This is a genomic window from Sphingomonas bisphenolicum (assembly GCF_024349785.1).
GTDB classification, from domain to species: Bacteria; Pseudomonadota; Alphaproteobacteria; order Sphingomonadales; family Sphingomonadaceae; genus Sphingobium; species Sphingobium bisphenolicum.
Map to the genome: position 1 here is coordinate 3572297 of NZ_AP018817.1, position 57554 is coordinate 3629850.

Here is a 57554-nt window from a genome sequence, read left to right on the forward strand (position 1 = left end):
GCGCGGTCACGCTGGCGGCCGGCTTGTTCGGAGCGGCTGGCGCAGGACCGGCGGGCGCAGGCGCTGTCTTGGCGATCGGCGCTTCGGGCACCCGGCTCGGGTCGATGCGGCCATCGCGCTGCACACCTTCGCTGGCGGCGAAGCTGGCATCGCCTTCGCCATCGAACTTCTTGGCGTCGGCCTCGTTGGCGGCGATCTTGTAATCCTGCGTCGGCGCGGCGATCAACCGCCCCTCGCCAGCGCCACCGCCGCCATTGCGGTTCTGCATCCACCAGACGCCCGCCACCACCGCGCCGATCAGCGCAAGGCCAAGCAGGATCAGGCCCAGCAGCCGCAGCGGCGAGATCGGTTCGTCACCGTCGTCGTCGATAGCCGGCTCCAGCCAGGGCAGACGATCCTCATCGTCCAGATCCAGTCGCCCACGCGCATAATCGCTCATTTCCCGCGCCTCACTGCATTTCCGTCAGGGCCGCAACGCCCATGAGCGCCAAGCCGTTGCGGATAATCTGCCCTATTCCTTGGGCGAGGAAAAGCCGCGTGGCGGTCAGCGCCGGATCGTCGGCCACTATGACGCGCGCGCGCGGATCGTCGTTGCCCATATTCCACCAGCCATGGAAGGCGGAGGCCAAGTCATTGAGATAGAAGGCAACGCGATGCGGTTCGCGGGCCAGCGCCGACCCTTCCACCACCCGCGGGAACTGCGCCGCCAGCTTGACGATCGCCAATTCCGCCGTCCCAAGAAGGGACAGGTCGGGCGCCGGCAGGACGATCCCGGCCTCTTCCGCCCGCCGGCCGAGCGAGGCAATGCGCGCATGGGCGTACTGGACATAGAAGACCGGATTGTCCTTCGACGCCTCCACCACCTTGGCGAAGTCGAAATCCATCTGCGCATCGGCCTTGCGCGTCAGCATGGTGAAGCGGACCACATCCTTGCCCACTTCCTGCACGACATCGGCCAGCGTCACGAAATTGCCAGCCCGCTTGGACATCTTCACCGGCTCGCCGTCGCGCAGCAGGCGGACCATCTGGATAAGCTTCACGTCGAACCGTGCCTTGCCCTCGGTCAGCGCGGCGACGGCGGCCTGGATGCGCTTGACCGTACCGGCATGGTCCGCGCCCCAGATATCGATCAACTGGTCGGCGGACTGCGCCTTCTGGTAATGATAGGCCATGTCGGCGCCGAAATAGGTCCATGACCCGTTCGACTTCTTGATCGGCCGATCCTGATCGTCGCCGAACTTCGTCGAGCGGAACAGCGGCAGTTCCACCGGCTCCCAGTCGTCGGGCAGTTCGCCCTTGGGCGCTTCCAGCACGCCGTCATAGACCAGGTCATGCGCGCGCAGCCAGGCTTCGGCCTCGTCCGGCTTCCCCGCCGCCTGCAACTCGGCTTCGGACGAGAAGATGTCGTGATGGATGCCCAGCAGCGCCAGATCGTCGCGGATCATGTCCATCATCTTCGCCACCGCGAAGGTGCGGAAGGTCACGAGCCAGTCGGCTTCAGGGGCGCCGACGAACCGGTCGCCATATTCGGCGGCCAGCGCCTGTCCCACCGGCACCAGATAATCGCCGGGATACAGGCCTTCGGGGATCGCGCCGACATCTTCGCCCAGCGCTTGCGCGTAGCGCAGATGCGCCGACCGGGCGAGCACGTCCACCTGCCCGCCCGCATCGTTGATATAATATTCGCGCGTCACCTTGTGCCCGGCATATTCCAGCAGCGTGGCGAGCGCATCGCCCACCACCGCGCCGCGGCAATGGCCCATATGCATGGGGCCGGTCGGGTTGGCCGACACATATTCGACATTGACGGTCACGCCCTGCCCGATGTCGGACCGGCCATAATCGGCGGCATCGGCATGGATCGCGGCCAGCTCCGCGCGCCAGGTCGGATCGGTGAGCGTCAGGTTGATGAAGCCGGGACCGGCGATCGCCGCGCTCTCAACCTCGTCCAGCGCCTGCAACTTCGTCACGATCGCATCGGCCAGCGTGCGCGGATTGGTGCCCGCAGGCTTGGCCAGCACCATCGCGGCGTTGGTGGCCAGGTCGCCATGGCTGGGGTCGCGCGGCGGCTCGACCGTCACCGGCTTGCGATTGAGACCGGCGGGCAGCACGCCCTCGGCCTCCAGCGCGTCCAGCACGGCGTCGAGATGGGCGGTGAAACGGGTGTAAAGGGACACGGGCATTTCCTTCAACGTCCGTTCGCCCCGAGCGAAGTCGAAGGGCCTGGCAGAGCCGAAGGCGAAGCCACTTCGCTCCGCTCAGTGCCGGGCTTCGACTTCATCTCAGCCCGAACGGAGATAATTTAGCGGGCTTAACGGGTCGCGTTATATCGGAGCTGATCCTGGGTCAGGTTGAAACCCACGAGCAGCTCGAAGCTGGTTCGCTGCAGCGCCGCCTTGACGTCGGGCTGGGCGAAGGGATCGATCGCGGCGTCGGCGTCGCCGGCCTTGCGCTTCTGCGTGATCTTGGTCTGGATCTCGGCGGGCAGCGTGGCCGCCGCCTTGTTCACATAGGAACCGGCCTTGGCCTGCGCGCTGGCGCGATAATCGCCCGCCGCGAAGTTTAGCGTCACTTGGCCGACGCGCTTGGCGACGACATTGGTGCCGGCCTGCACCACGGCGGAGAAATAGGGCAAGGTCACCTGCCGCGCCGCGCTGGCGTCGCTACGCCGCGCATTCACGGTGAAGGTCGCTTCGGTATAGAATTGATCGCTCTCCGCGCAGGTCGAGCGCAGATTGGTGATTTCCGCCACCACGTCGATCGCCGCCGCGTCGGTGCGGCCTGGAGCGCTAAAGAGCGTGATGTCGCCAGTCTGCGCCGGGATCGCCGCTGTCGGGCAGGCCGAACGCACCGCGACGATGCCGCCGGTCGCGTCGATCTCGCCCCGGCGCGAACAGCCGGCCAGAGCGAGGGCCAGCATGGCAGTCACGGCGATATGAGACACTTTCACAGGCAGATATTCCTTCGCACGGGCCGACGGGCCAGAAGCTCCGCGCTTTCCTTATCCATCCGCCGCCCGCCACGCAACCGCCCATCCCTTCAACACATAAAGACGCGGCTTTCCGATCCGCGCCTTCCATCTGGCCGGTTCGCTCTTTCTTCCGGCCGCACATTCGCCTAAGCGGCAGGGCATGACGCACGCGCTCTCCGCCCGCCCGCCGATGAAGCTCCTGATCGCCGCGCCGCGCGGCTTTTGCGCCGGGGTCGATCGCGCGATCATCATCGTCGAAAGGGCGATCGAGGCCTATGGCGCGCCGGTCTATGTCCGCCACGAAATCGTCCACAACAAGTTCGTCGTCGACGGGCTGAAGGCGAAGGGCGCGATCTTCGTCGAAAGCCTTGACCAGGTGCCCGACGGCGTGCCGGTCGTCTTTTCCGCCCATGGCGTGCCCAAGGCGGTCCCGGCCAAGGCCGAAGCGCGTGGCCTGTCCTATCTCGACGCTACCTGCCCGCTGGTCAGCAAGGTCCATCGCCAGGCCGAAAGGCAGGTCGCGGCGGGCCGCCACATATTGTTCATCGGGCATAAGGGCCACCCGGAGGTGATCGGCACCTTCGGCCAGGTGCCCGACGGCACGATGACCCTGATCGAAACGGTCGAGGATGCCGAAGCCTTCACGCCCGCCGACCCCGACAATCTCGCCTTCCTGACCCAGACGACGCTGTCGGTGGACGATACCGCCGCAATCGTCGCCACGCTGGAACGCCGCTTCCCCACCATCGCCGCACCCAAGGGCGAGGATATCTGCTACGCGACGTCCAATCGCCAGACCGCGGTGAAGGCGATCGCCGCCCGCTGCCAGGCGCTCTACGTCATCGGCGCGCCCAACAGCTCCAACTCTCTTCGGCTGGTGGAAGTGGCGGAGCGCGAAGGCACCCCCGCCCGTCTGATTCAGCGCGCCAGTGAGATCGACTTCGCCTGGCTGGACGGCGTGACCACGCTGGGCCTGACCGCAGGCGCCTCCGCGCCGGAGATATTGGTGCGCGAAGTGGTCGACCGGCTGGCGGAACGCTTCACCGTCGAGGAAGAGCAGGTGGAAACCGCGCGCGAGACGATCGCCTTCAAGCTGCCCCGCGGACTGGAGGCCGCCTGAACCATGGCCGTCTACACCCATGTTCCCGCCGAAGAGATCGACGCCTTCCTCACCCGCTACGACGCCGGCCGGCTGGTATCGGCCAAGGGCATCGCCGAAGGGGTGGAGAACAGCAATTACTTGCTGGAAACCACCGGGGCGGACGGAAGCGGCCATCGCTACATCCTGACGCTCTACGAAAAGCGGGTGGATGAGGCGGACCTGCCCTTCTTCATGGACCTGCTCGATCATCTGGGCGCGCGCGGTTGCCTCGTGCCCCGCTTCATCGCCGATCGCGAAGGCCGCCGACTCCAGCAGCTTTCCGGCCGCCCCGCCTGCCTGATCGAATTTCTGACCGGGATCAGCGTCACCGAACCCACCCCCGGACAGGCGCGCGCCGCCGGCGTGGCGCTGGGCGAATTGCACAAGGCGGCGCAGGGATTTGCGGGCGAACGACGCAACGCCCTCGACGTCGCCGGCTGGCACGCGCTGGCGGCGAAATGCGGGGGGGATTTCGACCGGATCCAGCCCGGCCTTGCCGCGCGCGTGGTCGAGGAACTGGCATTTCTCGACGCCCATTGGCCCGCCGACCTGCCCCGGTCGGTGATCCATGCCGACCTTTTCCCCGACAATGTGCTGATGCTGGGCGAAGAGGTGACCGGCCTCATCGACTTTTATTTCAGTTGCACCGATATCCGCGCCTACGACCTGGCCGTCACCCACAGCGCCTGGTGCTTCAGCAATGACGGCGCGACCTGGTATGGCGCGCGCGGCGCGGCGATCGGTGCGGGTTATGCGCAGGCCCATGGGCTGAGCGAAGCCGAACGCGCCGCCTTCCCGACCCTGTGCCGCGGCGCGGCTTTGCGCTTCCTGCTGACCCGCGCCTATGACTGGATCAACACCCCGGCCGACGCGCTCGTGACGCGCAAGGATCCGCTCGCCTATCTGCGCCGGCTGGATTTCTACGCCAGCGCCGACACGTCGGCGCTGCTGGGTCAATAATTGCAAGCCGTTCGGGCTGAGCCTGTCGAAGCCCTATTCTTCTCAGAAGAAAGGAAAGCGCTTCGACAAGCTCAGGGCCAGCGGAAATATAGGTTTTCGTTTCCATGACCGACCTCCCCACCGTAGACATTTTCACCGACGGCGCCTGCAAGGGCAATCCCGGTCCGGGCGGCTGGGGCGCGGTGCTGCGCTTTGGCGATACCGAAAAGGAGATTTCCGGCGGCGAGGCGCAGACGACCAACAACCGCATGGAGATGATGGCGGCGGTCGAGGCGCTCAACCTGCTCAAGAAACCGTGCAAGGTCACGCTCTACACCGACAGCAAATATGTGCTGGACGGCATCACCAAATGGATTTTCGGCTGGCAGAAGCGCGGCTGGCGCACCGCCGACAACAAGCCGGTCAAGAATGTCGAAATCTGGCAATTGCTGGTGAAGGCGATCGCCCCCCATCAGGTGACCTGGCAATGGGTCAAGGGCCATGCCGGCCACCCGGAAAATGAGCGCGCCGATGCGCTCGCCTGCGCCGCGGCGGAGAGCTTTCGACGGTGACAGGCCTACCGTTCGTATCGAGCGCAGTCGAGAAATAGAAAAGGCCGCGTGTTCCCGCGAAGGCGGGAACACGCGGCGCTTTTCACTTACCCCCGCAGAATCGCCTCGATCAGCGTCACGTCCGCCGGCTTGTCGGCATCGATGCACGCTTCCGGGCTGTCCATTGCCACTAGCCGCGCGGTCAGGCCGAATTTACGTCCGATCCGCGCCATGCCGCCGCGCAGCGTCAACACCCGCAACAGGGCGCCCAGCAGGGCGAAAGGCCCGAACGCGGCCAATATCTTCCACCCCTTTTTGCGGTCCTGTTCCACCTCCTGCCACAGCGCGATCACCGGGCGGGCCTTCTTGCTGCCGAACCAGAAAATGTTCGCGCCCGACCACCAGCCATCGCGGAATTTGAGCCAGGTCCGCCGCGAATCGGGATAGCGCGCCAGCAATGTCGCCCGTTCCACCATGGCGACGGCGATGTCCGCACCGCCGGCTTCCGCCACGAACTGGTCGAGCATCGTCCGGTCGAGCAGCACATGGTCCGCCGTGGTCAGCAGGATCGGAAACGGCAGGTCGTCCCGCTCCAGCAACGCCAGCAGCGACGAGGCGATCCCCTGCCCGCCCGTCTCGAACCGCACGCGCGGATGGTCGGCCAGCCAGGCGGTAGCCGGATCGGCGGCGAAGACGTCGGGCCGCTGCGTCAGAACGATCACCTGCCCGATCGCGGGATGGTCGAGCAGCGCGCGGGCGGGGCGGTTGATCATCGGTTCGCCCCCGACCGGAACCAGCGGCTTGACCGGCACCCCGGCGGCGGTGGCCAGCGGATCGGCGATGGGGCGTGCGCCCGCGAGCAGGATGGCGGTGATGGAACCAGTCATCGCCGCGCCCTAGAACATTCTGAAGTCGGCTGGAACAGACGACGACTCGCAGAATGCGGAAAAACAGGAAAAGCGGAGCGGGCGGCGTGCGAAAAGCCGCTTATTTGCCCGCCGCCGCCGGAGCCGCCGCGGCCTTTTGCGCGAACGCCTCGTGGATTCCCACGCGCAGCCCCTGATATTGCGCCAGCCGCGCCCGGAACGCCGCCAGCTCCGCCCCCGCCAGTTGCGCGGTGGTGGTGAACTTCACCGACAGCGGATTGACCGTCGCGCCGTTGCGATACAGTTCATAATGGAGATGCGGCCCGGTCGACAGGCCGGTGGAGCCGACATAGCCGATCACCTGGCCGCGTCGCACCCGCTGGCCCGGCGCCGCGGCGATGCGGCTCATATGCGCATAGCCGGTGGCGAGGCCGCCGCCATGCTGGATGCGGACATAATTGCCATGGCCGCCATGCCGCCCGGCAAAGGCGACCACGCCGTCGGTGACGGCATAGATGGGGGAGCCATAGCGGGCCGCGAAGTCGATGCCCGCGTGCATCCGCGTATAGCCCAGGATCGGATGGCGGCGCTGGCCATAGCCCGACGACATGCGCCCGGCGACCGGGGCGGACAGCACGCCGCGCCGCTCGCCCACGCCCGACGCCTCGAACCATTCGGTCCGCCCGTCCCTGGTCCATTTGAGCATATCGACCGACTTGCCGCGCGCACGCTTCAGCCCGGCATAGAGCAGGTCGCCCACCTCCACGTCGCCGGTTTCGGCACGCCGATATTCGGTGACGATATCATAGCGATCGCCAGCGCCGATGCCGCCCAGATCGACCTGCCCCGCGATCACCCGCAGGAAGGCCTGCACCGCCTTGGGCGGCGCGCCCGCCGCACGGGCGGAGCGATAGATGCTGTCGCCGACCACGCCCTGGATGCGCAGCGGCGTATTGTCGACGCGGATCGGGATGCGCTTGACCGACAGCACGCCGCCCGCCCGCGTCAGTTCCAGCGCCAGGTCGAGCCGTGCGCGAAACGCCAGCTTGTCGAGCGGCCGGGGCCGGTCGCGGCTCACGCGGCGGCCCAGGATGATGTCGAGCGCGGTGCCAGGCTTCACACCGTCGCTGATGTCGCCGCCGACCATGGCGGCGATGGTCGCCACGTCGCCGCTGCTGACCCCGGCGCGCGACAGCGCGCGGCCCAGCGTGTCGCTGCTGCCGATCTGGGCGCTCAGTTCGATCTGGGGCCGTTCGGGCGTTTCACGCAATGGCTGCACCGCATCGGTTGCGCCCATATGCCGGCCGCTGTCCGCACCCAGCGCGAGCGGCGTCATCATCTGGCTGCGCACTTCGTCATAATGCGCGTCGTCCAGGCGCGCGCCGGGCAGGCCGGGAATCGGCTGGAAACCGGGTGAGAGATAGAGGGCGGTGGCGCACAGGCCGAAACAGGTGAAAAGACCACGAAACCAGGTGAGGCTGCCCACCCGCTCGGCGAGGTCCGGGACCAGCTCGACCTCATCGGCCCAGTCGCGCAACCGTGCCCGCCAATCCTTCGGCGCCGCCATGGGCGCACGGCCCAGCGCATCGGCCATCCACAGCGACATGGATGCGCCGCCCTGCTGCGACCCGAACTGGCTTTCCTGAAACAAACCCGCGACCCCAAAGGCATTGTTATCATTGCTGCGCCGGCAACGTCCCCCGCGCCATGCGTGGGCGGGACTGTTGTGAACGCACAGGGTTAAAGTCAAATAAAGACGTTGCGATGACATCGCCCCCTGCGACGAAGCGTGTCTATCGCCGGACGGGCGCGCGCCGATCAATGGAACCGGCGAATCCCCTTGCTCCCTGCGCCGTCCTCCCCGACAGAGGGCTGACCATGGTCCAGTTCGCCCGTTCTCCCATCACCGCCGTTCTGGGCCCCACCAATACCGGCAAGACCCACCTCGCCGTCGAACGGATGTGCGGCCACAGCAGCGGCATGATGGGCTTCCCTCTCCGTCTGCTGGCGCGCGAAGTCTATGACCGGGTGGTCGCGATCAAGGGGCCGGCGCAGGTCGCGCTCATTACCGGCGAGGAAAAGATCGTCCCGCCCCAGGCCCGCTATTTCCTGTGCACGGCCGAATCGATGCCCATCGACGCAGGCCGGCAGGCCGGAAGCGCGCAAAAGAACATCACAGGCCGGCAGGCAGGAGGCGCGCCTAATGATTTGAAGGATTATGCCTTCGTCGCGCTGGACGAAGCGCAACTGGGCGCTGACCCGGAGCGCGGACATATCTTCACCGACCGGCTGCTGCGCGCGCGCGGACGGGAGGAAACGATGATCCTCGGTTCCGCCAGCATCAGCCGTGTGGTCAAATCGCTGGTCCCCGATATCGAGATTATCGGCCGTCCCCGCTTCTCAACCCTCTCCTATGCGGGCGCGAAGAAGCTTTCCCGCCTGCCCAAACGCTCCGCCATCGTCGCCTTCTCCGCCGAGGAAGTCTATGCCGTCGCCGAAATGCTGCGGCGCTTTCGCGGCGGCGCGGCGGTGGTGATGGGCGCGCTATCCCCCCGCACCCGCAACGCGCAGGTGCAGATGTTCCTCAATGGCGACGTCGATTATCTGGTCGCGACCGACGCGATCGGCATGGGCCTCAACCTCGACGTCGCCCATGTCGCCTTCGCCTCGCTGCGCAAGTTCGACGGTCGCCGCACCCGCCGCCTGACCGTCAGCGAAATGGCGCAGATCGCCGGACGCGCGGGCCGCCATCACAAGGACGGCACCTTCGGCAGCCTGGGCGGCGAAGATAGCGACGCCGCCTTCACGCCTGAGGAGATCGAAGCGATCGAGGCGCATCGCTTCCCGCCAATCGAGCAACTCTTCTGGCGCGACGGCACGCCCCGCACCGACCGGCTCGACCTGCTGATCGCCGATCTGGAGGAACGGCCCGACCGCCCCGAACTGCGCGCCGCGCCGCAGGCGGTGGACCTGGCCGTGCTTAAGCGGCTCGCCGAAGACCCGTTGGTGATCGAGCGGGTGCGGACCAAACGCCAGGTCGAACGGCTCTGGGCCGCCAGCAGCCTGCCCGATTTCCAGAAACTGGGCGCGGACCACCATGCCCGCGCCGTCAGCCGCATCTGGCGCTTCCTGTCGGAGGGGAACGGTTACATTCCCCGCGACTGGTTCGCGCAGAATCTGGCGCGACTCGATTCGGTGCAGGGCGACATCGACACGCTGTCGGGCCGGATCGCAGCGGCGCGGACATGGTCCTATATCGCCCACCGCCCGGACTGGCTGGAATATCCCGCCGAGATGGCGGAGCGCACCCGCGCGCTGGAGGAAAAACTGTCCGATGCGTTGCACGCCGCGCTGACGCAGCGTTTCGTGGACCGGCGCACCTCGGTCCTGCTGCGCGATATCGGGCAGAATGCAAGCAACCTGCCGGTGACGGTGGACCCGGATGGGCGCGTCTGTGTCGATGGCGAGACGATCGGAAAACTTGACGGCTTCCGATTCTCGGTCGATCCCGCTACGCGACATCAGGATCGAAAGATGTTGCTGGCGGCCGCGGAACGGCGCCTTGGAAAGGTATTGCGAGTGAAGGCAGACGAACTGGTGGGCGCGGCGGATACGGATTTCGCGCTCATGGACGAAGCGGGACAGGCCCCACGCATCGCCTGGGGCGAAACGCCGGTGGCGACGCTGCTGGCGGGGCCAGCCCTGCTCGCGCCCGAAATTCGGCTGGATCGCGCGATTCTCGATCTGGATCAGGACATCCAGAAGCAGGTCGCCGCCCGCCTGGCCGCCTGGTTCGACGCGCAGAAGCAGAAGCATCTCCTGCCGCTGGTCAAGATGAACGACAGTGCGCTCGACCCCGAAGTGCCCGCCGTGGTCCGCGCCGTGTTCGCGCAACTGGGCGATGCGGGCGGCGTTATCGCGCGGATCGACCTCGATTCGGCGCTCGGCCATCTCGACAAGGACCAGCGCCACCTGCTGCGCAAGGCGGGCGTCGATATCGGCGTGCTCGACATCTATCATCCCGGCCTGTTGAAGCCGGGCGCGGCGCGCTGGCGCTCCGCCCTGCTGGCCGCGCGCATCGGCAAGCCCTGCCTGCCGCTGCCCGCTGCCGGCCTGACGTTGATTCCCGCGGGCGAGAAGTTCGAACAGATGGGCGCGCGCATCGCCGGCTTCCGCGGCTTTGGCGACCAGATGCTGCGCATCGACATGGCCGAACGCATGGCGCGCACCGCGCATGAAACCATCGCCAGGAACGAAGCCTTCACCCATGTCAGCCCGCAGATCGTGTCGCTGGGCCTGTCCGAACCCTCGTTCCTGCAACTGATGCGCCTCGCCGGCTTCCGCCCGGTCGAAGCGCCAACGCCGAAACCGGCCGCAGAAACGGTCGCGCCCGTGGAAGCGAGCGAAGGCCGAGAACCGGCCGAAGGCGCAGAGCCCGCCGAGCCCGTCGAGGCCCCGACCGTCAATGCGGCGAACTGGGTGTTCAAGGGTCGGCAGAAGCCGCGCCCCGAACGGGCGCAGCAATCGCGCGGCCCGCGCCGCGCCGACAAGCAGGGCGACGGCCCATCCAGCGATGGCAAGCGCGGTGGCGGCAAGTCCGGCGGAGAGCGCCAACAGCGCGATCGCGCGGGCGCCCCGGCGCATCGCAGCAGCCCCGCCCCGGTCAACAACGCCTTTGCGGAACTCGCCGACCTGCTCGGCCGCAATGGCTGACCCGGTGACCGGCATCGGCCATGGGCCGACGCTGCGCATCGATAAATTGCTCTGGTTCGCCCGGCTGTCCAAAAGCCGTTCGGCGGCTCAGAAACTGGCCGAGGACGGCCATATCCGCCTCAACGGCCGCCGCATCGAACGCGCCCACGCGCCGGTGCGCGCGGGCGACCTCATCACCTTCCCCCATGGCGACGCCGTGCGCGTGGTGCGCGTGATCCAGCTCCCCACCCGCCGCGGCCCCGCCCCCGAAGCGCAAGCCTGCTACGAGGAACTGACGGTCGGCGCGTGAGCGGGACAGATCAGGCACCGTTTCGTCAGCCATCGACCAGAATCGGACATATAAGCATCGTCACCCTGAACTTGTTTCAGAGTCCATTCCTCTGGATAGAGCAATGGTTTATTCGGCTCGATGGATGCTGAAACAAGTTCAGCATGACGCCGTGGGGAATGTCGCCTTCCCACCCTAATCAGCCATGTCGCGCCTTCCCCAATCGTCTGTCCTACACCCCCGGATTGCCCTATGGTGCCATCCGGCTCCTTCCCATGGTCTATCCCGCCCCACCGCCAGCCAGCACGGCTGGCGGACAATTCGCCGTGAAAATTTCGCCATAGGCGACATGCAAGAAGTTCGGGAAGATCCGGACCCCAGGTCCACCGCCCCAATTTCGGCGAACCTCCGCAAAACATCTCCCTGCAATGGTGTGAACTTCGCCTCTCCGCCCGGCCAAACCGGTCCTAAACACCACGCAACAATATCCTCATTGACCTTCGGCCTGCCTAAGCATAGCAGGACGGCGTTTTTCCAAGCCAAGAGTGCCCTGACAATGACCTATGTCGTGACCGACAACTGCATCCGCTGCAAATATATGGATTGCGTCGAGGTCTGCCCCGTGGACTGTTTCTACGAGGGCGAGAACATGCTGGTCATCAACCCCAGCGAGTGCATCGACTGCGGCGTGTGCGAGCCCGAATGCCCGGCCGAGGCGATCCTGCCCGATACCGAGAATGGCCTGGAAAAATGGCTGGAGCTGAACACGAAATTCTCCGCCGAATGGCCCAACATCACGGTCAAGGGCGACGCGCCTGCCGATGCCGACGCGATGAGCGGTATCGAGAACAAGCTGGAGAAATTCTTCTCGCCCGAGCCCGGCGCCGGCAACTGATCCGGGCGGCCCGCGCCGCCCATCCTGCGTCCCGTTTTGCGCCACACTCCCGGCCTTCATGTCCGGGGGTGGTAATTTTGTTACGAATCTGCTAAATAGCGCTCCAACGGTCGGACATCCCCCTGCCCGACCCTGGAGAATACGCTTCATGTCTTGACGGTGGCGCCGTGGACCTCCCGGCATATGTCTCTTGCACATCTGCCCCGCGACGGCCCGTTCCCCGGTTGAATTGGAAAGGTATCAAATGGCTGCCAAGGCGCTGTCCTTTGACGTTGGTGATTATGTCGTTTACCCCAAGCACGGCGTTGGCCGTGTGATCGAACTGCAAAAGGAGCAGATCGCGGGCATGGAGCTGGAGCTATATGTGCTCCGTTTCGAAAAAGAGCGCATGACGCTGCGCGTTCCGACCAATAAAGCCGAAGGCGTGGGCATGCGCAAGCTGTCCTCCAACAAGACGCTTGAGGAATCGATGGAAACCCTCAAGGGCAAGCCCAAGGTCAAGCGGACCATGTGGTCGCGCCGTGCGCAGGAATATGAAGCGAAGATCAATTCGGGCGACCTGGTGTCGATCGCCGAAGTGACCCGCGACCTGTTCCGGGCCGACGACCAGCCCGAGCAGAGCTATTCCGAACGCCAGATTTTCGAAGCCGCGTCCAGCCGCCTCGCCCGCGAACTCGCCGCGATGGAAGAAACGGATGAGCCGACCGCGCTCAAGAAGATCCTGCGCATCTTGAACGAAGCCGCACCCAAATATGCCAAGGTCGAAGGCTGACAAGCCGGCCGCTCAGGCTGAAAAAGGAAAAGGGACGCTCCGATCATCGGAGCGTCCCTTTTTATTGGCCTTCTGCGACAGTGTCGTGCGGAAAAAGGAGAGCCGCCTTTTTGCAAAGCGGCCTGCGCTATCCAATGCATCGCCCTCGGCGAATACCCTTTACTGGCCCTTGTCGCCCACGGCATCCTTGGCCGCGGAACCGACATCGCTGGCCGCCTGACCGACCTGATCCGCCGCGCCTTCCACCGCTTGATTCTTGCTGGTTTGGCTGGTGACCAGGAAGAAGGCCGCGACGGCGACCACCACAACCAGCAACAGGATGGCGAAGGTCGTGCCACCGCCGCCACGCTTCTCTATGACCGTTGTCGTGGTCGTCGCGGGACGCTCCTGATAATCCGCCATGAGATGATCCTCCATAGTGTTTCTGGGTTTCACAATGCTTGGAGGGATGCGGCGGTTCCCCTCGCTCTATCGCCCCAGCATGCGGTCGAGCGCCGTCGCGATGGCGGTCATGCCCGCCAGATTGGGATGATAGGGCGTGAACGGATCGACGCCGGGACGCGCGACGAAGCCGTTCGACCAAGGCTGCGCCGCGCAGGCATCATGCCCGCGCGACAATGTCGAGGCACGCAGCACGTCGGCGCCATTGTGCTTCGCCACGCTGGCGGTCAGGCGCGCCAATCGATCGGCCGTCGCCTGCGCCGTGGCAAGCGCCTGCCCCGACAAAGGCACTTGCGGACATGGCGCGCCCGATGGCAGCAAGGTGACATAATCGACAAAAACGATCCGGGCCTGCGGTGCACGACGGCGAGCCTCCGCCGCGATCCGATCGAGATCGGCGGCCAGTTTCGACCAGTCCGCGTCTGTCGGGACGGCGGGTGCCGGGAAGGATGGCTGCCGCGCCGTCATAGCCTTGCACATGGCGAAAGCTTTCGCGAGGGCGGGACGATCCTCCGCACCCTTGCAGGATTCGACGAACAAATAGCCGACATAGCTGACATCATTGCCGCCGATGGTGATCGTCACCAGCGCCGTATCGGGCGTCAGTGCGTCCAACTGCGGCGCCAGTTCCTTCCACGGCCCCAGCAGATGCGCGGTGGTGGCGCCGCCGCAACTGACGTCGACCAGATCAAGCTGGCGCAGGCGCGCCAGTTGATGCGCATAATTATCCTTCGACCGGGTGCAGCGCGTGGCGGGATTGTCCGCCGATACCGTCACCCCCGGTCCGGCGGCAAAGGAGCTGCCCAAGGCGACATAGCGGGCGGATGGCACGGTCGGCGCGGTAGACTGGCCCGGCGCGGTGGCGCAGCCCGCCACCAACAGGATGGGCAGGAGAGCCGCCAGCATGGTCGATCGATATTTGCTATTCACCCGTCATCTCCCGCATAGCCATCCACGGGCGGCTTCGCCCGCAGTCGCCGTTAAACGCGACCCGTGCCTTTAGAGCGGGACGAAGGCGCCCTTTGCCCGGTCCTTGATCACCTTGTCGGCGCGGAACACCGATCCGCTCATGGTGATGTAGACGCCCGGCTCCGCGACTTGCGCCGTGGCGAAGGCCATGCCGAGGTTGAAGCTGGCGTCGCTCTCGCCGAAGCGCGCAGGGGCGAGCGCGCCGACCAGCACGATGGTCTTGCCCTCGATCCCGGCAAGCTGCCTGGCCGTGTCGGTCATGGTATCGGTGCCATGGGTGATGACGATGTGATTTTCGACCGCCGCGGCGACGCGGGCGTAGATCAGCGCACGATCCGTCTCGTCCAGTTCCAGACTATCCTTGCGCGTCACTTCCTCGATACGGAAGGGCCGCTTGACCCGCGCGACCTCCAGCAGCTTGGCCATCACGGTTTCGCCGACCTGATAGTCGGACAGAGCGTCGAAATAGATTTTGTCGATCGTGCCGCCGGTGGTGAGCAGCAGGATCGGGGTATCGGGGGACAACATGGCGGACTCCGGGATCGGTAAGCGCGCGCCTTAGCGCAAAAGCCTTCCCCCCGGAACCGCCCTTATGCGCCGCGCGCCATCGCTTCGCCGCGGTCGCGGGCGGCGGCCAGCGTATCGGTCAGCAGCGCCAGCAGCCGGTCATCAGCGTCGAGGACGTTCAGCCCCTCGCGCGTCATGCCGCCGGGACTGGCGACGCGATCGGCCAGCACGCCCGGACCATCATTGGCGCGGGCGGCCATATTCGCCGATCCCTGCACCGTCGCCATCGCCATGCGCGCGGCCTGATCGGGGGGAATGCCGATCGCCTCGCCTGCCCGCGCCAGCGCATAGACGAAGCGGAACAGAAAGGCAGGGCCACAGCCCGACAGCGCCGTGACCTGATTGAACAGGGCTTCGTCGGCAATCCACTCGACCAGGCCAAGCGGCTGGATCAGTGCGGCGACGTCCGCCTTGGCCCGCGCCGAGGTTGCGTCGTCGGTGAACAGCGCCGTTACCCCCTCGCCCAGCCCGACCGGCAGGTTGGGCATGGCGCGCACGATATCGCGGGCAACGGGGAAACGGGCGCGCAGATCGGCGAACGTCGTGCCGGCGAGGATCGAGACGATGCGCGTGTCGGCGGCGCATAGCGGCGCGAGCGTAACGGCGACGTCGGCGATCTGATAGGGCTTCATGCCCAGCAGGACGGTGGTCCCTGCGGGCAGCGCAGCGGGATAGTCCGTCACGACCGCGACCCCATCGGCCACGGGCTGGCCGCTGGGGCGCAGCACCGTGACGCGCGCGGGGTCGAAGCCGCAGTCGAGCCAGCGGGACAGCATCTGCCCGGCCATGTTCCCGCAGCCGACCAGAAAGAGATGATCGGGGAAGAGATGATCAGGCCAGGTCTGCGTCATCGGATCAGGCCTCGCCGCGGGTTTCGATCAGGCTGGCGGAAATCGCCTCCGACGGCGACTTGCCGCCCCAGAGCACGAACTGGAACACCGGATAGAAGCGCTCGCATTCATCGATCGCGGTCTCGACCAGCAACTGCGCCTGATCGAGCGTCAAGGTGCCGCCTGCGCCGAGCAGCGCGCCATGGCGGAACAGGATGATGCCGCTCGACGACCAAAGCTCGAAATGGCCCAGCCAGAGCTGTTCGTTGATAAGGCCCAGCGTCTCGTAGATGGTGCCGCGCTTCTCCTCGGTCACGCGAATGTCAGGCAGCGCCAGCAGTTGGAGCACCTGATCCTCGTCGCGCCAGATGCCGCGCAGCTCATATTGCGCCCATGACCCCTGGGTATTCGCAACGATCTCATCTTCGCCGACCTGCTCGAACGTCCAGCCATGCGCTTCGAAATAGGCCGCCAGCATATCGATCGGCGCGGCTTCCCCGCCGCCATGTTCAAATTCGTCGCTATCCATCATCGGCGCGCCTTATCACCGCATACCGCGAAAGGACAGACACAAGGGTAGAGTAGATCAGTCCGCACCCTTCGGCTTGGGCTTGGCCGCCTTGACGGTCTTGGTGACCGGTTCGCCGGCCTTGCCTTCCAGCGCGTCGAGCCGCGCCTTGAGCAGTTCGACTTCCTCGCGCGCGGCGGCGGCCATCGCCTTGACCGCGTCGAATTCCTCGCGCGACACGAATTCCATGCCGCCGATCCATTCCTTCGCCCGTTCGCGCGCGTTGGTTTCGAATTCGCGCCCCATGCCCGCCACGGTGCCGGCGGCGCCGTTCACCAGCTTGGCGAGATCGTCGAAAAAGCGGTTTTCGCTCTGCATTGCCTTATCCTCTGTGCGGCGCGCGATCGGCGCGCCCGTAAATCATATCTGGGTTCTGAGCGCCGGGGCGACAAGGGTCGCCGCATCGGGGTTCAGGCGGCCGATCTCATAGTTGAGGAAGGAGGCGAAGGCCAGCCACGCCAGATAGGGCAGCAACAGCACCCCGGCGAAACGGCGAATACGCCAGAAAAGCGCGGTCGTTACGGCGACCAGCACGAAAATGATGAGGATCAGCGCCAGCGCGCTGCCGACCTGATGCGCGCGAAAGAAAAGTGGCGACCAGCAGAGGTTGAGCAGCAACTGGGCCAGGAACAGGGCGATCGCCCCGCCCCGCCCCTTCGCGCCGCGGGCGTGCAGCACGATCGCGAAAGCCAGCGCCATCATGACGTAGAGGATGGTCCAGGCGACGCCGAACGCCCAGCCCGGCGGCATCAGCGCGGGCTTTTCCAGCGCATCGAACCAGCGATTGCCATAGCCGCTATTGGCGAGACGCCCCGACAGGAACCCCAGAAAAACGATCGCAGGCACCGTGACCAGCGCCCAGCGTAGATAGGCAAGACGCAACTGACCGGGGGACGCAATCTCGTTCATCGGCAACGCAGCTCCAGAAAGCCTGTCATTCGGCGGGATCGGGCGAATCCTTGAGCACCGAATCCAGCTTGCGGCCAACGGTTTGCGGAGAAACTGTCCGCTTGGCAACGCGGGAATAGAAGATCGGGATCAGGAACAGCGTGATAAGCGTCGCCAGGCTGACGCCGAACACCACGACCGTGCCGATCGAATGGCGTGCCGCCGCCCCCGCCCCGCCGCGAATGACCAGCGGCACCGCCCCGATCACGGTCGCGATGGAGGTCATCAGGATCGGCCGCAGGCGGCGCTTGGCGGCTTCGCGGATCGCCTCGGCTATCTCCAGCCCTTCGTCGCGCAACTGGTTGGCGAACTCGACGATCAGGATGCCGTTCTTGGCCGCCAGACCCACCAGCATGACGATGCCGATCTGGCTGTAGAGGTTGATCGACCCGCCAGTGATCGCCAGCCCCAGCGCGCCGCCCGCCACCGCCAGCGGCACGGTGGCGATGATGACGCCGGGATGGATGAAGCTTTCGAACTGGGCGGCGAGCAGCAGATAGACGATCAGGATGGTGAGACCGAAGACCAGCCAGATCGACCCGCCGGTTTCGCGCAGCGACTGGCTCTCGCCGCGATAGCCGATGGCCAGCACTTCGGGCGACTGGCGCGCCTGATCCTCCAGAAAGGCAAGGCCCTGACCCAGCGACGTGCCCGGCGCCAGCGCGGCGGTCAGGGTGATGGCGCGCAGCTTGTTGTAGCGATTGAGCTGGCGCGGCCCGGCGACTTCCCGCACGGTGACCAGCGCGGACAATGGCACCAGCGCGCCGGTGCGCGAACGGACATTGATCCGCTCCAGATCCGCCACAGTCCGGCGGCCATCCTCCTCCGCCTGCACGAGTACGCGATATTCCTCGCCGCGATCGACATAGGTGCCGACGCGGCGCGAACCGAGCAGGCTCTGCAACGCCTGGCTGACGTCGTTGACCGATACGCCCAGATCGCCCGCACGGGCCAGATTGGCCTCGATCCGCATCTGCGGCTTGGTTTCCTTATAATCGCTGTCGACGTTGATGAGACCGGGATAGTCGGCGGCTGCCGCCATGATCCGGTCGCGCGCGGCGACCAGCCCTTCATAGGTGGAACCCGCCAGCACGATATTGACCGGGAGGCCGCGACCGCGCCCCAGTCCCGATCGCGGCGCCGCATTGCCGCGCACGCCGGGCTGATCGGCGATCACCCTGTTGACGATGGTCGCGACTTCGGCCGTGGTGATGGTGCGATCTTCCCATGGCCGCAGGAAGGCGATGACGTTGCCGCCGTTGAAATCGTCTGTCGAACCGAAACCGGCCGGTGTGCGGATCACCAGATTCTGGAGCGTTCCATCCTTGCGCAGGAAGGCGAGGTCGTCCTCGATCTTCTTCATATAGGCCATCATCCGGGCAAAGCCGGTGCCTTCGGGCGCGCTGATCTGCGCTTCGACCACGCCTGTGTCTTCGGCAGGGGCCAGTTCGCTCGGCAGGCGGGTGAAGAAGAAGCCGGCGACGCCCAGGAACAGCAGCACGCCCAGCAGCGGCAACAGCGGCTTCCTGATCGCGCCGTCCAGCCAGCGGGCATAGCCATGTTCCAGTCGCTGGAAACGATCGTCGATCCAGCGCGCCATTCGACCGCGCTCGGCGGTCTTGAGCAGCTTGGAGCAGAGCATCGGCGCGAGGCTCAGGGAGATGAACCCGGAAAAGGCGATCGCCGCGATCATCGCAATAGCGAGTTCGCGGAACAGCAGGCCGGTCTGGCCGGCCAGAAACATGACGGGCACGAAAACCGCGCACACGACGAGCGTGGTCGAGATGATGGCGAAGCCGACCTGCCGCGTGCCGAGATAGGCGGCGACCAGCGGATCTTCCCCCTGTTCGATGCGGTGATAGACATTTTCCAGCACGACGATGGCGTCGTCGACCACCAGGCCGATGGCGAGCACGAAGGCGAGCAGGGTCAGCAGGTTGATCGACAGGCCCAGCAGCCACATTACCGCGCAGGTCGCGAGCAGGCAGATCGGCACGGTAACGGCGGGCACGATCGTCGCACGCACCGACCCCAGGAACAGGAAGATGACGAGGATGACCAGCAAGGCCGCCTCGATCAGCGTGTCATAGACATTGGCGATGGCGCGCTCGATGAACAGGGATTCGTCGGTGCCGATGGCGACACGCATCCCCTGCGGCAGGGTAGGCTGCAATTCCTTGATCAGCGCCTTGGCCTTTTGCGCGACCTCCAGCGTGTTCGCGCCCGACTGGCGGATGATGCCAAGGCCGATCGCGGTCCCCTGATTGGAACGGAAACTGCTATAGGGGTTTTCCGCGCCTTCCTCGATCCGGGCGACGTCGCCCAGCTTCACCTGATAGCCGTCCGTGCCGCGGCCGACGACGAGCTGCGCGAACTGGTCCGGCGTGGCGAAGGGGCGTTCGACGCGCAGGGTCTGGTTCTGGTCCTGCGATTCGAACCTGCCGGCGGGCAGTTCGACATTCTGGCTGCGCAGCGCGGCTTCGACATCGGCCGGAGTCAGGCCGAAGGCCGCCAGCTTTTCGGCGTTGAACCAGATGCGGGTCGAGGGCCTCGCCTCGCCGCCGATGGTGACGCGCGCGACGCCATCGATGGCGGAAAAGCGGTCGGCAACGTTGCGATCGAGATAGTCGCTGATCTGGATCGACGACCAACCGGGACGGGAAAAGGCGAGGAACAGGATGGAGCGGGCGTCGGAATCGACCTTGCGGATTTCAGGCGCCAGCGCATCTTCCGGCAAATCCTCCACCACCGACCCCACCCGGTCGCGCACGTCATTGGCGGCGCTGTCGATATCGCGCGACGGATCGAATTCGATATTGATGTCCGACCGACCGTCCTGCGACGTCGACGTGATGGTCTGGATGCCCTGCACCCCCGCCACGCCATCTTCGATCAGCTGGGTGATACGGGTTTCCACTACCGACGCGGCGGCGCCGGTATAGGTAGTTTCGACCGATACGATCGGCGGGTCGGTATCGGGATATTCGCGCACCGACAGGCTGAGATAGCCGACGATGCCGATGATGCACAGCAGCACCGCGACGACCGCGGCAAAGACCGGGCGGCGGACCGAAAGATCGGATAGCTGCATCAGCGGGCGCCCTTGCCGGGACCATCCTTGGACTTATCGCCGGGCAGGCGCGCGGTGACGCCGTCGGTCAGCTTGACCACGCCTTCGGTCACGATCTTCTGGCCTGGCTTCAAGCCGTCCAGTATCTCGACCCGACCATTCTGACGAATGCCGGTGCTTACTTTGGTCCGTTTGGCGGTGCGGTCCTCGATCACGAAGACGAAACGCTCGTCGCCGTCGCCCACCACCGACAGTTCAGGCACCGACAGCGACTGGCGCTGGCGCGCGAGCACGCTCACGGTCAGCAACATGCCGGGCTTCAGCGCCTTGTCGGGATTGGGCAGGATCGCCCGCACCTTCACCGCGCGAGTGGCAGGGTCGATGACGGGATCGATGGTGGCGATGGCGCCGTTGAACGGCCGGTCGGGCCAGGCCGCGGACACCGCCTTGATCGTCATGCCTTCGCGGATCATCGCCAACCGGGTTTCGGGAATGGTGAAATCCAGCTTGATGCGGCTGATGTCGCTGACGGTGGCAATGGCGGTCCCGGCCGTCACGATCGCGCCGGGCGATACGGTGCGCAGGGACACCCAGCCGGAGAAGGGCGCACGGATCACCCGGTCGCCGATCGAGGCGCGGGCCAGCTGTGCATTGGCGCGGGCGGCATTGGATAGCGCAACCTGCTGCTCCAGCGTCGCGCCGGTGGCGAAGCCGCGCGCTTTGAGCGCCTGGATGCGCTGGAGTTGCTGACTCGCTTGCAGCGCAGTCGCCTCGGCCGACGCAAGTTCCGCCCGTTCCTGCCCTACCGCCAGCCGGGCGATCACCTGACCCTTGGCCACATAGCCGCCATCAGAGAAGTTGATCGCCTCGATCCGCTCGGTCACCGGCGCGGACAGCACCACCTGTTCATTGGCGAGCGCGGTGCCGACCGCCTCCAGATTGTCGGTGAAGGCGGTGGGCGCGATGGACTGCACCTCCACCAGCGGGACGGCGCGCGGCTTCTTTTCCTTTTCTCCGCCACAGGCGGCAAGGGACAGGGCAAGCAGAAGGACCGGGAGAATAGGACGCATGATGGAAGAGTAACTAGCCTTTGCTGACGGCACAATTGGACTTGGTCCGCACCTTATGACGGTAGAGTTGGGAACGAACATACGTCCATTATCCACCAAGCCGCGCGTAGAGAAGAAATTCGACATTGCCCTGCGGCCCGGTAATCGGGCTTTGCGTCAGGCCCGCGACAGTCCAGCCCTGCGACACGGCCCAGTCCTGCACTTCGGCGCAGACCCGGTCGTGGACGGCGGGATCGCGGATCACGCCATTCTTGCCCACTTCCTCCCGCCGCGCTTCGAACTGCGGCTTGATGAGGGCGACCATCTGCGCGCCGGGTTTCGCAAAGCCGATCGGCTTTTCCAGCACCTTGGCCAGGCTGATGAAGCTGGCATCGCAGACGATGATGTCCACCGGTTCGGGGATATGCGCGTCGGTCAGGATGCGGGCGCTGGTCTGTTCGTGAACGACGACGCGATCGTCGGAGCGGATCTTCCAGGCGAGCTGGTTGGTACCGCTGTCGACCGCATAGACCTTCGCCGCCCCCTTGGTCAGCAATACGTCGGTAAAGCCGCCGGTCGAGGAGCCGACGTCGATGGCGACGAAGCCGGTGACGTCGATGGCAAACTCCTCCAGGGCGTGAGCCAGCTTGATGCCGCCGCGCGACACCCAGGGATGGTCGCGACCGCGTACGTCCAGTTCCGTGCCTTCGGGCACCTGCTGCCCGGCCTTATCGACCTTGCGGTCGCCCAGGAAGACGAGGCCGGCCAGGATCAGCGCCTGCGCGCGCGCGCGACTTTCGGCAAGGCCGCTGTCGACGAGCAGCTGGTCGGCACGCACCTTGGCCATCAGCGCACCAGTCCGGCAAGAGTGGCGGGGGTGAGGAGTTGCGGCAGGGTCTGCGCTTCCTTGCCCGGCGCGTAGAAGAGATAGAGCGGGACGCCCGACCGGCCCTGCGCTTCGAGGAAGCGGGTGATGGCGGGATCGGCATTGGTCCAGTCGCCGACCATGACGGTGACGCCGGCCCTGTCAAAGGCGGCGCGGGTTTCGGCGCGGTCGATGGCGGCGGCCTCATTCGCCTTGCAGGTCAGGCACCAGTCGGCGGTAAAATAGAGGAAGACCGGCTTGTTCGCGGCGCGCAGTTCAGCGAGTTTTGCGACATCGAAATGGACAGTTGAATCGCCTTTTTCGATAGCCGTCGGCGCGCTGGTCGGGAGCGCGTAAGCGGCGCCTGCGAGCAGCGCCAACCCGGCAAGCGCCGCGATCCAGCCGCCGCCCTTGCCCAGGCGCTGGCGACCCCCCAGCCACCAGAGCAGCAGCGCCAGCAGCAGCGCCGCGCCCAGCCCGATCGTCATGCCCGACACGCCGCGCTGCTGGCCGAGCAGCCAGGCGAGGCCGAGCGCGGTCAGGAACATCGGGATGGCGAGGATCTTCTGGAAACGGCCCATCCAGCCGCCGGGCTTCGGCAATCCTTTGCGAAGCGCTGGAATATAAGCGAGCAGCAGAAAGGGCAGCGCCAGCCCCAGCCCCAGCCCGGCGAATATCGCCAGCGCAGCCGCCAGGGGCAGCAGCAGCGCCGCGCCCATCGCCGCCGCCATGAACGGTCCGGTGCAAGGTGTCGCGACGAAGGCGACCAGCGCCCCGGTCCAGAAGGAGCCGACAACACCGCCCTTGCCCGCCAGTGCCTCGCCGCCGCCATAGGCACTGAGATCGAAGAGCCCCGCGAGATTGAAGGCAATACCGGTCACCAGCAGCAGCAGCGCCAATATGATGCGCGGGTCTTGCAACTGGAACGCCCAGCCGACCGCCCCGCCCGCTGCGCGCAACAGCAGCAGCGCGCCGCCCAGCGCCAGACAGGTCAGGATGACCCCCAGCGTATAAGCCAGAGCCTCGCGCCGGACGGTGCGCTCGTCACCACCCGCTTTCGCCAGCTTCATCGCCTTAAGGCCCAGGATCGGGAAGACGCATGGCATGATGTTGAGCAGCAGCCCGCCCAGCAGCGCGCCCCCCAGCGCGGCGAGGATCGCGCGTCCTTGCCCGCCGCCGGATGCACCGGCGACCTGTCCGGGTTTCGCCGTCAGCAGGAAACCGACATGGTCGCCGGTCCGCAATACCGCCTGAACCGTGCCGCCCTTGCCACCCTCGGCCGCGTCCGTCTCGATCAGCAGCCTGTCGCCCTCCCGCGTTACCGTTTGCGACGCGGCGTAGCGGGCCAGCCCCTCGGCCAGCGGAAAGAGGTGGATGTCGCTGGCCTGCGCGCTGGCCGGAAACGGCACCGACAGGCGCAGCTTGCCGTCCTGTACCGCATAGCTTGCTTCCGAACCCAGCGGCCGGGGCAGATGGGTCCGCCATCCATCGAAGCGGGTCCGATCGGCCGCCGACACGGTGCCGTCGCCTACGACCAGATCCAGCGTCAGATCGCCGCTTTCGGGCACGCAGACCTTGTCGGTGCAAGCTAGCCATTGCGCCTTCGCCCGCACCGGCAGGCGGGTGCCGGGCGCAAGGCCCGCTGCGACCTTCAGCGTCGCCAGCACGCCATAGGGGCCTTCATAGACATGGTTCATCAGGCCGGAGATCAGCAGCGTTTCCGGCACCGGATAGCGCAGCGTGCCGACGGTGACGCCGGCGGGCAGGGTCCAGTCGACGGTCATGCCCAGACCCGCATCGCCGGGATTTTCCCAATAGCCGTGCCAGCCCTTTTCCGGCGTCATGGCGAAGGCGATGGTCGTGCCCTCGCCGGCCTTGGGCGCAACGCTTTCCGCCGCCAGCGTGGCGGCGATATGCGCCGGCCCGCCGCCGAACGCGCCTTGCGCCTGTGCCGCGGGCACCTGCGCGACGGACAGGCCTGCCAGCAGGGCAAACGTCATGAATATGACTTGAAAAATGCGCATCGGGCCTCTGGTCGGGTGGATGCAAGGGGGCTAGGTCGCTCCCTATCCGCCGTCAAGGCATGAGAAGGTCAGAGAATATGTTGAAACGAGTCGCTGCCGCCCTGTTGCTCGCCACCGCCCTGGCCCCCGTCGCGCCGGTCGTGGCGCAAAGCCCTGCTCCGGCCGCCGCAGCAACCATGCCTACGATCCCTCCAAAGCTGATCGTCGCGATCAGCGTGGACCAATTCTCCGCCGACCTGTTCAGCGAATATCGCCAATATTATAGCGGCGGCCTCAAGCGCCTGACGAGCGAGGGCGCGGTGTTCCCGCGCGGCTATCAAAGCCATGCCGCGACCGAAACCTGCCCCGGCCACTCCACCATCCTGACCGGCAGCCGCCCGTCGCGCACCGGCATCATCGCCAACAACTGGTTCGACCTCAGCACCCAGCGCGAGGACAAGAATGTCTATTGCGCCGAGGACGAGACGCAGCCCGGCAGCAGCAGCGACAAATATGAAGCCTCCCCCCTGCATCTGAAGGTGCCGACGCTGGGGGGCCGGATGAAGATCGCCAACCCCGCCACCCGCGTCGTGTCGGTCGCGGGGAAGGATCGCGCGGCGATCATGATGGGCGGCGCGACCGCCGACCAGGTGTGGTGGCTGGGCGGGCCGCAGGGCTATGTCAGCTATAAGGGGATCGCCACCCCGCCGCTGGTGGCCAAGGTCAACGCGGCGATGGCGCAGCGGCTGGCCCAGCCCAATCCGGGCTTCGAACTGCCGCCCCAGTGCGTGTCGAAGGATTTCCCGGTGCAGGCGGGCGACAGGACCGTCGGCACCGGCCGCTTCGCGCGCGCGGCGGGCGATTATAAGAGCTTCCGCATTTCGCCGGAGCAGGATGCGATGACGCTGGCCTTCGCCGCGGCGGCGATCGAGACTATGGCGCTGGGCAAGCAGGCGCAGACCGACATCATCTCGATCGGCCTGTCGGCGACCGACTATGTCGGCCACACTTACGGCACCGAAGGCACCGAAAGCTGCATCCAGGTCGACCGGCTCGACCATGAACTGGGCGCCTTCTTCGATCGGCTGGACAAGGACGGCATCGACTATGTCGTGGTGCTGACCGCCGATCATGGCGGCCACGACCTGCCAGAGCGTCACCGCCTCAACGCCATGCCGATGGAACAGCGCGTCGACATGGCGCTGACGCCCAAGGCGCTGAACGCCGCCATTGCCGACAAGGCGGGCCTGCCCGGCAAGAAGGTGCTCTGGGGCGACGGCCCGTCAGGCGACCTCTATTTCGACAAGGGGCTGACCGCCGCCCAGCGCGCGCGCGTCGAGGCCGAAGCGCTCAAGCTGCTGCGCGCCCATCCCCAGGTCCAGACCGTCTTCACCAAGGCACAGATCGCCGCCACCCCTTCCCCGTCCGGCCCGCCGGAAAGCTGGAGCCTGATCCAGGAAGCGCGCGCCAGCTTCTATGCGGAGCGGTCGGGCGACCTGCTGCTGCTGCTGAAACCCCGCGTCATGTCGATCCCGGAGCAGGCGACCATGGGCGCGGTCGCGACCCATGGTTCGCCCTGGGATACGGACCGCCGCGTGCCGATCCTGTTCTGGCGCAAGGGGATGCAGCATTTCGAACAGCCGCTGGGGGTGGAGACGGTGGATATCCTCCCCAGCCTCGCCGCGCTGATCCATCTGCCGGTGGCGAAGAGCGAGATTGACGGACGTTGCCTGGATCTGATTGCGGGAGACGGGGATAGCTGCGCGGGGCAATAAGCAAACGAATGTTGGCTAGATATTCTCGCCCACCCCGTCCGTGCTTTCCAGCATGGCGTGGACGCGGTGCGGGGCGGAGACTTCGACCCGGCTGGTCACCTCATAGTGCGCCTTGGCCTGGCGCACATGGCTGTCGGCCGGCACGCTGTCGGTCAGCCAGACATTGCCGCCGATGACGGAACGGCTGCCGACGATGATCCGGCCCAGGATCGTCGCCCCGGCATAGACGACCACATCATCCTCGATGATCGGATGGCGCGGCAACGCCTTTTCCAGCGCGCCCTTCCCGTCCGCCGGAAAGCTGCGCGCACCCAGCGTCACGCCCTGATAGAGGCGCACCCGATCGCCCACGATCGCGGTTTCGCCGATCACGACGCCGGTGCCGTGATCGATGAAGAAGGACTGGCCGATGGTCGCGCCGGGATGGATGTCGATCCCGGTCTTGCCATGGGCGATTTCCGACATGATGCGCGCCACCAGCGGCGCGCCCAGTCGATGCAGGCGATGCGCCAGCCGATGATGGATGATCGCCAGCATGGACGGATAGCAGATCAGCACCTCGTCCACGCTGCGCGCGGCGGGATCGCCCAGGAAGGCGGCATCGACATCGGTGTCGAGCAGCACGCGCAGCGTCGGGAGGCTCTGGGCGAAGGCCGCGATGATGCGCGCCGCTTCGCGATCGACCGCTTCCGCCGGCTCGTCCTTCAGCGCGTAGATGAGTTCGAGCCGGATCTGGCCGTAGAGGCGGCTGAGCACCGTCTGCAGCGTTTCGGCGACATAGGCGTCCTCATTATGCAGACGCACGAAGCTCGGGCCGAGGCGCAGGGGGAACAGCGCGCCGCATAGCGACTGCATGATCCTGGTGAGATTATCGCGCGACGGGAAGCCTTCGGCGCCATATTCGGCATGATGCTGCTGCGCCTGCCGCCACCGGCTGCGCGCGGCGCCCAGTTCCGCCGTCAGCGCCGCAATGTCCCAATAGCCTTCGACGATCCGATCATCGTCCTGTCCGTCTGCCATCATATCCGCCTCATGCGCCTGTTGCCGCGGGCATAGCGTGGTCGCGGGCGCAGCGATAAACGAGTTTTGCTTGGGGTCGGACAGATTCTCTTTTAGCTGCGCACCAATGACCTGGGCAGGTGCAGGCAGATTTCGGCGCGCAGGCCGCCTTCGGGCCGGTTGGCAAGCGTCAGTTGTCCACCTTCGGCCCGTACCGCCTTTTCGACGATGGCGAGGCCCAGGCCGAGGCCGCGGGTATTGCGCTGGCGCGCATCGTCGAGCCGGGCGAAGGGCCGCAGCACCTCCTCCAGTCGTTCGCGCGGGATGCCGGGACCGTCATCATCGACTCGGATCAATATCTCGGTCCCGACCCGCTCCAGCGAAACGCGGGCGCGTTCGCCATAGTGGAGCGCATTCTCGATCAGATTGCGCACCGCCCTGCGCAGCGACAGGGCGCGCACCGCCATTTCCAGATGATCCGGTCCTTCATAGGCCACATCGTCGCCATGGTCCTGAAAGGCATCGACGATGGTGGCGATGGTGACCGCGACATCGGTGCGCACGGGCGGCTCAGGGTCTTTCTCGCCACCCAGGAATGCAAGCAGCGATTCCAGCATCGCCCCCATTTCCTCCAGGTCGCCGGCCATCGCCTGCTGGATGTCACCGTCCTTCACCCCCTCCAGCCGCAACTGCAGTCGGGCGAGCGGGGTGCGCAGGTCGTGCCCGACCGCCGCCAGCGTCTCGGTTCGTTCGTTGATGAGACGGTGGAGACGCGACTGCATCATGTTGAACGCCGCGATCAGGTTGCGCACGTCGCTGGTCCCGGCTTCAGGCACCATCACCGCGGCGCCCAGACCGATACGGTGGGTCGCATGGGTCAGGTCGCGCAGCGGGGCGAGCGTCCTGCGGATCAGCAGCCAGCCGGCGATCAGCAACGCCAGCACCGGGATCAGCGCCAGTCCCAGCCGACCGAGGGTAAAGGCCCATTTGCTGCCGCCATGATGCATGCCGAAATAGAGCCAGCTACCGTCGGGCAGTTGCAGCCCGCCATTGATTTCCGAATGGCGGCTGGGCGAGGCGAGCCGCAGCCAGAGGCGCGACCGCTCCAGGCTGGGTTCCCAGGCAATGATCTGCTGGCGCATCCGTTCCAGTTCGGGCGACAAGGGCGGCGGCGGCGGCGCGGCGGGCGACCAATGGACGTCGTAGCGATCGGTGGTCAGTTGCAGGCCGAGCGCGGGGCGTTCCGCAGGCGGCTGCTCGGTCAGCAGCTTGCGCGCGATGACCAGATGTTCGGCGAGCCGCCTCGCTTCGTCATCCTGTAGCGACATCTGGCTGGTGCGCTCGTAGATGAGCGTGCCAACCGCAAATTCCAGCATGACCGTCAACAGCAGGATCGCGAAAAGGCGGCCGAGCAGCCCCAGCGATCCCCTGACATGGCGTCTCAAGCGCGGCTGACCTCTGCGTTGAACATATAGCCCACGCCGCGGACAGTGGTGATCGGCGCGCCCTTGTCGGCTGTGGACAATTTACGACGCAGGCGGCTGACGAGGACGTCGATGCTGCGATCGCTGCTGTCACCCATGCGGGTGCGCGACAGTTCGATCAGCCGCTCGCGCGCGATGACGCGCTGCGGATGGCTGAGGAAGGAGCCGAGCAGGTCGAATTCCGCCCCGGTCAGCTCGACGATCGCGCCGGTGGGAGAACGCAGCTCGCGCCGGGGGAAGTTCACGCTCCAGCCATCGAAATGGGCTTCGCTCTCGCGATGCTCGTCCGGGCCGCGCTCCACGCCGACGCGGCGCAGGATGGCGCGGATGCGGGCGATCAGTTCGCGCGTGCCGAAGGGCTTGGGGAGATAATCGTCGGCGCCCAGTTCCAGCCCGACGATGCGATCGGTTTCGCTGCCCTTGGCGCTGATGAAGATGATGGGAACGTCGCTCTTGCGCCGGATCTGGCGGCACAGATCTATGCCGTTGGTGCCGGGCAGCATGACGTCGAGCACGACCAGATCGACCGGGCCGCCATCGAACGCCACCCACATTTCCGGGCCGGACGATGCGGGGCGTACCTGATAGCCATGTTCCTGGAGCGCGCGCGCGGTCAGGGTGCGCAGCGGCGGATCGTCTTCGACGAGGATGATCGAAGGGGCGGTCATGAAGGCGTCAGCGCACAAAATGTCATGGTCGGGAAATAGGGGTCGCCGGATCGGCGGTCAACCGCGCGGGCGGCGGGAAGGGCCGAAACGCAACTGCAGCAACAATTTGTCACGGCAGGGAAAAGTCCCGGCCCCGCCCGGAGCCAGGGACCGGTACCGGGCCTGGCGAACCAGGCCCGGCGATATGGATCAGAAGGCGGCCGAGATCGAGAACAGGACCTGGCTGCGGACGATCGACTTGCCGGCATTGTCGGCGTCGGCGACCGACAGGTTCGGGCGCAGATAATTTTCCTCGACCCGGGCGATGTCGGTGTCGACATAGGCGATGCCCAGCGTCAGCGGCGTACCGGGAATGGCGACGTCCGCACCCACCAGCCAGTCGAGATATTTGCCGGTCGGCGCGACCGACGTGCCGTTCGGGCCAAGGCCGCTATTGCCCTTCGACCAGCCCAGATGCGCCTTCAGCGTCACCGGGGTGTTGGGAACCGCGCCGCTGACGTCGCTCCAGATGTAGAAATTGTCGTTCTTCTTGCCGGGGCGGTCGGGGATGCCGGTCGCATAGCTGGCGGCGTCGTTATACCATTTGCCCAGCGCCTGCTGCTTGGGCGCATAGGCGACGCCGAGCAGTCCCTTGACCGGGCCGAGCTGGCTCGACAGCTTGACATAGGGTTCGGCGAAATCGGTTTCGTCCGCACCCGACGGATACATGTACCAAGTCAGGCCGACGTCCAGCGTCGTCGTCTCGTTGAGCGGGATGGCATAGCCGGCGAACAGGTCCAGTTCGATGCCGGCGCCACCGAAGGTGCCCCAGCCTGCCAGGTTCGATGCCCAGGTGCCGACATAGGCGCCGCTTTCATGGGTAGCGGTGATGCCGCCCTGGACAGCCATGGCCTTGTCGCTCTGCGACACGCCGCGGAAGCGATAATCGGAGATCAATCCGACGCTGCCGGTGACGGTGACGGGGCTGGCGGGTTCTTCCTGCGCGAAAGCCGGCACGCTGGACAGGAGCGCGAGGGCGGCACAAGCGATTTGATACTTCATGAACATTCCCCTTAACGTTGGAATGTTCCGTCCTGCATCCGCTCTGGCCCAAAGATCTGTTGTTGATCGTCTTCGATACCGGCGGATGATCTTGGACTATGCGTTGGCGACGACCAGGCAAACCGCTTTTCTCGCACCTGCGAAAGGATCGACCATGCTGTGATATGCGGGGCACGGTTCTTTGCTAAAATGGCAATATATGTTGCCAACATGTTTCCATACCGCAACGAGACAAAGAAATGCCGCCGTGCCCTAGGGGGAGGCACGGCGGCTCAAAACGTCGCCCTGTGTTGAGGGGGGTCAGGCGACGAGTTGACGCATACGTCCGGTGGCGCCGAACAGTTCGACCGGCGCCCCTCCGCCCCGGCGGCGATCGACCCATTCGCGCAGCATTTCCGCGCAGGTATGATCGATATGGCCGAGGCGTTCGACGTTGAGGATGACCAGACCGGCGGTCGGCAGCGATTCGAGCTTGGCCGACAGCTTGGGCAGGCTGAGGAAGGTGGCCGTGCCGCGCAGCGCCACTTCATGCGCTTCGCCGCGGCTTTCCTCTTCCATGTTCAGCCGCAGCCGCGTCGCGTGGGGCAGCAGTTCGAGCAGCGACAGGCCGATGCCCACCAGCACGCCGGTCAGCAGGTCGGTCGCCACCACGCAGATCAGCGTCGCCGCCCAGACGATCGCGGGCAGCGGACCGTAGAGGTGGAACAGATGCTTCACATGCGCGACGCTCACCAGGCGAACACCGGTGATGACCAGGATGCCGGCCAGCGCGGCCATGGGGATTTCGCGCAGCAGCCAGGGCAGCAGCGCGACGAAGCCCAGTATCCAGATGCCGTGCAGGATGGCCGACAGGCGGGTCTTGGCGCCGGCCTGCACATTGGCCGAACTGCGGACGATGACGCCGGTCATCGGCAGCGCGCCGGCAAAGCCGCACAGCAGGTTGCCGACGCCCTGGGCACTGAGTTCGCGGTTGTAGTTGGTGCGCACGCCGTCATGCATCCGGTCGACCGCGGCGGCCGACAGCAGGGTTTCGGCGCTGGCGATGAAGGCGATGGCGATGGCGGTGGTGATCACCGTGGGGTTCATCAATTGCGCCAGCAGCCCCTGTTCCGGCAGACTGATCGCCGCGACGATCGATTCCGGCACGGTCACGCGCGCCACCGGCAGGCCCAGGATGAAGGCGACCAGCGTCGCCGCAACCACGCCGACCAGCGCGCCGGGCACCAGCTTCATCGAAGCCGGCCGGAACTTTTCCCAGCCCAGCATACTGAAGATGGTGATGAGGCCGACGGCGAACGCCGTGACGGTGTCGCCCGTCGTGAGGCCCAGAATCTGACCCGGCATGGCGATCAAATTATGCAGGCCGCTGGACAATGGCTTGTCGTCGAACAGCACATGGAACTGACCGACCACGATCAGCACCCCGATCCCGGCGAGCATACCATGCACGACCGCAGGCGATATGGCCCGGAACCAGCCGCCGACCCGCAGCAGGCCGGCAACGATCTGGATCGCGCCCGCCAGAATGAGGATGGGACCAAGGGCGGACAGCCCCTGTTCGCGGACGATTTCGAAGACGATGACGGCCAGACCGGCAGCCGGTCCGCTGACCTGCAAGGGCGAACCCGCCAGCAGGCCGACGACCAGGCCGCCGATGATGCCGGTGATCAGACCCTTTTCCGGCGGCACGCCGGATGCGATGGCGATGCCCATGCAAAGCGGCATCGCCACCAGGAAGACGACGATCGACGCCGTAAAATCGCGGCTGAGATTGCCGCCGGAAAGAGCCTTCAACATGATTTACTCCGCCGCTTGGGCGTATTGGCCATCGCCGGCGAGGCGACGGGCGTGGGGAAGGGCGACGGGGAGCGGCTGCCCCTCGCGCAGTGGCGAGAAGCGCCCGGTTTCACCATCCAGCCCCAGCACCTGGCCGGCATGAATATCGACATACCAGCCATGCAGCGCGATCTCGCCGCGAGCGATGCCAGAGGCGACCGACGGATGGGTGCGCAGGTGCGCGAGCTGCACGACGACATTTTCCAGCGCCATGTTGCGCAGCTTGTCCGCGTCGCTCAGGTCGGTGGGATAATTTTCGCGGCACACTTTCTGCGCGGCATGCGAATGGCGCAGCCAGGCGGCGACGTTGGGCATCGATTCCAGATTGGCATCGGTGGCCAGCGCCTTCATCGCGCCGCAATCGCTATGGCCGCAGACGATGACGTCGCGCACGCCCAGCACCATGATCGCATATTCGACCGTTGCGGTGACGCCACCCAACTGGCTGGCATGGGGGGGGACGATATTGCCGGCGTTGCGGCAGACGAACAGGTCGCCGGGCGCAGCCTGCATGATCTGTTCGGGGACGATGCGCGAATCGGCGCAGGAAATCATCAGCGCCTTGGGGCTTTGGCCATGGCTGGCCAGCTGGTTATAGAGCGCGCTTTCGTTCGGGAAAACCTTGGTTTCGAAACTGAATACGCGGCCGAGTAGCTCGTTCATGGAGTCTATCCTCTTCTCACTATGGTGCCGGTCAGGGGACGGACCGGCTTGAGGAGGAGGATAAGGATGCGGTTTTGCTGCGGCGCAGCGGGTTTGTTAAAAACTATGTCTGCGCAGCCGGCCGTACGATTGCCGCGCCGAACCGCGAAAATCCGCGGCTCGGCGCAGGAACCGGCGCGTCAGCGCCGGTCGACCACGGCGCTGAACATATAGCCCACGCCACGAACCGTCACGATCGGCGCAGGCCGTCCGCCCGCGCCCAGCTTGCGGCGCAACCGGCTGACCAGCACGTCGATGCTGCGATCCGACGACGGCGCATCGCGCACTCCCGCCAGTTCCATCAGGCGCGCGCGCGCAATCACCGTCTGGCTATGGTCGAGGAACACCGACAGCAACGCGAATTCGGCCGCGGTCAGTTCGACCAGACCGCCCTGGGGATCGGTGACTTCGCGCCGGGCGAAGTCGACGACCCAGCCATCGAAAATGGCTTCCGTCTGGCGGCGCAAGCCCAGCGCGCGCTCGCCCCGGCCACGCCGCAGCACCGCGCGCAACCGGGCGGCGAGTTCGCGCGCCGAATAGGGCTTGGCCATATAGTCGTCCGCGCCCAGTTCCAGCCCGACCACCCGGTCGACCTCCGAACTGTTCGATCCGACCAGGATGATGGGCACGTCGCTGCGTTCGCGCACGTCGCGGCACAGGTCGAGCCCATCCGGCCCGCGCAGCGCCGCGTCCAGCACGACGGCGCCAACCGGCGTGCTGGTGAGGGCGCTGAAAATATCGGTCGCCGACGCCGCCGGCAGAGCGCGGAACCCGCTCTGCTCCAGATATTCGCGGACCTTGTGCCGCAAATCCTGGTGCGTTTCGGCGATCAGTATCAGCGGTGGACTCATCCCCCCTGAACGGCGCCCGGCACGGTCAGCGCGCGCACGCCGTCCAGTTCGCCGACCAGCACGGCGCGATCCTGCTGCGCGACCGCGACGGCTTCCGCCGTGCGGGCCTGGGCGTAGCGGGCGACCTGCGCATCGATCTGGCTGCGCGCGGCGGTGCAGGTGCCGGCATAGCTGCCCGACAGCGGGGTGAAGCGATGGATCGCCTTGCCGAAGGCGGGGACGGCGCGGCCCTGCGCGGCGACGGCGCGATTGACGGTGACGTCGGCCTGCCAGCGGCAGACGGGCACGGCGCCGCGATTGGCGAAGCGCGGTTCGACTTCTCGCAGGCTGATCGCCGGCTGGGCATGATAGCTGGCGGTATAGGCCTGGGCGCCGTGGCTGATCTCGGCGCTGTGGATGGGGCTGGCGGCGGACAGGGCCGCCACGCTCGATGCGAGAATAAGGAACATGGGTTTCTCCTTTGCGACTTGGCGATCTGCAACATCTTGGCCGTGCAGCCGCGGACGGGAGAAAGATTAGGGCTGGCGAGTGTCTCCGTAATTTGCCGGACGTAACAAATCATTGCTGGCGCAATTATCGGCGCCTTACTGCGCAGCCATCAGCACCGGCGCACGCGGCGCAATCGTCACGCCGCGAACATGCGCGATCAGCGCGGACAGCCACAGCGCATCGCCGGCCGCGCGATGCCGCGTCGCCCCCTGCCCGTCGGCAAAGGCCACGGCGGCGCCCACCCGCGCCTCGTCGGCGCCCTGCTCGTCAAACAGGGTGACGACATGCTGGATCGTGAAGGGCGTCGGCGCGCCCGCTGCGGCAGCCAGCGTATCGAGCCAATATTGATCGATCAGGCTGTCGGCGACCACCCGTCGGCCCTGCGTCGCGGCGACCAGTTCGGCGAGCACGACCGTTACGGGCAATCCCTCCCGCTCGATCCGGTCGCGGCTCAGGCCATGCAGCGCTTCCGCTTCGGGGGTCCAATCCCAGCCCGCCCAACTGTCGTGCGGACGAATCAGCCAGCTGCGCGAGGCATCGCCATCCGCTATGCCCACTTCGATCGGGAAGGACCGTCCGTGGCGTGGCAGGCAGGACGCCTCGAAATCGATAGTCGTGATTTGCAAGGCACAGCTCCAAATTTTCGTGCGGCCTGCCCCCTCCAAGCCTATGCCGCACGCTCTTCTATGCGCCCCTTTCGGCCTGAACTATGTCATGGCGAAGTCAATCGCCACCCCCTTCAGCAAAAATCATATGGACTGAAGCAGGGATGCGGCGAAAGGCGCGACGAAGGCTGCATTGTCTGCTAGCGAACGGAAACCAAAGGGAAACATAGCGCCATGACCGTCGTCGCCGCCTATCTCTATCGCAACGGCCAGCGGGTCCGCCCGGTGGCGATCGACGAGCGGGTCGAGTGCGCGCCCGACAAGTCGGAATTCATCTGGATCGGCGTGGCGGAACCTACCGTGGAAGAGATGGAGACGCTGGCCCGCACGCATGGCCTGCATCCGCTGGCGGTGGAGGATGCGATCAAGGCGAACCAGTTGCCCAAGGTGGATATTTATGGCGATCAACTGTTCGTCGTCGCGCGCACCGCCCATGTCGAGGGCGACGCCATCTGCTATGGCGAAACCGCGCTGTTCGTCGGCCCCAGCCATATCATCTCCGTCCGCCACGGATCGGCCCGCGCCCATGTGGCGCTGCGCGAGGAACTGGAGGCGGTGCCCTCCCGCCTGGCTCAGGGGGTGGACTATGTGCTGCACGCCATCCTCGACTTCATCGTCGATGGCTATCTGCCGATCATAGAGGGGATTGAGGAGGAGGTGCTGGAAATGGAGCAGCAGATGATCGACCATTTCCTGCGCCGGGAAGACATCACCCGCATCTTCAGCCTCCGCCGCCAGCTCATCCGCTTCCAGCGCATCCTGCTGCCGATGCAGGAGGTCGCGACCAAATTCGTGAAGATGGACCTGCCCAGCATCGATCCGGACGCCCGCCCCTATTTCAGCGACGTGCGCGACCATGTCCGCCGGGTACAGACCATGGTCGACGACCTGCGCGAGATTCTGAACAGCGTCTTCGAATCGAGCAATCTGCTGGAACAGCAGCGTACCGGCGACATCACCCGGCAACTGGCCGCCTGGGCCGCGATCCTGGCGGTGCCGACCGCAATCGCCGGCATTTACGGCATGAATTTCGAACATATGCCCGAACTCAAGACGCGTTACGGCTATTTCGTGGTTCTGGGCGTGATCGGCGTGGTGTGCGCCTTGCTCTACAACCGTTTCAAGAAACTCAAATGGTTGTGACGGGCGCCACGGATTCCCGCACCACCAGCTCATGCGCCAGATAATCGTTGACGCGCACGGCGGCGTCCCCGCCCCGCGCCAGCGCAACGGCCAGGGTGGCGGCCTGCGCTGAAATCTGCTTGCCCGGATGCTTGACGGTGGTGAGCGATGGCCAGATCTTCACTGCGATCGGGGTATCGTCGAATCCCGCCACCGACAGGTCGCGCGGCACGTCCAGCCCGCGGCGGTGCGCCAGCGAGACGATCGCAGCCGCCATGTCGTCATTGCTGGCGAAGATGGCGGTCGGCCGGTCAGGCATATCCAGCAGCATCGCGCCCGCCACCAGTCCCGATTCGAAGCTCATGTCGCCGCTGACGATCAGGTCGGGACGGATGGGCAGCCCCGCATCGCGCAGCGCCGCCTGATAGCCCTCGCACCGGGTGCGGTGGATCAGGTGGCCGGCGCCGCCGCGGATGAAGCCGATGGCCCGATGCCCCAGGCCGATCAGATAGGCGGTCATGTCCCGTGCCGCGCCGAAATCGTCGATCCGCACGCAATGATCGCCGGGCAGGTCGCCGCCGGGCGACATCGCCACCACCGGCACCGGAAAGTCGCGCGTCAGGCCGTGGCGATTGGCGACCTCGCAATAGGGCGGGACGATCAGGATCGCATGGGCGCCATTTTCCACCAGCCCCTGCATCTGCTGTGCGATCTCCTTGGGATCGCCGCTTTCCAGCGGGCGCAGCAACAGTTGCGCGCCCAGCCGACTGGTCGCGTCCAGCGCGCCGACCAGAATGGAACTGAGAAAGGCATTTTCGATATTGCGATAGAGTAGCCCGATCCGGGTCGCACTGGCGCTGGCGAGCGAGCGCGCCGCCATATTGGGAATATAGTTGAGTTCCCGCACCGCCGCCATCACCACCTCGCGCGTGCTGTCGCGCACCCGCGGACTGTTGTTGAGCACGTTGGACACGGTCATTGCCGACACGCCGGCCCGCTCCGCCACGGTCTGAATGGTAATGGCCTGGCTGGCGCGGCGACCCGAACGAGCCATGCGGAAACTCCTTGCAAACGGATGGGCACTGGTGCGCCACGCCCATGTTTAACGCTATATTTCGGGCGGTTGCAAATGCCCGATCGATACCCTGTGACACAAAATCCGCATGATCGCCAAAAAATGTAGCGCTAAAATTTCGATATTGACTTCGCCGCCATAGGAGAAGATTTAGCGCTACAACCGAGCGGCCAACCGCTGGTGGGTTTCATTTTGCACGACCGCGCGTCGATACAGGCGCCGGACAAGGGGAGGATATATGCGCTTTTCCAAGACCATGACGATGCGCCGCGCCGCGGTGTCCGCATTCAGCCTGGGCGTTGCCCTGACCGCCTCTGCCGCAATGGCGCAGGACGCCGCGCCGCAGGCGCCGCAGGACGGCACCGACATCGTCGTGACGGCGCAGAAGCGCGCCGAGCGCCTGCAGGACGTGCCGCTGGCCGTAACCGCCGTGGGCGCCGACGCGCTGGCCAACCGCCAGATCAACGACAGCAGCTCGCTGGTGCAGGCCGTCCCCTCCTTGACCTTCCAGCAGGGTGCCAATCCGACCAACAGCAGCTTCCGCATTCGCGGCATCGGCACCGCCCTGTTCGGGCAGGGCGTCGAATCGTCCGTATCCACCGTGGTCGACGGCGTCGTCGCCGTGCGCCAGGCCCAGGGCTTCACTGACCTCGCCGATATCGAGCGGGTCGAAGTGCTGCGCGGCCCGCAGGGCACGCTGTTCGGCAAGAACGCGACTGCTGGCGTGATCAACGTCACGACCGCTCGCCCCTCGCGCGATTTCGAGGGCAAGGGCGAGGTGACCATCGCCGAACATGACGAATATCGCGTCCGTGGCACCGTGTCCGGCCCGATCAGCGACACGCTGCGCGCCCGCGTCACCGGCTTCTACAATGATGTGCGCGGCGTCGCCCGCAACATCGCCACCGGCGGCTGGAACAATGGTTCGAAGAGTTGGGGCGTGCGCGGCAAGCTGGAATGGGATGCGACCGACAATCTGAACCTGTTGTTCGCGGCCGAATATCGCAAGACCAATGCGGACTGCTGCGCCTCGAACTGGATCGCGATTACCAATCCGAACCTTCAGGCGCTGCTCGGACCGGTCAAGGCGACTCGGGAAAACCGGACGATCAACGACGAAACCGTCTCATACGCCGACAGCAAGCAGCAGACCTATTCGCTCCAGGCGGACTGGGATCTGGGCAACGCCACCATCACGTCGGTCACTGCCTACCAGAAATATTATCTGGATACGAACCAGCCGATCGAGCGCATCAACAGCGACGTACCGCTGTTCGTCGGCGCCAACGCCACCTATTCCTATTTCAGCCGGAACCATGGCATTGTCGACCTGTCGGCGTTCAGCCAGGAACTGCGCATCGCCAATAACGGCAATAGCGACCTGAATTATGTCGCCGGCGTCTTCTACATGCATTCGGATATCGAGCGGCCGTTCGATCGCCGTCGCGCCCGCTGCACCGCCGGCACCTTTGGGCAACCCTGCGCCCCAGCCAACATCGTGTGGCAGTCGGCCAAGAGCGACATCCGCCTGAAACAGGACAGCATCGCCGCCTTCGGTCAGGTCGATTATCGCATCACCGGTGGCCTGAAGGCGATCGCTGGCCTGCGCGTACAGCATGAAAGGGGCACCAACAGCGGCACCCGCACCGCCCCGATCGTGGCGGGCGACGTGATCTTCCCCGGCAATGCCTCCACCAGCGGGTCGATCAGCGCCAGCGACACCGCCGTCACCGGCAAGGCGGGCCTGCAATATGAATTCAGCCGCAACGCGCAACTCTATGGCAGCTATACCCGCGGCTATAAGGGGCTGGGTTATGAGATGGAAATCTCCGCCAACCTCGCCGACCAGCGCGTGCTGGAGCCGGAACATGTCAACGCTTATGAAATCGGCTTCAAGGGCCGCACCGCCGATGGCGTGCTGAGCGTCAGCACCGCTCTGTTCCTGGCCGACTACAGCAATTTGCAGGTGCAGGCGAACCGCTCCGACATCGCGTCGGGCGTGGTCCAGTTCGTGTCCACCAACGCCGGCAACTCGCGCACCAAGGGCTTTGAAATCGAGGCGACTGTGCGTCCCGACGATCATTTCAGCCTGACCGGCGCGGTCACTTATTCGGACGCGAAGATCGACATTGATGGCCTGAACTGCCCGCAGCAGATCGCCGCCACCGCACCGATCATGTCGGGTTCGCCGACCAACATCTGTTATCGCACGGCGGCCGGCGTCACCCCGATCCAGAATCTGCGCGGCGCCACCCTGCCGGTCAGCCCCAGGTGGAAGATCAGCATCGCCCCGCGTTATGAAGCGCAGATTCCGGGCACCGACTATGCAGGCTTCGCGCAGGTGGGCGTCAACTTCCAGAGCAAGATGAACTTCTCGGTCGAACAGGACCCGCTGCTGGAGCAGCCGGCCTATGCGCTGGTCGACGCCAGCATCGGCGTGAAGCAGATTGACGGTCGCTACAGCCTGACCCTGTTCGTCAAGAATCTGTTCGACGAAAACTATCTGACCAGCATCGGTCATACCTCCTTCCTGGGCGGCAATTATGATCTGGTCGGCACCTTCAACAAAGATGCGGACCGCTATTTCGGCGCCACGCTCGGCGTGAAGTTCTGATCGGTCGGGCGCGGCGGTTTCCTGCCGCCGCGCCTCCTCTTCTCTCGGTACGGAGCAGGACGAATGGGCAAGCGCATCCTGATGGCGGCAACCATGCTGACGGCGGCGATCGGCCTGTCAGGGGCGAGCGCTGCGTCAAAGCAGGTCGAGCCGATCGCCGCTGCCAAGCCCAATATCGTCCTGATTGTCCTCGACGATGTCGGCTTTTCCGACCTCGGTGCCTTTGGCTCCGAAATCCGCACCCCCAATATCGATGCGCTGGCCGCCAGCGGACTGCGCTACAACCGGTTCGATAGCAAAGCGGTCTGCACGCCGACCCGCGCGGCGCTGCTGACCGGCCGCAATCCCCAGACGGTGCGGATGGCGGACCTGCCGACGGATAAACGCACCGATGATATGAGCCGCGACCGCGGCGAAGTGGCTACCAATGCCCAGATGCTGCCGCAGGCGCTGAAAGCCGCAGGATATCGCACCTATGGCGTTGGCAAATGGCATCTCGGCCCGGAATATGAGGACGGCAAAGCGGGCAATAATGCGTCCTGGCCGCTCCAGCGCGGCTTCGACCGCTTCTATGGCTTCTATCTTGGCTGGACTGACCAATATCATCCCGACCTGATCGACGGGAACCACACCCTGCCCAAGCCCAACAAGCCGGGCTATCATTTCTCCGCCGACATGGCGGACCATGCCATCGCCGATATCGATGATGCGGCGGGCAAGCCCTTCTTCCTCTATTTCGCCATGGGTGCGGGACATGCGCCGTTGCAGGCCCCCCGCGCCTATATCGACCGCTATCGCGAGACATATGCCAAGGGCTGGGACGCGCTGCGTGCCGAACGGTTCGAACGGATGCAGAAGTCGGGCATCATTCCCGCCCATGCCGTCAACACCGTCCGCGCCGCCGGCGACCGCGCCTGGAATCAACTCAGCGCCGACGAGCAGGCCGTCTTCGCCCGTTACATGGCAACCTATGCCGGTTTCCTGGAACATGCCGACGCCCAGATCGGCCGGGTCGTCCAGCGGCTCAAGGATAGCGGCCAATATGACAACAGCATCATCCTGCTGATCTCCGACAATGGCGCTGCGTCCGAAGCGGAGCAGGAAGGCAGCTTCGAAAAGATGTACCGCCCCAACAAGCTGAGCTTCGCCGAGCAGCGCGCGCGCATCGACGATATCGGCACCGACAAGCTGCAACCCGAATATCCCCGCCCCTGGGCCTGGGCCGGTGGCACGCCGTTTCGGCGCTACAAGGTGTGGCCCTATGCTGGCGGCGTCCGCACGCCGCTGATCGTCTCTTGGCCGGCGGTCATCCGGGACAAGGGCGCCGTGCGCAGCCAGATGGTCGACCCGATCGACCTTGCGCCCACCTTGCTGGACGCCGCCGGCACGGGCTTTGCCCGGACCGTGGATGGCGTGGCGCAGATACCCGTCGCCGGGCGCTCCATCCGCGCCACTTTCAACAATCCGCAAGCCGCCACCCGGCCGGTCCAATATTTCGAACTGCGTGGGCAACGCGCGATCACGGCGGGCCACTGGCGCGCGGTGGCCATGCATCAATATGGCACCGACTTCGCCAAGGACCGATGGGAATTGTTCGACCTGTCGAAGGACTTTTCCGAAAGCACCGACCTTGCCGCCAGCAACCCCGCCAAGCTGAAGGAGATGAAGGCGCTCTGGTGGCGGGAAGCGCGCAAGTACAGCACGCCGGCGCTCGCCGAGCCACCCGAAATCTTTGCCAAGCGCGCCCGCTACGACGATGCCTTCACCGATCCGAAATGAGCCCTGTCATCCCTACTTTGTCTTCCCCCCTTTCATCCAGTGCCGGTCCTCTCGCCCTCTCCCCGGAGGACATGGCCTGGGTGGAAAATACCCGCGACGCCATGAGCGTCGAGGCGCAGATCGCGCAACTGTTCGTCCTGTCCGCGCGCCATGACAGCATCGTCGAAACCGACGGCCTGCTCGGCCATGCGCCGGGCGGCATCCACCGTTTCCCGACCCATGATCTGGACGCCGCCTGGGCCGCGACACGCCACGCGGTCGAGCGGTCCGAAGTGCCCCTGATCCTGTCCGGCGATATCGAGGGCGGCACGGTCAGCGCGCCCTTCACCACCGCCATCCCCAACCAGATGGGCATCGCCGCCTGCGACGATCTGGAACTGAGCGCCGATCTTGCCCGCATCGTCGGGCAGGAAAGCCGGGCGCTGGGCTATAACTGGTCCTTCACCCCGGTGGTCGACATCAACCGCGCCTTTCGCAACGCGGTGGTCGGCACCCGCTCCTACGGCTCCGACCCCGACCGCATCCTGGCCCAGGCCCGCGCCTATGTCCGCGCGCTACAGGCGCAGGGCGTGGCGGCATGCGCGAAGCATTGGCCGGGCGACGGGCTGGACGATCGCGACCAGCATCTCGTCACCAGTGTCAACGACATGGACATGGACGAATGGCGCGCGACCTTCGGCCGCATCTTCGGCACCTTGGTCGATGATGGCGTGATGACGATCATGTCGGCGCATATCGCCCTGCCCGCCTATATCCGCGAAAAGATGTCGCATGGCGGCGCGCAGGCGTTTGAACCCGCCTCCGTGTCCCGCCTGCTGAACCAGGATCTGCTGCGCGGCGAGCTGGGCTTTGACGGCCTGATCGTGTCCGACGCCACCGTCATGGGCGGCCTGACCAGCTGGATGGCCCGCGCCGAGGCGGTGCCCGCCGTGATCGAAGGCGGCTGCGACGTCTTCCTGTTCAGCCGCGATCCGGTCGCCGATATGGGCTTCATGCTGCAGGGCCTGCGCGACGGCCGTCTGTCGGAACAGCGTCTGCATGACGCCGTCACCCGCTTCCTGATGCTGAAGGCGAAGCTGGGGCTCCACCGCATGACCCCGGACGAGCGGATCGCGCCGGTCGAAGAAACCCGCACCCTGCTGCGCCAGCCCGCCCATCTGGATCAGGCCGCGCACGCCTGCGCCGCGAGCATCACGCTGGTCAAGGATCGCGATAGGCTGCTCCCGATCGCGTCGGACCGGCACAAGCGCGTGGTCATCATCTCGGACGAAGGGTCCAGCTTCTTCTCCGGCGCGCCCGAACGCGACTTCACGCCACTGATCGCGAGTCTGGAAAGCCGGGGCTTTATCGTCCGCGATTTCTATCCCGAAGCGATGCCCACCCCGGACGATACCGACCTCATCCTCTATCTGATCGGGCAGGAAGCGACGCCCTCGCTCAGCCATATTTTCCTCGACTTCGCCAAGCTGCACGCCAGCCCGCGCAACGGGATGATCCAGTTCAACCGCGAAATCCCGACCCTGCTCGTCTCCTTCGGCCAGCCCTATTATCTGTATGACGCACCGAATTTCGCGACCTATATCAACGCCTATGCCTCGCTGCCCCATGTTCAGGCGGCGCTGGTGGAACGGCTGACGGGTGACGCGCCCTTCACCGGCAACAGCCCGGTCGACGCCTTTTGCGGGAGGGAACAATTGTCATGGTGATGCGCAGGTTCATGGCGGCATCGCTGCTGGTGGTGGCGCTGGGCGGCGCAGGCGCGCCGTCTTCTTCGGGATGGCGCGACCTCAACCATAATGGCCGGCTCGACCGCTATGAGGATATTCGCGCGCCCATCGACACACGGGTCGATGATCTGCTGAAGCAGATGACGCTGGCGGAAAAGGCCGGCATGCTGTTGCACGGCACGCTGCCCACGCCGGGTTCGGCCATCGGCTTCGCCGGCAAGACCTATGATGCCGACGCAACCGCCAAGTTGCTGAATGATCGCCATATCAGCAGCTTCATCTCCCGCCTCGTGGTCGCGCCGTCCGACCTCGCCGCGCAGAATAACGCCGTGCAGAAACTGGCGGAAGCCAGCCGCCTTGGCATCCCCGCCACGATCAGCACCGATCCGCGCCACCATTTTCAGGCGACACTGGGCGCCAGCACCACCGGCGGCGGCTTCTCGCTCTGGCCCGACACGCTGGGCTTCGCCGCGCTGGGCGACACCGAAACGGTGCGCCGCTTCGGCGACATCGCCCGGCGGGAATATCGCGCCGTCGGCATCCATATGGCGCTCTCCCCACAAGCCGACCTCGCCACCGAACCGCGCTGGCCACGCTTCGCCGCCACCTTCGGGTCCGACCCGGCCGAAGTGTCGCGCCTCGCAGGCGCCTATGTCGATGGCTTCCAGCATGGCCGCGCTGGCGTGCAGCCCGACGGCGTCGCCACCGTGGTCAAGCACTGGGTCGGCTATGGCGCAGAGCCGGAGGGCTTTGATGGCCATAACTATTACGGCCGCAACGCGCCGCTGACCGACGCGTCCTTCGCCCGGCATATCCGCGCCTTCGACGACAGTCTGGCCGCCCATAGCGCGGGCGTCATGCCCACCTATGTCATCGTCCATGGCCCCAGGATTGCGGGCCAGCCGATCGAACCGGTCGCCGCCGGCTTCAACAAGCAGATGCTGACCGGCCTGCTGCGCGGGGAGAAGGGCTATCGCGGCCTGATCGTGTCGGACTGGTCGATCACCAATGATTGCCCGCAGGCCTGTATGGCGCCCGACGCCGCCAATCCGCAGACGCCCGCGGCGATCGGCACCCCCTGGGGCATGGAAACAGCCGACAAGACAACGCGCTTCGCCAAGGGGCTGAATGCCGGCATCGACCAGTTCGGCGGCGCCAACGATCCCGCCCCGATCCTGGACGCGGTCGCCAAGGGGCTGGTCAGCGAAAAGCGCATCGACGACTCCGTCCGCCGCGTGCTGCGCCTGAAGTTCGAACAGGGCCTGTTCGACAATCCCTATGTCGATGAAGCCGCCGCCGCGCGGATCGTCGGCAACCCGCAGGCCCAGGCCCAGGCGGACGCCGTCCAGCGCACCAGCCAGGTTCTGCTGCGCAATGACGGCGCCACCCTGCCGGTCGCACCGGGCAAGCGCATCTGGCTGCACAATGTCGACGCGGCCGCCGCCCGCGCCGCCGGCCTCACCGTGGTCGAAGACCCGGCGCAGGCGGACATCGCGCTGGTCCGCACAGCCACCCCGTTCGAAACGCTGCACCCGCATCATTTCTTCGGCGCGCGCCAGCATGAAGGGCGGCTGGACTTCCGGGCCGACGACAAGGATGTGCAGGCGATCGCCCGCGCCTCCGCCCATGTCCCCACCATCGTCGCGGTGGAGATGGACCGCCCCGCCATCCTGACCGCGATCGAGCCGATGGCAAAGGCCATGCTGGTGACCTTCGGCGCCAGCGACGCCGCCGTGCTGGACGTGGTCACCGGCCGTGCCGTGGCGAAGGGGCATATGCCCTTCTCGCTCCCCCGCTCCATGGCCGATGTCGAGGCGCAAAGCCCCGACCTGCCCGATGATGGCCCCGCCCCCGCCTATCCGCGCGGCGCCGGCATCGTCCTCAAGGCGTCCGCCCAGTGACGGACGGCATGATCCACCTGCCCGGCGGCGCCTTCCTGATGGGGTCGGACCGTTTCTACCCGGAGGAAGCGCCCGTGCGCCGGGTGCAGGTGGACGGCTTCCGGATCGACGAAACCCCCGTCACCAATCGCGACTTCGCGCGCTTCGTGGACGCGACCGGCCATGTCACGCTGGCCGAGATCGCACCCGACCCGAAAGACTATCCCGGCATGGACCCGGCCATGGCGCAGGCGGGCTCCTTGCTGTTCCAGCGCACCGGCGGCCCCGTGTCGCTCGACGATTACAGCCAGTGGTGGCAGTTCAGCTTCGGCACCGACTGGCGCCATCCCCATGGCCCGGACAGCCGGATCGAGGGGCTGGAGGATCACCCCGTCGTCCATGTCGCCTATGAAGATGCGGAAGCCTATGCGAAATGGGCGGGCAAGGCGCTGCCGACTGAGGCGGAATGGGAATATGCCGCCCGCGGCGGCCTGGACGGTGCGGACTATGCCTGGGGCGACGCACTGGCGCCCGATGGCAAGATGATGGCCAATTACTGGCAGGGCGCCTTCCCCTATGGCAACACGCTGGAGGACGGTTACGAACGCACCTCCCCGGTGCGCACCTATCCCGCCAACGGCCGTGGCCTGTACGACATGATCGGCAATGTCTGGGAATGGACGACCGACTGGTTCGCCCAGCCCCGGATCGAGCGCAAGGCCAAGGGCAGCTGCTGCGTCCCCGCCAACCCGCGCGGCGGCACGAAGCGCGAGAGCCTGGACCCCGCCAGCCCCACCGCACCGGTCCCCCGCAAGGTGCTGAAGGGCGGATCGCATCTGTGCGCGCCCAATTATTGCCAGCGCTATCGGCCCGCCGCCCGCCATCCGCAGGCGGTGGACAGCGCGACCAGCCATATCGGCTTTCGCTGCATCATCCGGGACAAGAAGGGAATCCGTTCATGACCACCGCCCGTCGCGCGCTGCGCGCCGCCGCGATCGCCGCCTGCACCCTGATGGGTCCGGGCGCCTTCGCCAAGCCGGTGAACGCGCCGCAGCCAAAGCCCACGAACATGATTTTCGTGCTGGTGGACGATCTGCGCTATGACGCGATGGGCTTCCTGACGCCCGGTCTCCAGACCCCCAATATCGACCGGCTGGCCAGGGACGGCGTCTATTTCCCCAATGCCGTCGTCACCTCCTCGCTCTGCTCGCCCAGCCGCGCGACCATCCTGACCGGCCAGACCGCGCGCAACCATGGCGTGGTGGACAATAATAACAGTTCGGAGGAAGGGCTGACCTTCTTCCCCCAATATCTGCAACAGGCGGGCTATCAGACCGGCTTCTTCGGCAAATGGCATATGGGCTTCGACACCGACGCCCCCCGCCCCGGCTTCGACAAATGGGTCAGCTTCAAGGGCCAAGGCACCTATTTCCCGACCGAACAGCTCAGCCCTGAAAAGATTGCGGCGGGTGAGCGGCAGATGCTCAACGTCGATGGCAGCCATGTAAAGCGCACCGGCTATATCACCGACGAACTGACCGATTATGCGATGAACTGGCTGGAAAAAGGACGGGACAAGTCCAAGCCCTTCTTCCTCTATTTGAGCCACAAGGCGGTCCATAGCGACCCGCTGCCGCCCGACCGGTACAAGGCGCAATATAGCGACCTCAAGATCACCCTGCCCGCCAGCATGGCCGACACGCCGGAAAATAATGCAGGCAAGCCGCTCTGGGTCCGGAACCAGCGCAACAGCTGGCACGGCGCGGATTTCCCCTATCATACCAACAACCCCATGACGGAGCAGGTCCGCGATTATTATCGCACCCTGTCCCCCGTGGATGAGAGCCTGGGTCGCATCCTGGCTTACCTCAAGAAGAACCATCTCGATAAGAATACGATGGTCGTCTTCTATTCCGACAACGGCTTCCTGATCGGGGAACATGGGCTGATCGACAAGCGCAACGCCTATGAACCCTCCGTCCGCGTGCCGATGATCGTCTGGGCGCCCGGCATGGTGCCAAAGGGGGTGACCAACCCCGCCGTCGTGCGCAATCTCGACCTCGCACCCACCTTCCTCGACATCGCCCATGTGGCGAAACCTGCGCAGATGGAGGGCAAGAGCTTCCTGCCCGTGGCCGAGGGCAAGATTGACGAAAAGACCTGGAACCCCGGCGATTTCGTCTATGAATATTATTGGGAATGGAGCTTCCCGCAGACGCCCACCACCTTCGCGATCGAGCGCGACCGGGTGAAATATATCCAATATCATGGCGTCTGGGATCTGGAGGAACTGTACGACCTCAAGAGCGATCCGGACGAGATGCACAATCTGATCGAGGACCCCAAATGGCTGGATACCAAGATCACTTTGCGCAAGGCGCTGTTCGACCAGTTGGCCAACAATAAGGGCGCGCATGTCGTCCCCTACACCCGCAAGTCTAGCTCCGGCCTCGTCAACCGCAATATCGACGGCCCGCATGCCGCCGATTTCCCCGCCGACTGGTATGTGCAGCCCAACCTGCCGACCAAGATGAACGACCTGTTCGCCGACAGCCCGGCCAAGGCGAAGGCGGACGCCGAAGGCAAGACCTACCACCCCTGATTATGGGCCAATGGCCCTTCTGAAAGTTCGCGTCGATGACCGCATCCCCTTCGCCGGAAACCACCCGCCCCACCGTGTCGCTGGGCTTCGTCGCCGTCTATGTGCTGGCGCAGTTCGGCATCTGGGTCGCGTTGCTGACGCCGGTGGTGATGACGCTGGCGCTGCGCGTCGGCGAGATTGCGAGCGAGGCGGAAAAGGGCCGCTGGCTGGGCATCATCCTGGCGATCGGCGGCTTCGTCGCGCTGGTGGCCACACCGATCTGCGGCGCTCTGTCGGATCGGACGCGCAGCCGCCTCGGCCGCCGCCGGCCATGGCTGCTGGGCGGCCTTGTGGTTGCGGGCGCGGGCCTGCTGCTGCTTGGCCTCGCGCCCAAGCTGCTGTTGCTGGGCCTGGGCTGGATCATCTGTCAGGCCGGCTTCAACGCGATGCAGGCGGGCTGCCTGCCGATCCTGCCCGACATCATCCCCGTCCGCTGGCAGGGCCGGGTCGCGGGCATGCTGGGCATGACCTCCACCATGGGCAGCTTCGCAGGCAGTTGGATCACCCAATATACGCAGGGGTCATCGCTGCTGATGTTCCTCGCCCCCTTCGCGATCACGATCGTCAGCATCATCATTCTCTGCCTCATCCTGCCCGATCGCCCGGCCGCAAGTAGCGATGATCGCCGCCTCGGACCCATTGCCATGCTGCGCGCGATCGGCGCGCCGTTCCGCGACTGGGACTTCAGCTGGGCGTTCGGTAGCCGCTTCCTCATCATGATGGCCTGGTCGTTCCTGCTGACCTACCAGCTCTTCTTCCTGACCGACCAGCTCTCGCTGGCAAAGGCGGACGCGACCCAGGTCATGGTGAAATCGATGGCGATCATCGCCACCGCGACCATCGCCATTTCGCTGGTCGGGGGCTTCATCACCGACTGGACCGGCCGCCGCAAGCCGCTGGTCTTCCTCGCCGCCGCGCTGGAGGGCGCCGGTTTCCTGACGATCGCGCTCGCCCCGTCCGTGCCGCAATTCCTGGTCGGCGTGGCGATGGCGGGGATCGGCAAGGGTCTCTATTTCGCCGTCGACCTCGCCCTGCTGGCCGCCATCCTGCCCCGGCCGGAAGACAGCGCCAAGGATATGGGCGTGTTCCAGATCGCCAACAGCCTGCCCCAGTCGCTCGCGCCTGCCATCGCGCCGATCATCCTGGTGATCGGCAGCACCAGCGGAAAGGATTATGCCGCCATCTACCTGACCGGCATGATCTTCGCCCTGCTGGGTGCGTTCGCCATCTGCCCGGTGCGGCGATCGAGGTGATCGCCAGAAGCAAAATGCGAATGCCGCCCCACTATGAAGGATAAGAGGATGACCCATAGCCGCCGCGACGCCATCAAGCTGGGCGCCATCGGCATCGGCGCCGCCGCTGCGCCGCTCGCCGCCGTGCCGGGCAGCGCGCGCCTGCCCAACATCCTCTGGCTCGTCAGCGAAGACAATAACCCCTATATCGGCGCCTATGGCGACAAGGTGGCGCATACCCCACATATCGACAGCCTCGCAAAGAAGGGCATTCTTTACCGCAACAGCTATTCCGACGCGCCGGTTTGCGCGCCGTCCCGCTTTGCGATCCTGACCGGCATCAACCCGGAAAGCTGTTCGCCCGCGCAGCATATGCGCGCCGACGCCAAACTGCCCAGCCAGTTCAAAACCTATCCCGAACTCATGCGGCAGGCGGGCTATTATTGCATCAACAACCCCAAGACCGACTATAATTGCGATGTCGATCCAAAGGCCATCTGGGACGTGCAGGGGATCGATGGACATTGGCGCAACGCGCCCAAGGACAAGCCCTTCCTATGCGTCTTCAACACCGGCACCAGCCATGAACAGCATGTCTGCCAACGCGATGCCGGGCGCGTAAAGCCCGAGGATGTGCGCATACCGGCATTTCTGCCCGATACGGAAACCACGCGCCGGGATTATGCCGAATATTACAACATCATGGAAAATATGGACGGAGAGATCGGCAACTGGCTCTCGCAACTGAAAAATGACGGCCTGGATGAAGATACCATCGTCTTCTATTATGGCGATAATGGCGGCGTCCTGCCGCGCTCCAAGCGCTATTGCTATGAGGAAGGCCTGCGCGTCCCCCTCATCGTCTATATACCGCCCAAATGGCAGCACCTCGCCCCTGCCCGGCCGGGCAGCGTGATCGATGCCCCCGTCACCCTGATCGATCTGCCCGCGACATTGCTGTCCATCGCCGGTATCGCGCAGCCCGCACAAATGACGGGAACGGCGCTTGCCGGCCACAGGATCGGCGCGCCGAAATCCTATGCTTTCGGCTTCCGCGACCGGATGGACGAGCGCTATGACCTCGTCCGCACCGTCACCGACGGTCGCTGGCGCTATATTCGCAACTATATGCCGCATCGCGCGCTGGGCCAGCATGTCGGCTTCGAATGGGACGTACAGGCAAGCTATCGCGAGTGGAACGCCTTGCACCTCGCCGGCAAGCTGACGGACGAGCAGGATCGCTTCTTCCAGCCGAAGGCGTTTGAAGAACTGTACGACTTGCAGGCCGACCCGGATGAAGTGAATAATCTCATCGATCACCCTGCCGGCCTGACTGCCGCCAGGCGCCTGCGCACCGCGCTCGATCGGCATATGCTGGCCATCAACGACAATGGCTTCCTGCCGGAAGGCGCCAAGGGCGAAGGCTATTTCGAAAGCCGTGACCGCAGCATCTATCCGTTAAAGAGGCTGATGCTGGTCGCGGCGGCGGCGGCGCGGCGCGATCCCCGCAATCTGAAGCGCTTTGCGACATTGCTCGACAGCCCGGTCGTAGCGGTCAGGACATGGGCGGCGCGGGGCCTGCTGATCCTGGGCGAAGACGCGCGTCCCGCCAAAGACGCGCTGGCGCGGGTGGTCGCGTCCGACCCCGCCGATCCCGTGCGCATCGTCGCGGCCGAAGCATTGGTCGGACTGGGAGAGCCGGTCGAAGCGGTGGCCTTGCTCGCCCGACTGGCCGACGAGGACAATATGCTTCCGATCCGGATTCAGGCCTATGACGCCCTGTCGAACATCGGTCGCGCCGCCATCCCGGCGCTCCCGGTCATCCGCAAAGCAGCCAACGCGCAATTACGCCGCTTCATCGACCCCGAATATCCCAAGCGGATGGCGATGTATCTGGTCGCCACATTGGAGGGTTCCTACGATCCGACGCAAGAAGGCTTGTCCCCGCAAGCATGCCAAAACGCCACCAAAAGCCCCAACATGTTCATGGGCCCACCCCCCAGCGCGGCATGGGAGTCCTAATCCAAGATGCATTGATGGGAAGCTATAGCTTGTTCCCCGGCGAAGGCCGGGGAACCCACGCATGAGTCTACATTACATTGTAGTATAAGGGCCGATCGCCATTCGGCCCTTAGCGATGTAGGCCGTCACCCGCGCAACGCATCTGGCGTTTTTTCCACCCTGGAGGGGACGCTGACCGAGGAGAATGGTGCACCCGACGGGATTCGAACCCATGGCCCTCAGATTAGGAATCTGATGCTCTATCCTGCTGAGCTACGGGTGCCCGGCGACGGCTCTATTGCGCGCGGCGCGCCCGGTCAATTCTGTGCGGTCAATTAATGGCTCAATTCTTGGCCTGCGGCGGGATGACGGGAAAGGGCAGCGGCGCCACCTCCACCCCCTCGGCGATCAGCGCCTTGGCCTCGGCCGGGGCGACCTCGCCATGGATGCTGCTGCGGTCCTTTTCGCCATAATGCATCGCGCGCGCCTGCTCGGCGAAGCCACGCCCGACCCAGGTGCTGTCCTCCAGCGCCTTGCTTTGCGCGGTCGCCAGCGCCTCGATCAGCGCCTTCATCTTCGCCTGGTCCGCGCCGCTCATCGCGGGCGCGGCGGGTTCCTCGCGCACAGCGACCGCGCGGCTGTTGCCCTTCGCACCGACCGCCGGGGCCATCACCGCCTTGGTCACATCGACATCGCCGCATAGCGGGCAGGCGAGCAGGCCCCGCGCCTTCTGATCCTCATAATCGGCGCTGGACCCGAACCATGCTTCGAACACATGGCTCTGGCCCGCACATTTCAGGTCGAACACGATCACGAAATCGTCACATCCTTCGGTATCATACGGCGGTTGGCGAGCGCCGGCACGCGCCCGCGCACATCCCCTATGCGCGTCAGGTCCAGTTCCGCAAGTCCCAGCCCGGCCGCGTCGCCCATGTCGAGCAGCACCTCGCCCCAGGGATCGATCACCACGCTATGCCCATAGGTGGTCCGCCCATCGGCATGCGTCCCAACCTGCGCGGTCGCAATGACATAGCAGCCCGCCTCGATCGCCCGCGCGCGCAGCAGCACATGCCAGTGCGCCTGGCCGGTCGGCACGGTGAAGGCGGCAGGCGCCAGCAGGATCGTCGCCCCCGCATTGGTCAGCGCGCGATAAAGATCGGGAAAGCGCATGTCGTAACAGATGGAAAAGCCCATCCGGCCCCAGGGCGTGTCCGCCGCGACCACCTGTTCGCCCGGTCCATAGACCGACGATTCGCGCCAGCTTTCGCCCGTCGCCAGATCGACGTCGAACAGATGGATCTTGTCATAGCGGGCGCGGATTTCGCCGCTGTCGTCGATCAGGAAGCTGCGATTGGCCCAGCGCCCGTCGGCCCGTTCGCCCTTCAGCGGCAGCGATCCGATATGCACCCACAGCCCCTCGCGCACCGCCGCATCGCGCACGACGGCCAGCACAACATCCTCCGCCTCGCTCCGCAGCGTATCGGCCGCACGCTTGCGGTCGCGGTCCAGGCAGCCCGCCATTTCGGGCGTGAACAGCATGTCCGCGCCCTCGCCCTTCGCCCGTTTCACCATCTCGACGATGGCGGCGGCGTTGACGGCGGGATCGATCCCGCTGGTCATCTGGAACAGCGCCGCGCGCATCCTGCTACTCACAGGCCCAGCAACGCGTCCAGCTTGCCATCCCGGTTCAACGCCGACAGGTCGTCGCTGCCACCGATATGCCGGCCGTCGATGAAAATCTGCGGCACGGTGGTTCGACCGGGCGCGCGCTCCAGTATTTCGTCGCGCCTGGGGCCGCCCATGCTGATGTCATATTCCTGGAACGCCACGCCCTTGTCGGTCAGCAGCGCCTTTGCGCGGGCGCAATAGCCGCACCAAGCCTTGGTATAGATTTCGACATTCGCCATGATGATGAGACGCTCCTTTCTTCCGAAATTGGGGGAACGCGCCGCTTTGTCAATCGCCGCGCCTCATTCTCCATCGGCATCCGGCAATACCCGCGCCCAGCACAACAGCCGCACGTCCACCGCACCGCCGCGCTTGAGCACCCGCGCGCAGGCCGCCGCGGTCGCCCCGCTGGTATGGACATCGTCGATCAGCAGCACGCGCCGCCCCGTGATCGCGGACGCATCCGCCAATGCGAAGGCGCCCCGCACCGCCTTCGCCCGCGCTCTGGGATTCATCCCCCGCAACGGCGCGGTCCGCTTCACCCGGCGCAACGCCCGCTTGTCCACCGGCCAGCCTGTCAGCCGTCCCAGATGATCCGCGATCAACGCCGACTGGTTGAACCCCCGATGCCATAGCCGCCAGCGATGCAGCGGCACCGGCACGATCAGGGCCTCCTCGTCCCCCACATGACGCAGCATCTGCCGCGCGATCAGCCGCGCCAGGCCGATGCGCCGTCCATATTTGAGCCGCAGCGCCACCGTCCGGGCGACATCGCCATAGGCCAGCACCGCGCGCGCGCTGTCCCAGGGCGGCGGGTCGGCCATGCACGCGCCACACTCGGCCCCCGCGCCCATGTCATGCGGGAAGGGCGCGCCGCAACGGGCGCAGCAAGGCTCGCCCAGCAATTCCATGCTGCTCCAGCAGGACAGGCAGAAGGCGAAATCCGCGCCGACGATGGCGCCGCAACCGGGGCAGCGCGGCGGCAGCGCATAATCGACGACAGGCTGCAAAACGCCCTTGAGAAGCGGGAGGAGCGACATCATCTGCCTTGTCCGCACTTCGCGCCCGATGCACAAGGCCCGCCATGGATAATCGCCCCGACATTTTCGACCGCGCCCGGCGTGCGCGCCAGCGCGACCGGATGCTGCCAGCCTTCGCCGATCATGACTTCCTCTATCGCGCGATGCTGGACGAACTGCTCGATCGCCTGACCGACGTGCAGCGCGACCTGCCCGAAGCGCTGGTCATCGGTTGCCCGGATGGCAGCGCGAAGGCGGCGCTGGAGGCGATGGGCAAGCGCGTCGCCTGCGCCGATCCCGGCTTCCTTGCGGCCAAAGCGGCGGGCGGCGTCCAGATGGACGAGGACGCCCTGCCCTTCGCCGACGACAGTTTCGATCTGGTGGTCGCCTGCGGCACGCTCGACAGCGTGAACGACCTGCCCGGCGCGCTGATCCTGATGCGGCGCGTGCTGCGCCCCGACGGGCTGATGCTCGCGGCCTTTGCGGGCGCGGGCAGCCTGCCCCGCCTCAAATCCGCCCTGCTCGCCGCCGAAGCCGACCGGCCCGGCCAGCATGTCCACCCGCAGGTCGATGTGCGATCGGCCGGCGATCTGCTCAGCCGCGCCGGCTTCGCCATGCCGGTCGCGGACGGCGAAACGCTGACCATCCGCTATGGCGATGTCGTGCGCCTGATGCACGACCTGCGCTTCATGGGCGCGGGCAATGTCCTCGACACGCGCGCGCCGGTCCTGACGCGAGAGGTGCTGATGCGCGCAGCGGGCCATTTCGCCGATGCCGCCGACCCGGACGGCCGCACCGGCGAACATATGGCGCTAGTCTATCTGTCCGGCTGGAAACCCGATCCCAGCCAGGCAGGACCGGCAAAGCGCGGCAGCGCGACCGTATCACTGGCCGCCGCGCTCAAAGGGAAAACCTAGCGCTTTCGCCTGTCACTCGATCATGACGGCCACCACACGCCATACGCCATCTTCGCGTTCCAGCGTCACCGACTCCGTCGCCTCGGCCTTGTTGGCGAAGCGCGTGCGAAACTTCGCCATCTCAAAGCCGTTGGGCGGGGCGAGCAGATATTCCTGACTGAGCAGGTCGCGGGATATCAGCGCGCCCAGTGGGGTGCGCACCTTGTCCTGCACCGATGCCCAGAGCTCTGGCGTATTGGCCTTGCGGAAGGATGATCCCGTCGCGCGATAGCCGTCCTCCCAACGCCCCTGATCCCCCAGGACCAGCCATTGTCGCGCGGCGTCGACCACTTCCGTGCGCGACGCAGCCTCTGTGGCGGTCGGCGCCTGTGACGAGGGGGCGGAAGCGAGTTGCGGCAAGGCTGCAAGCGCCAGCAGGCCAAGGACAAGCGTCATGAGAACTACTCCGATGATGATCCAGAAAGGACGGGTTGTCCGCCCCGCGCCGCTGATCGGCGCGCCGTCTTCATCCGCCTGAGCCGCAAGCGCGTCTGCCCCGATTTCTCTGTCCACCAAATAATCGGGGGACGTGCCCGGATCGCCACCCTCTGCCTCCAGCAGCATCCGGGCGGCCTCCCGACTGCTCGACACCGCCATCTTGCGCCGCGCATCGCGCAGCCTCTCGTTGATCGTATGGACCGACAGGCCCAGGCTCCGCGCGATCGACTTCGCATCATGGCCGCGGACGATCAGGCGCAGCGTCTGCTTCTCCTTTTCGGTCAGCGACCAGCCCATATCCGTCATCTGCATGCTCATAATATCCAAGACCTAGGTCAGGCCCAGGATGGCAGCTACCCCGAAAAATTTGTATTCAAGTCGGGGGATCGGTTGCTACTCATCCCAACCACCTCGCCCACCGTCGGCGCATCCGTCACCTCCCGCGACGCCCATGTCTCACCGTCATGCCGATATTCCACATGGCTCGCGCGCCGGAACGCCGTGCCGTCCCACACGATCACCTGCAACTCCATCTCGTTGTTGCGGCGGACATGCAGCCAGTTGAAGCTTTGCGGCTCATCGTTGCGCAGTCGGGTGGACGTGGCGGTGCCGGCCTGGATCACCAGCGCGCCACCGCTATGCTCCACCATCTTGCGAGCAGCCTCCGCATAGGTGCGGTGGAAATGGCCGGCCAGCGCCAGATGCACGCCGGCCTCGCAAGCCGCCTTCACCGCATCGTCATGCTGGCCGACCGCCTCGCTCAACTCCCCGCCCCGGCCGATCGGCATGGAAAACAGCGGATGGTGTGTCACTAAAATGCGGGTCTTGGCCGGCGCCACCTTGGCGAAGCGATCGCGCAGCATGTCCATCTGGTCATGGTTGATCCGCCCATCCTTGATCGTCAGCGACCGGGCGGTGTTGAGACCCAGAATCGCGACCTCGCCATCTTCGTAGAAGGGGCACAGATCGTTGCTGACATAGCGTTTATAGCGATCCAGCGGCGCGGCAAACCGTCGCACCACATCGTAAAGCGGCACGTCATGATTGCCCGGAATGACCAGCGTCTTCAGCCCTGCGGCCTTGAGCCGCCCCAGCCAGGCCGCCGCCTGTTTGAACTGCTCCACCCGTGCGCGCTGGGTGAAGTCGCCACTGATGACCACAAGGTCGGGACGGCGTGCCTCCAGCCAGGCGGTGGCGGCGTCGACGATCCTCTGATCGTTGGCGCCGAAATGAATATCGGAAAGATGCGCGATGCGAGCCATGCCAGGGTAACGAATCCATGGCCTAGGGTTTCCCGATGCTTTTCGATGCACCCGAAATCGATCGGACGGAGTTATTGCGGCATGGAAACGAAACCCCTTCCCAAGGACGCCATATTGGTCGTCAATGCCCATAGCCGACGCGGGCAGGATAATTTCGCACAGGCGAAGGAGAAGCTGGAGGCCGCTGGCGTCCGCCTGATCGCCGCCCATGCGGTGGAAGAGCCGGAGAAGATGGCGCAGATCGTGCGCGAGGCGGTGGACAGCGGCGCGCCGATGGTTATCGTGGGGGGCGGCGACGGCTCCATGTCCGGCACGGTGGACGAGTTTGTCGGCAAGGACTGCGTCTTCGGCATATTGCCGCTCGGCACCGCGAACAGCTTTGCGCGGACATTGGGCCTGCCGCTGGACCTGGACGGCGCAGTGCAGGCGATCGCCGGGGGCAAACGTCGCCGCGTGGACCTGGGCATGATCGATCAGGATTATTTCGTCAACGCGGCCTCACTGGGCCTCTCGCCGATGATCGGCCGGACCGTGCCGCACAAGTTGAAGCGCTATCTGGGACGGATCGGCTATCTGATGTGGGCGGTCAAATGTTCGGTCGGCTTCCGTGCCTTCCGCCTGACGATCGACGATGGCGAAAATCAACACCGCCTGTGGTCGACCGAGGTGCGCATCCTTAACGGCCCCTATCATGGCGGGGTCGAACTGTCCGACCATGCCGATGTCGATACCGGCGAAATCGTGATTCAGGCGGTGGTCGGGCGCAGCAAGCCGCGTCTTGCCTGGGACTGGTACGCCAAATTCTTCAAGCTGCGCGATCGCGATGCCCATACAGAGGAATTTCACGGGAAGTCGTTCAGGATCGAGACCAAGCCGCGCCAGCGCATCTCGATCGACGGCGAAGTGCTGGCGAAGACGCCGGTGACCGTGAAGATCGCGCCGGGCGCTGTCGAGGTGGCCGTGCCGGCGGACGGATAACCCATCTGTTACGCACAACAAAAAAGGGACCGGAAACCGGCCCCTTTCCTGTTTTGATGTTCGAAAAAGCTTAGCGCTTCGAGAACTGGAAGCTGCGGCGGGCCTTCGCCTTGCCGTACTTCTTACGCTCGACGACGCGGCTGTCGCGGGTCAGGAAGCCTTCGGCCTTGACCGCGCTGCGCAGCGCAGGCTCATATTTGGTCAGCGCCTGGGCGATGCCATGCTT

52 protein-coding genes and 1 tRNA gene (2 of these 53 running past the window's edge) are annotated in these 57554 nt (G+C 65.6%); 19 read left to right on the forward strand and 34 right to left on the reverse strand.

The window, feature by feature from the left end; all coding sequences use genetic code 11:
* The 3 genes from SBA_RS17770 to SBA_RS17780 all read right to left on the reverse strand — a co-directional run.
* On the reverse strand, window positions 1–439 hold the 5' portion of the coding sequence (locus tag SBA_RS17770) for an SPOR domain-containing protein (protein WP_261935366.1). The gene continues 284 nt to the left of window position 1, outside the view; the window shows 439 of its 723 coding nt (coding positions 1–439); it begins with the start codon at window positions 437–439; the stop codon falls past the left edge of the window.
* A gap of 10 nt (window positions 440–449) precedes the next feature.
* A complete protein-coding gene (argS, locus tag SBA_RS17775) occupies window positions 450–2177 on the reverse strand; it encodes an arginine--tRNA ligase (RefSeq protein ID WP_261935367.1) in 1728 nt (575 codons plus the stop codon).
* Between the two features lie 134 nt (window positions 2178–2311).
* A complete protein-coding gene (locus tag SBA_RS17780) occupies window positions 2312–2920 on the reverse strand; it encodes a hypothetical protein (RefSeq protein WP_224548524.1) in 609 nt (202 codons plus the stop codon).
* 211 nt (window positions 2921–3131) lie between these two features.
* On the opposite strand from SBA_RS17780, the gene ispH reads away from it, so the two are divergent.
* From ispH to rnhA, 3 genes are all read left to right on the forward strand, one after another.
* The gene (gene ispH / locus SBA_RS17785) at window positions 3132–4091 is read left to right on the forward strand and encodes a 4-hydroxy-3-methylbut-2-enyl diphosphate reductase (RefSeq protein ID WP_261935368.1); all 960 of its coding nucleotides are present in this window, start codon (window positions 3132–3134) and stop codon (window positions 4089–4091) included.
* Between the two features lie 3 nt (window positions 4092–4094).
* The gene (thrB, locus tag SBA_RS17790) at window positions 4095–5072 is read left to right on the forward strand and encodes a homoserine kinase (RefSeq protein ID WP_261935369.1); all 978 of its coding nucleotides are present in this window, start codon (window positions 4095–4097) and stop codon (window positions 5070–5072) included.
* A gap of 104 nt (window positions 5073–5176) precedes the next feature.
* Window positions 5177–5623 carry a ribonuclease HI gene (rnhA, locus tag SBA_RS17795; protein WP_224548359.1) on the forward strand — a complete coding sequence of 149 codons (447 nt, stop codon included), beginning with the start codon at window positions 5177–5179 and terminating at the stop codon, window positions 5621–5623.
* 86 nt (window positions 5624–5709) lie between these two features.
* Here rnhA and SBA_RS17800 read toward each other — a convergent pair whose 3' ends face one another.
* Window positions 5710–6489 (reverse strand): nucleotidyltransferase family protein, encoded by a 780-nt coding sequence (locus tag SBA_RS17800; RefSeq protein ID WP_261935370.1) that lies wholly within the window; start codon window positions 6487–6489, stop codon window positions 5710–5712.
* A 100-nt stretch (window positions 6490–6589) separates the two neighbouring features.
* Window positions 6590–8074, reverse strand: coding sequence for a M23 family metallopeptidase (locus tag SBA_RS17805; protein ID WP_261936786.1), 1485 nt, complete (start codon window positions 8072–8074; stop codon window positions 6590–6592).
* A gap of 272 nt (window positions 8075–8346) precedes the next feature.
* Between SBA_RS17805 and SBA_RS17810 the strand changes: the two genes are divergently transcribed.
* The 4 genes from SBA_RS17810 (at window position 8347) to SBA_RS17825 (ending at window position 13116) form a co-directional block, all read left to right on the forward strand.
* Window positions 8347–11181 (forward strand): helicase-related protein, encoded by a 2835-nt coding sequence (locus tag SBA_RS17810; protein WP_261935371.1) that lies wholly within the window; start codon window positions 8347–8349, stop codon window positions 11179–11181.
* The gene (locus SBA_RS17815; RefSeq protein WP_224548355.1) at window positions 11174–11470 is read left to right on the forward strand and encodes an RNA-binding S4 domain-containing protein; all 297 of its coding nucleotides are present in this window, start codon (window positions 11174–11176) and stop codon (window positions 11468–11470) included. The genes SBA_RS17810 and SBA_RS17815 overlap by 8 nt, the downstream gene beginning before the upstream one ends.
* Window positions 11471–12005: 535 nt before the next feature.
* Window positions 12006–12344, forward strand: coding sequence for a ferredoxin FdxA (fdxA, locus tag SBA_RS17820; protein WP_261935372.1), 339 nt, complete (start codon window positions 12006–12008; stop codon window positions 12342–12344).
* A gap of 244 nt (window positions 12345–12588) precedes the next feature.
* Window positions 12589–13116: a CarD family transcriptional regulator gene (locus tag SBA_RS17825; protein WP_007709832.1), complete on the forward strand. Its 528-nt coding sequence runs from the start codon at window positions 12589–12591 to the stop codon at window positions 13114–13116.
* 159 nt (window positions 13117–13275) lie between these two features.
* On the opposite strand, the gene SBA_RS17830 is transcribed toward SBA_RS17825, so the two are convergent.
* The 11 genes from SBA_RS17830 to SBA_RS17880 form a co-directional block, all read right to left on the reverse strand.
* Complete coding sequence (locus SBA_RS17830; RefSeq protein WP_224548353.1) at window positions 13276–13518, reverse strand: hypothetical protein; 243 nt, start codon at window positions 13516–13518, stop codon at window positions 13276–13278.
* 66 nt (window positions 13519–13584) lie between these two features.
* On the reverse strand, window positions 13585–14487 hold the full coding sequence (locus SBA_RS17835) for an SGNH/GDSL hydrolase family protein (RefSeq protein WP_224548352.1): 903 nt from the start codon (window positions 14485–14487) through the stop codon (window positions 13585–13587).
* A gap of 69 nt (window positions 14488–14556) precedes the next feature.
* Window positions 14557–15054 carry an asparaginase domain-containing protein gene (locus tag SBA_RS17840; RefSeq protein ID WP_224548351.1) on the reverse strand — a complete coding sequence of 166 codons (498 nt, stop codon included), beginning with the start codon at window positions 15052–15054 and terminating at the stop codon, window positions 14557–14559.
* 62 nt (window positions 15055–15116) lie between these two features.
* Entirely contained in the window at window positions 15117–15944 is an 828-nt protein-coding gene (locus SBA_RS17845) for a pyrroline-5-carboxylate reductase family protein (RefSeq protein WP_261935373.1), read from the reverse strand.
* 4 nt (window positions 15945–15948) lie between these two features.
* Entirely contained in the window at window positions 15949–16455 is a 507-nt protein-coding gene (locus SBA_RS17850) for a type III secretion system chaperone family protein (protein WP_066604191.1), read from the reverse strand.
* A gap of 54 nt (window positions 16456–16509) precedes the next feature.
* The gene (locus SBA_RS17855) at window positions 16510–16809 is read right to left on the reverse strand and encodes an accessory factor UbiK family protein (RefSeq protein ID WP_224548348.1); all 300 of its coding nucleotides are present in this window, start codon (window positions 16807–16809) and stop codon (window positions 16510–16512) included.
* A 42-nt stretch (window positions 16810–16851) separates the two neighbouring features.
* Entirely contained in the window at window positions 16852–17400 is a 549-nt protein-coding gene (locus SBA_RS17860) for a TspO/MBR family protein (RefSeq protein WP_224548346.1), read from the reverse strand.
* Window positions 17401–17425: 25 nt separating this feature from the next.
* Window positions 17426–20530, reverse strand: coding sequence for an efflux RND transporter permease subunit (locus SBA_RS17865; protein ID WP_224548344.1), 3105 nt, complete (start codon window positions 20528–20530; stop codon window positions 17426–17428).
* Window positions 20530–21579: an efflux RND transporter periplasmic adaptor subunit gene (locus SBA_RS17870; RefSeq protein WP_261935374.1), complete on the reverse strand. Its 1050-nt coding sequence runs from the start codon at window positions 21577–21579 to the stop codon at window positions 20530–20532. The genes SBA_RS17865 and SBA_RS17870 overlap by 1 nt, the downstream gene beginning before the upstream one ends.
* A gap of 88 nt (window positions 21580–21667) precedes the next feature.
* A complete protein-coding gene (locus tag SBA_RS17875) occupies window positions 21668–22405 on the reverse strand; it encodes a TlyA family RNA methyltransferase (protein ID WP_261935375.1) in 738 nt (245 codons plus the stop codon).
* Window positions 22405–24447, reverse strand: coding sequence for a protein-disulfide reductase DsbD family protein (locus SBA_RS17880; protein ID WP_261935376.1), 2043 nt, complete (start codon window positions 24445–24447; stop codon window positions 22405–22407). The genes SBA_RS17875 and SBA_RS17880 overlap by 1 nt, the downstream gene beginning before the upstream one ends.
* Window positions 24448–24524: 77 nt before the next feature.
* On the opposite strand from SBA_RS17880, the gene SBA_RS17885 reads away from it, so the two are divergent.
* Complete coding sequence (locus tag SBA_RS17885) at window positions 24525–26201, forward strand: alkaline phosphatase family protein (RefSeq protein ID WP_261935377.1); 1677 nt, start codon at window positions 24525–24527, stop codon at window positions 26199–26201.
* A gap of 15 nt (window positions 26202–26216) precedes the next feature.
* On the opposite strand, the gene epsC is transcribed toward SBA_RS17885, so the two are convergent.
* The 9 genes from epsC to SBA_RS17930 all read right to left on the reverse strand — a co-directional run bounded on the left by epsC (window position 26217) and on the right by SBA_RS17930 (window position 34897).
* Window positions 26217–27221 carry a serine O-acetyltransferase EpsC gene (epsC, locus tag SBA_RS17890; RefSeq protein ID WP_390902461.1) on the reverse strand — a complete coding sequence of 335 codons (1005 nt, stop codon included), beginning with the start codon at window positions 27219–27221 and terminating at the stop codon, window positions 26217–26219.
* A 92-nt stretch (window positions 27222–27313) separates the two neighbouring features.
* Window positions 27314–28645 carry an ATP-binding protein gene (locus SBA_RS17895; protein WP_261935378.1) on the reverse strand — a complete coding sequence of 444 codons (1332 nt, stop codon included), beginning with the start codon at window positions 28643–28645 and terminating at the stop codon, window positions 27314–27316.
* Window positions 28642–29352 carry a response regulator gene (locus SBA_RS17900; protein WP_261935379.1) on the reverse strand — a complete coding sequence of 237 codons (711 nt, stop codon included), beginning with the start codon at window positions 29350–29352 and terminating at the stop codon, window positions 28642–28644. Before SBA_RS17900 ends, SBA_RS17895 begins: the two co-directional genes overlap by 4 nt.
* 189 nt (window positions 29353–29541) lie before the next feature.
* Window positions 29542–30399: a TorF family putative porin gene (locus SBA_RS17905; protein WP_224548334.1), complete on the reverse strand. Its 858-nt coding sequence runs from the start codon at window positions 30397–30399 to the stop codon at window positions 29542–29544.
* Between the two features lie 294 nt (window positions 30400–30693).
* Window positions 30694–32190 carry a SulP family inorganic anion transporter gene (locus tag SBA_RS17910; RefSeq protein ID WP_224548333.1) on the reverse strand — a complete coding sequence of 499 codons (1497 nt, stop codon included), beginning with the start codon at window positions 32188–32190 and terminating at the stop codon, window positions 30694–30696.
* Window positions 32191–32193: 3 nt separating this feature from the next.
* Window positions 32194–32892 (reverse strand): carbonic anhydrase, encoded by a 699-nt coding sequence (locus SBA_RS17915; protein WP_224548332.1) that lies wholly within the window; start codon window positions 32890–32892, stop codon window positions 32194–32196.
* A 179-nt stretch (window positions 32893–33071) separates the two neighbouring features.
* Window positions 33072–33782: a response regulator gene (locus tag SBA_RS17920; protein ID WP_224548331.1), complete on the reverse strand. Its 711-nt coding sequence runs from the start codon at window positions 33780–33782 to the stop codon at window positions 33072–33074.
* A complete protein-coding gene (locus SBA_RS17925; RefSeq protein WP_261935380.1) occupies window positions 33779–34231 on the reverse strand; it encodes a hypothetical protein in 453 nt (150 codons plus the stop codon). The genes SBA_RS17920 and SBA_RS17925 overlap by 4 nt, the downstream gene beginning before the upstream one ends.
* 135 nt (window positions 34232–34366) lie before the next feature.
* Window positions 34367–34897: a hypothetical protein gene (locus tag SBA_RS17930; protein ID WP_261935381.1), complete on the reverse strand. Its 531-nt coding sequence runs from the start codon at window positions 34895–34897 to the stop codon at window positions 34367–34369.
* A gap of 213 nt (window positions 34898–35110) precedes the next feature.
* On the opposite strand from SBA_RS17930, the gene SBA_RS17935 reads away from it, so the two are divergent.
* Window positions 35111–36079, forward strand: a complete 969-nt coding sequence (locus tag SBA_RS17935) for a magnesium and cobalt transport protein CorA (RefSeq protein ID WP_224548327.1) — start codon at window positions 35111–35113, stop codon at window positions 36077–36079.
* Here the strand turns inward: SBA_RS17935 and SBA_RS17940 are convergent.
* Window positions 36066–37112 carry a LacI family DNA-binding transcriptional regulator gene (locus SBA_RS17940; protein ID WP_261935382.1) on the reverse strand — a complete coding sequence of 349 codons (1047 nt, stop codon included), beginning with the start codon at window positions 37110–37112 and terminating at the stop codon, window positions 36066–36068. The genes SBA_RS17935 and SBA_RS17940 overlap by 14 nt on opposite strands.
* 259 nt (window positions 37113–37371) lie before the next feature.
* Here SBA_RS17940 and SBA_RS17945 point away from each other — a divergent pair, with 259 nt between their 5' ends.
* From SBA_RS17945 to SBA_RS17980, 8 genes are all read left to right on the forward strand, one after another.
* Entirely contained in the window at window positions 37372–39747 is a 2376-nt protein-coding gene (locus tag SBA_RS17945; protein ID WP_261935383.1) for a TonB-dependent receptor, read from the forward strand.
* 63 nt (window positions 39748–39810) lie between these two features.
* Window positions 39811–41526 carry an arylsulfatase gene (locus SBA_RS17950; protein WP_261935384.1) on the forward strand — a complete coding sequence of 572 codons (1716 nt, stop codon included), beginning with the start codon at window positions 39811–39813 and terminating at the stop codon, window positions 41524–41526.
* Between the two features lie 71 nt (window positions 41527–41597).
* The gene (locus SBA_RS17955) at window positions 41598–43232 is read left to right on the forward strand and encodes a glycoside hydrolase family 3 protein (RefSeq protein WP_261935385.1); all 1635 of its coding nucleotides are present in this window, start codon (window positions 41598–41600) and stop codon (window positions 43230–43232) included.
* Window positions 43226–45154 carry a glycoside hydrolase family 3 protein gene (locus SBA_RS17960; RefSeq protein ID WP_261935386.1) on the forward strand — a complete coding sequence of 643 codons (1929 nt, stop codon included), beginning with the start codon at window positions 43226–43228 and terminating at the stop codon, window positions 45152–45154. The genes SBA_RS17955 and SBA_RS17960 overlap by 7 nt, the downstream gene beginning before the upstream one ends.
* Window positions 45155–45162: 8 nt before the next feature.
* Window positions 45163–46095 (forward strand): formylglycine-generating enzyme family protein, encoded by a 933-nt coding sequence (locus tag SBA_RS17965; RefSeq protein ID WP_261936787.1) that lies wholly within the window; start codon window positions 45163–45165, stop codon window positions 46093–46095.
* Window positions 46092–47735, forward strand: a complete 1644-nt coding sequence (locus SBA_RS17970) for a sulfatase family protein (protein WP_261935387.1) — start codon at window positions 46092–46094, stop codon at window positions 47733–47735. The genes SBA_RS17965 and SBA_RS17970 overlap by 4 nt, the downstream gene beginning before the upstream one ends.
* 35 nt (window positions 47736–47770) lie before the next feature.
* Entirely contained in the window at window positions 47771–49027 is a 1257-nt protein-coding gene (locus SBA_RS17975; protein ID WP_261935388.1) for an MFS transporter, read from the forward strand.
* 48 nt (window positions 49028–49075) lie between these two features.
* Window positions 49076–51028: a sulfatase-like hydrolase/transferase gene (locus SBA_RS17980; protein ID WP_261935389.1), complete on the forward strand. Its 1953-nt coding sequence runs from the start codon at window positions 49076–49078 to the stop codon at window positions 51026–51028.
* 185 nt (window positions 51029–51213) lie between these two features.
* On the opposite strand, the gene SBA_RS17985 is transcribed toward SBA_RS17980, so the two are convergent.
* The 5 genes from SBA_RS17985 to SBA_RS18005 form a co-directional block, all read right to left on the reverse strand.
* Window positions 51214–51290: transfer RNA gene (locus SBA_RS17985), tRNA-Arg, on the reverse strand.
* A gap of 60 nt (window positions 51291–51350) precedes the next feature.
* Window positions 51351–51821, reverse strand: coding sequence for a DUF1178 family protein (locus SBA_RS17990; protein ID WP_261935390.1), 471 nt, complete (start codon window positions 51819–51821; stop codon window positions 51351–51353).
* The gene (locus SBA_RS17995) at window positions 51818–52648 is read right to left on the reverse strand and encodes a carbon-nitrogen hydrolase family protein (protein WP_261935391.1); all 831 of its coding nucleotides are present in this window, start codon (window positions 52646–52648) and stop codon (window positions 51818–51820) included. The genes SBA_RS17990 and SBA_RS17995 overlap by 4 nt, the downstream gene beginning before the upstream one ends.
* A gap of 8 nt (window positions 52649–52656) precedes the next feature.
* Window positions 52657–52914 (reverse strand): glutaredoxin 3, encoded by a 258-nt coding sequence (gene grxC, locus SBA_RS18000; protein ID WP_261935392.1) that lies wholly within the window; start codon window positions 52912–52914, stop codon window positions 52657–52659.
* Window positions 52915–52977: 63 nt separating this feature from the next.
* Entirely contained in the window at window positions 52978–53718 is a 741-nt protein-coding gene (locus tag SBA_RS18005; RefSeq protein WP_261935393.1) for a ComF family protein, read from the reverse strand.
* 41 nt (window positions 53719–53759) lie between these two features.
* Between SBA_RS18005 and SBA_RS18010 the strand changes: the two genes are divergently transcribed.
* Window positions 53760–54611: a class I SAM-dependent methyltransferase gene (locus SBA_RS18010; RefSeq protein WP_261935394.1), complete on the forward strand. Its 852-nt coding sequence runs from the start codon at window positions 53760–53762 to the stop codon at window positions 54609–54611.
* 12 nt (window positions 54612–54623) lie between these two features.
* On the opposite strand, the gene SBA_RS18015 is transcribed toward SBA_RS18010, so the two are convergent.
* Together SBA_RS18015 and SBA_RS18020 are read right to left on the reverse strand one after the other, a co-directional pair.
* Window positions 54624–55406 (reverse strand): helix-turn-helix domain-containing protein, encoded by a 783-nt coding sequence (locus SBA_RS18015; RefSeq protein ID WP_261935395.1) that lies wholly within the window; start codon window positions 55404–55406, stop codon window positions 54624–54626.
* A 35-nt stretch (window positions 55407–55441) separates the two neighbouring features.
* Window positions 55442–56350 carry a metallophosphoesterase family protein gene (locus tag SBA_RS18020; RefSeq protein ID WP_261935396.1) on the reverse strand — a complete coding sequence of 303 codons (909 nt, stop codon included), beginning with the start codon at window positions 56348–56350 and terminating at the stop codon, window positions 55442–55444.
* Window positions 56351–56431: 81 nt separating this feature from the next.
* Here SBA_RS18020 and SBA_RS18025 point away from each other — a divergent pair, with 81 nt between their 5' ends.
* Window positions 56432–57328, forward strand: coding sequence for a diacylglycerol/lipid kinase family protein (locus tag SBA_RS18025; RefSeq protein WP_261935397.1), 897 nt, complete (start codon window positions 56432–56434; stop codon window positions 57326–57328).
* 70 nt (window positions 57329–57398) lie between these two features.
* Here the strand turns inward: SBA_RS18025 and rpsI are convergent, their stop codons facing one another.
* Window positions 57399–57554 carry the 3' portion of a 30S ribosomal protein S9 gene (gene rpsI / locus SBA_RS18030; protein ID WP_261935398.1) on the reverse strand. 405 nt of this gene lie beyond the right edge of the window, so the window shows 156 of its 561 coding nt (coding positions 406–561); the start codon falls outside the window, past its right edge — the gene reads right to left on this strand; its stop codon occupies window positions 57399–57401.

Bases quoted from the DNA above. Each gene is read 5' to 3' on its own strand.
- SBA_RS17780 (WP_224548524.1), bottom strand. From the start codon at position 2,920: ATGCTGGCCCTCGCTCTGGCCGGCTGTTCGCGCCGGGGCGAGATCGAC.
- ispH (WP_261935368.1), top strand. From the start codon at position 3,132: ATGACGCACGCGCTCTCCGCCCGCCCGCCGATGAAGCTCCTGATCGCC.
- thrB (WP_261935369.1), top strand. From the start codon at position 4,095: ATGGCCGTCTACACCCATGTTCCCGCCGAAGAGATCGACGCCTTCCTC.
- rnhA (WP_224548359.1), top strand. From the start codon at position 5,177: ATGACCGACCTCCCCACCGTAGACATTTTCACCGACGGCGCCTGCAAG.
- SBA_RS17800 (WP_261935370.1), bottom strand. From the start codon at position 6,489: ATGACTGGTTCCATCACCGCCATCCTGCTCGCGGGCGCACGCCCCATC.
- SBA_RS17805 (WP_261936786.1), bottom strand. From the start codon at position 8,074: ATGTCGCTGTGGATGGCCGATGCGCTGGGCCGTGCGCCCATGGCGGCG.
- SBA_RS17810 (WP_261935371.1), top strand. From the start codon at position 8,347: ATGGTCCAGTTCGCCCGTTCTCCCATCACCGCCGTTCTGGGCCCCACC.
- SBA_RS17815 (WP_224548355.1), top strand. From the start codon at position 11,174: ATGGCTGACCCGGTGACCGGCATCGGCCATGGGCCGACGCTGCGCATC.
- fdxA (WP_261935372.1), top strand. From the start codon at position 12,006: ATGACCTATGTCGTGACCGACAACTGCATCCGCTGCAAATATATGGAT.
- SBA_RS17825 (WP_007709832.1), top strand. From the start codon at position 12,589: ATGGCTGCCAAGGCGCTGTCCTTTGACGTTGGTGATTATGTCGTTTAC.
- SBA_RS17830 (WP_224548353.1), bottom strand. From the start codon at position 13,518: ATGGCGGATTATCAGGAGCGTCCCGCGACGACCACGACAACGGTCATA.
- SBA_RS17840 (WP_224548351.1), bottom strand. From the start codon at position 15,054: ATGTTGTCCCCCGATACCCCGATCCTGCTGCTCACCACCGGCGGCACG.
- SBA_RS17845 (WP_261935373.1), bottom strand. From the start codon at position 15,944: ATGACGCAGACCTGGCCTGATCATCTCTTCCCCGATCATCTCTTTCTG.
- SBA_RS17850 (WP_066604191.1), bottom strand. From the start codon at position 16,455: ATGATGGATAGCGACGAATTTGAACATGGCGGCGGGGAAGCCGCGCCG.
- SBA_RS17855 (WP_224548348.1), bottom strand. From the start codon at position 16,809: ATGCAGAGCGAAAACCGCTTTTTCGACGATCTCGCCAAGCTGGTGAAC.
- SBA_RS17860 (WP_224548346.1), bottom strand. From the start codon at position 17,400: ATGAACGAGATTGCGTCCCCCGGTCAGTTGCGTCTTGCCTATCTACGC.
- SBA_RS17865 (WP_224548344.1), bottom strand. From the start codon at position 20,530: ATGCAGCTATCCGATCTTTCGGTCCGCCGCCCGGTCTTTGCCGCGGTC.
- SBA_RS17870 (WP_261935374.1), bottom strand. From the start codon at position 21,579: ATGCGTCCTATTCTCCCGGTCCTTCTGCTTGCCCTGTCCCTTGCCGCC.
- SBA_RS17875 (WP_261935375.1), bottom strand. From the start codon at position 22,405: ATGGCCAAGGTGCGTGCCGACCAGCTGCTCGTCGACAGCGGCCTTGCC.
- SBA_RS17880 (WP_261935376.1), bottom strand. From the start codon at position 24,447: ATGCGCATTTTTCAAGTCATATTCATGACGTTTGCCCTGCTGGCAGGC.
- SBA_RS17885 (WP_261935377.1), top strand. From the start codon at position 24,525: ATGTTGAAACGAGTCGCTGCCGCCCTGTTGCTCGCCACCGCCCTGGCC.
- epsC (WP_390902461.1), bottom strand. From the start codon at position 27,221: ATGGCAGACGGACAGGACGATGATCGGATCGTCGAAGGCTATTGGGAC.
- SBA_RS17900 (WP_261935379.1), bottom strand. From the start codon at position 29,352: ATGACCGCCCCTTCGATCATCCTCGTCGAAGACGATCCGCCGCTGCGC.
- SBA_RS17905 (WP_224548334.1), bottom strand. From the start codon at position 30,399: ATGTTCATGAAGTATCAAATCGCTTGTGCCGCCCTCGCGCTCCTGTCC.
- SBA_RS17910 (WP_224548333.1), bottom strand. From the start codon at position 32,190: ATGTTGAAGGCTCTTTCCGGCGGCAATCTCAGCCGCGATTTTACGGCG.
- SBA_RS17915 (WP_224548332.1), bottom strand. From the start codon at position 32,892: ATGAACGAGCTACTCGGCCGCGTATTCAGTTTCGAAACCAAGGTTTTC.
- SBA_RS17920 (WP_224548331.1), bottom strand. From the start codon at position 33,782: ATGAGTCCACCGCTGATACTGATCGCCGAAACGCACCAGGATTTGCGG.
- SBA_RS17925 (WP_261935380.1), bottom strand. From the start codon at position 34,231: ATGTTCCTTATTCTCGCATCGAGCGTGGCGGCCCTGTCCGCCGCCAGC.
- SBA_RS17935 (WP_224548327.1), top strand. From the start codon at position 35,111: ATGACCGTCGTCGCCGCCTATCTCTATCGCAACGGCCAGCGGGTCCGC.
- SBA_RS17940 (WP_261935382.1), bottom strand. From the start codon at position 37,112: ATGGCTCGTTCGGGTCGCCGCGCCAGCCAGGCCATTACCATTCAGACC.
- SBA_RS17945 (WP_261935383.1), top strand. From the start codon at position 37,372: ATGCGCTTTTCCAAGACCATGACGATGCGCCGCGCCGCGGTGTCCGCA.
- SBA_RS17950 (WP_261935384.1), top strand. From the start codon at position 39,811: ATGGGCAAGCGCATCCTGATGGCGGCAACCATGCTGACGGCGGCGATC.
- SBA_RS17955 (WP_261935385.1), top strand. From the start codon at position 41,598: ATGGCCTGGGTGGAAAATACCCGCGACGCCATGAGCGTCGAGGCGCAG.
- SBA_RS17960 (WP_261935386.1), top strand. From the start codon at position 43,226: ATGGTGATGCGCAGGTTCATGGCGGCATCGCTGCTGGTGGTGGCGCTG.
- SBA_RS17965 (WP_261936787.1), top strand. From the start codon at position 45,163: ATGATCCACCTGCCCGGCGGCGCCTTCCTGATGGGGTCGGACCGTTTC.
- SBA_RS17970 (WP_261935387.1), top strand. From the start codon at position 46,092: ATGACCACCGCCCGTCGCGCGCTGCGCGCCGCCGCGATCGCCGCCTGC.
- SBA_RS17975 (WP_261935388.1), top strand. From the start codon at position 47,771: ATGACCGCATCCCCTTCGCCGGAAACCACCCGCCCCACCGTGTCGCTG.
- SBA_RS17980 (WP_261935389.1), top strand. From the start codon at position 49,076: ATGACCCATAGCCGCCGCGACGCCATCAAGCTGGGCGCCATCGGCATC.
- SBA_RS17995 (WP_261935391.1), bottom strand. From the start codon at position 52,648: ATGCGCGCGGCGCTGTTCCAGATGACCAGCGGGATCGATCCCGCCGTC.
- grxC (WP_261935392.1), bottom strand. From the start codon at position 52,914: ATGGCGAATGTCGAAATCTATACCAAGGCTTGGTGCGGCTATTGCGCC.
- SBA_RS18005 (WP_261935393.1), bottom strand. From the start codon at position 53,718: ATGATGTCGCTCCTCCCGCTTCTCAAGGGCGTTTTGCAGCCTGTCGTC.
- SBA_RS18010 (WP_261935394.1), top strand. From the start codon at position 53,760: ATGGATAATCGCCCCGACATTTTCGACCGCGCCCGGCGTGCGCGCCAG.
- SBA_RS18015 (WP_261935395.1), bottom strand. From the start codon at position 55,406: ATGAGCATGCAGATGACGGATATGGGCTGGTCGCTGACCGAAAAGGAG.
- SBA_RS18020 (WP_261935396.1), bottom strand. From the start codon at position 56,350: ATGGCTCGCATCGCGCATCTTTCCGATATTCATTTCGGCGCCAACGAT.
- SBA_RS18025 (WP_261935397.1), top strand. From the start codon at position 56,432: ATGGAAACGAAACCCCTTCCCAAGGACGCCATATTGGTCGTCAATGCC.